Source organism: Ensifer sp. GW823-FHT05D09, from assembly GCF_058795755.1.
Genome location: NZ_JBXAIA010000008.1, coordinates 170,513 through 228,183, shown reverse-complemented (window position 1 = coordinate 228,183; position 57,671 = coordinate 170,513). Strand labels below are relative to the sequence as shown.

At 62.7% G+C, this 57,671-nt stretch carries 43 protein-coding genes (2 of these 43 running past the window's edge); 15 read left to right on the top strand and 28 right to left on the bottom strand.

Annotation, left to right across the window (positions count from 1 at the left end):
- On the bottom strand, positions 1 to 418 hold the 5' end (the start) of the coding sequence (locus tag AC1Q80_RS22225) for a LysR family transcriptional regulator (protein ID WP_492361869.1). Its footprint begins 500 nt before the window's first position; 418 of the gene's 918 nt are visible here — the first part of the coding sequence; the start codon lies at positions 416 to 418; the stop codon falls past the left edge of the window.
- 448 nt (positions 419 to 866) lie between these two features.
- Here AC1Q80_RS22225 and AC1Q80_RS22220 point away from each other — a divergent pair, with 448 nt between their 5' ends.
- Both AC1Q80_RS22220 and AC1Q80_RS22215 read left to right on the top strand, forming a co-directional pair.
- Positions 867 to 3,320, top strand: coding sequence for a penicillin-binding protein 1A (locus tag AC1Q80_RS22220; RefSeq protein WP_492361941.1), 2,454 nt, complete (start codon positions 867 to 869; stop codon positions 3,318 to 3,320).
- 1 nt (position 3,321) lies between these two features.
- Entirely contained in the window at positions 3,322 to 5,061 is a 1,740-nt protein-coding gene (locus AC1Q80_RS22215) for a peptidoglycan D,D-transpeptidase FtsI family protein (protein WP_492361868.1), read from the top strand.
- A gap of 13 nt (positions 5,062 to 5,074) precedes the next feature.
- On the opposite strand, the gene AC1Q80_RS22210 is transcribed toward AC1Q80_RS22215, so the two are convergent.
- From AC1Q80_RS22210 to AC1Q80_RS22200, 3 genes are read right to left on the bottom strand one after another with little or no spacing between them, the layout of a single operon-like run.
- The gene (locus AC1Q80_RS22210) at positions 5,075 to 5,479 is read right to left on the bottom strand and encodes a DUF2177 family protein (protein WP_492361940.1); all 405 of its coding nucleotides are present in this window, start codon (positions 5,477 to 5,479) and stop codon (positions 5,075 to 5,077) included.
- Between the two features lie 49 nt (positions 5,480 to 5,528).
- A complete protein-coding gene (locus AC1Q80_RS22205; protein WP_492361939.1) occupies positions 5,529 to 6,194 on the bottom strand; it encodes a ChrR family anti-sigma-E factor in 666 nt (221 codons plus the stop codon).
- Positions 6,194 to 6,760 carry a sigma-70 family RNA polymerase sigma factor gene (locus AC1Q80_RS22200; protein WP_173423257.1) on the bottom strand — a complete coding sequence of 189 codons (567 nt, stop codon included), beginning with the start codon at positions 6,758 to 6,760 and terminating at the stop codon, positions 6,194 to 6,196. The genes AC1Q80_RS22205 and AC1Q80_RS22200 overlap by 1 nt, the downstream gene beginning before the upstream one ends.
- A 229-nt stretch (positions 6,761 to 6,989) precedes the next feature.
- Here AC1Q80_RS22200 and AC1Q80_RS22195 point away from each other — a divergent pair, with 229 nt between their 5' ends.
- Positions 6,990 to 8,345 (top strand): NAD(P)/FAD-dependent oxidoreductase, encoded by a 1,356-nt coding sequence (locus AC1Q80_RS22195; RefSeq protein WP_492361867.1) that lies wholly within the window; start codon positions 6,990 to 6,992, stop codon positions 8,343 to 8,345.
- Positions 8,342 to 9,160 carry a DUF1365 domain-containing protein gene (locus tag AC1Q80_RS22190; protein WP_492361866.1) on the top strand — a complete coding sequence of 273 codons (819 nt, stop codon included), beginning with the start codon at positions 8,342 to 8,344 and terminating at the stop codon, positions 9,158 to 9,160. Before AC1Q80_RS22195 ends, AC1Q80_RS22190 begins: the two co-directional genes overlap by 4 nt.
- A gap of 9 nt (positions 9,161 to 9,169) precedes the next feature.
- Here AC1Q80_RS22190 and AC1Q80_RS22185 read toward each other — a convergent pair whose 3' ends face one another.
- The 18 genes from AC1Q80_RS22185 to AC1Q80_RS22100 all read right to left on the bottom strand — a co-directional run bounded on the left by AC1Q80_RS22185 (position 9,170) and on the right by AC1Q80_RS22100 (position 26,107).
- Positions 9,170 to 9,961: an SDR family NAD(P)-dependent oxidoreductase gene (locus AC1Q80_RS22185; RefSeq protein WP_492361865.1), complete on the bottom strand. Its 792-nt coding sequence runs from the start codon at positions 9,959 to 9,961 to the stop codon at positions 9,170 to 9,172.
- A gap of 49 nt (positions 9,962 to 10,010) precedes the next feature.
- Positions 10,011 to 11,339, bottom strand: a complete 1,329-nt coding sequence (locus AC1Q80_RS22180) for an MFS transporter (RefSeq protein ID WP_492361864.1) — start codon at positions 11,337 to 11,339, stop codon at positions 10,011 to 10,013.
- The gene (locus AC1Q80_RS22175; RefSeq protein ID WP_492361863.1) at positions 11,336 to 11,842 is read right to left on the bottom strand and encodes a DUF3833 family protein; all 507 of its coding nucleotides are present in this window, start codon (positions 11,840 to 11,842) and stop codon (positions 11,336 to 11,338) included. Before AC1Q80_RS22175 ends, AC1Q80_RS22180 begins: the two co-directional genes overlap by 4 nt.
- A gap of 71 nt (positions 11,843 to 11,913) precedes the next feature.
- Entirely contained in the window at positions 11,914 to 12,300 is a 387-nt protein-coding gene (locus AC1Q80_RS22170; RefSeq protein WP_492361862.1) for a hypothetical protein, read from the bottom strand.
- 301 nt (positions 12,301 to 12,601) lie between these two features.
- The gene (locus AC1Q80_RS22165; RefSeq protein ID WP_173423264.1) at positions 12,602 to 13,204 is read right to left on the bottom strand and encodes a nitroreductase family protein; all 603 of its coding nucleotides are present in this window, start codon (positions 13,202 to 13,204) and stop codon (positions 12,602 to 12,604) included.
- Between the two features lie 49 nt (positions 13,205 to 13,253).
- Positions 13,254 to 13,457: a hypothetical protein gene (locus AC1Q80_RS22160; RefSeq protein ID WP_492361861.1), complete on the bottom strand. Its 204-nt coding sequence runs from the start codon at positions 13,455 to 13,457 to the stop codon at positions 13,254 to 13,256.
- A gap of 201 nt (positions 13,458 to 13,658) precedes the next feature.
- Positions 13,659 to 14,255, bottom strand: a complete 597-nt coding sequence (locus tag AC1Q80_RS22155; RefSeq protein ID WP_209790158.1) for a 2-hydroxychromene-2-carboxylate isomerase — start codon at positions 14,253 to 14,255, stop codon at positions 13,659 to 13,661.
- 49 nt (positions 14,256 to 14,304) lie between these two features.
- A complete protein-coding gene (locus AC1Q80_RS22150; RefSeq protein WP_492361860.1) occupies positions 14,305 to 15,366 on the bottom strand; it encodes an LLM class flavin-dependent oxidoreductase in 1,062 nt (353 codons plus the stop codon).
- Positions 15,367 to 15,375: 9 nt separating this feature from the next.
- Positions 15,376 to 16,314, bottom strand: coding sequence for an ABC transporter substrate-binding protein (locus AC1Q80_RS22145; RefSeq protein ID WP_492361859.1), 939 nt, complete (start codon positions 16,312 to 16,314; stop codon positions 15,376 to 15,378).
- A gap of 70 nt (positions 16,315 to 16,384) precedes the next feature.
- Positions 16,385 to 17,329 carry an ABC transporter substrate-binding protein gene (locus AC1Q80_RS22140; protein WP_492361858.1) on the bottom strand — a complete coding sequence of 315 codons (945 nt, stop codon included), beginning with the start codon at positions 17,327 to 17,329 and terminating at the stop codon, positions 16,385 to 16,387.
- A gap of 77 nt (positions 17,330 to 17,406) precedes the next feature.
- Positions 17,407 to 19,182, bottom strand: a complete 1,776-nt coding sequence (locus AC1Q80_RS22135; RefSeq protein WP_492361857.1) for an amino acid ABC transporter permease/ATP-binding protein — start codon at positions 19,180 to 19,182, stop codon at positions 17,407 to 17,409.
- Between the two features lie 48 nt (positions 19,183 to 19,230).
- On the bottom strand, positions 19,231 to 19,782 hold the full coding sequence (locus AC1Q80_RS22130) for a GNAT family N-acetyltransferase (RefSeq protein ID WP_492361856.1): 552 nt from the start codon (positions 19,780 to 19,782) through the stop codon (positions 19,231 to 19,233).
- Positions 19,783 to 19,808: 26 nt separating this feature from the next.
- Positions 19,809 to 20,996 carry a M20 aminoacylase family protein gene (locus AC1Q80_RS22125; protein WP_492361855.1) on the bottom strand — a complete coding sequence of 396 codons (1,188 nt, stop codon included), beginning with the start codon at positions 20,994 to 20,996 and terminating at the stop codon, positions 19,809 to 19,811.
- Between the two features lie 19 nt (positions 20,997 to 21,015).
- Positions 21,016 to 22,365: an LLM class flavin-dependent oxidoreductase gene (locus AC1Q80_RS22120; RefSeq protein ID WP_492361854.1), complete on the bottom strand. Its 1,350-nt coding sequence runs from the start codon at positions 22,363 to 22,365 to the stop codon at positions 21,016 to 21,018.
- 23 nt (positions 22,366 to 22,388) lie between these two features.
- The gene (locus tag AC1Q80_RS22115) at positions 22,389 to 23,384 is read right to left on the bottom strand and encodes an LLM class flavin-dependent oxidoreductase (protein ID WP_492361853.1); all 996 of its coding nucleotides are present in this window, start codon (positions 23,382 to 23,384) and stop codon (positions 22,389 to 22,391) included.
- A gap of 382 nt (positions 23,385 to 23,766) precedes the next feature.
- Positions 23,767 to 24,294: a DUF992 domain-containing protein gene (locus tag AC1Q80_RS22110; protein ID WP_209790167.1), complete on the bottom strand. Its 528-nt coding sequence runs from the start codon at positions 24,292 to 24,294 to the stop codon at positions 23,767 to 23,769.
- A 292-nt stretch (positions 24,295 to 24,586) separates the two neighbouring features.
- On the bottom strand, positions 24,587 to 24,814 hold the full coding sequence (locus AC1Q80_RS22105) for a hypothetical protein (protein WP_209790168.1): 228 nt from the start codon (positions 24,812 to 24,814) through the stop codon (positions 24,587 to 24,589).
- A 114-nt stretch (positions 24,815 to 24,928) separates the two neighbouring features.
- Positions 24,929 to 26,107 (bottom strand): glycosyltransferase, encoded by a 1,179-nt coding sequence (locus AC1Q80_RS22100; RefSeq protein WP_173423276.1) that lies wholly within the window; start codon positions 26,105 to 26,107, stop codon positions 24,929 to 24,931.
- Positions 26,108 to 26,525: 418 nt separating this feature from the next.
- Between AC1Q80_RS22100 and AC1Q80_RS22095 the strand changes: the two genes are divergently transcribed.
- From AC1Q80_RS22095 to AC1Q80_RS22065, 7 genes are all read left to right on the top strand, one after another.
- On the top strand, positions 26,526 to 27,764 hold the full coding sequence (locus AC1Q80_RS22095) for a polysaccharide biosynthesis/export family protein (RefSeq protein ID WP_234903108.1): 1,239 nt from the start codon (positions 26,526 to 26,528) through the stop codon (positions 27,762 to 27,764).
- A gap of 46 nt (positions 27,765 to 27,810) precedes the next feature.
- On the top strand, positions 27,811 to 30,084 hold the full coding sequence (locus AC1Q80_RS22090; RefSeq protein ID WP_492361852.1) for a GumC family protein: 2,274 nt from the start codon (positions 27,811 to 27,813) through the stop codon (positions 30,082 to 30,084).
- The gene (locus AC1Q80_RS22085) at positions 30,063 to 31,001 is read left to right on the top strand and encodes a glycosyltransferase family 2 protein (RefSeq protein ID WP_492361851.1); all 939 of its coding nucleotides are present in this window, start codon (positions 30,063 to 30,065) and stop codon (positions 30,999 to 31,001) included. The genes AC1Q80_RS22090 and AC1Q80_RS22085 overlap by 22 nt, the downstream gene beginning before the upstream one ends.
- A gap of 4 nt (positions 31,002 to 31,005) precedes the next feature.
- Positions 31,006 to 32,313, top strand: coding sequence for a glycosyltransferase family 4 protein (locus AC1Q80_RS22080; protein WP_492361850.1), 1,308 nt, complete (start codon positions 31,006 to 31,008; stop codon positions 32,311 to 32,313).
- Between the two features lie 229 nt (positions 32,314 to 32,542).
- On the top strand, positions 32,543 to 33,220 hold the full coding sequence (locus AC1Q80_RS22075) for a sugar transferase (protein WP_173423280.1): 678 nt from the start codon (positions 32,543 to 32,545) through the stop codon (positions 33,218 to 33,220).
- Positions 33,221 to 33,703: 483 nt separating this feature from the next.
- Positions 33,704 to 35,182 (top strand): oligosaccharide flippase family protein, encoded by a 1,479-nt coding sequence (locus AC1Q80_RS22070; protein WP_492361849.1) that lies wholly within the window; start codon positions 33,704 to 33,706, stop codon positions 35,180 to 35,182.
- Positions 35,183 to 35,228: 46 nt separating this feature from the next.
- Positions 35,229 to 36,050 (top strand): methyltransferase, TIGR04325 family, encoded by an 822-nt coding sequence (locus AC1Q80_RS22065; RefSeq protein ID WP_492361848.1) that lies wholly within the window; start codon positions 35,229 to 35,231, stop codon positions 36,048 to 36,050.
- Positions 36,051 to 36,179: 129 nt separating this feature from the next.
- Here the strand turns inward: AC1Q80_RS22065 and AC1Q80_RS22060 are convergent, their stop codons facing one another.
- A complete protein-coding gene (locus AC1Q80_RS22060) occupies positions 36,180 to 37,904 on the bottom strand; it encodes an FAD-dependent oxidoreductase (RefSeq protein WP_492361847.1) in 1,725 nt (574 codons plus the stop codon).
- A 275-nt stretch (positions 37,905 to 38,179) separates the two neighbouring features.
- Here AC1Q80_RS22060 and AC1Q80_RS22055 point away from each other — a divergent pair, with 275 nt between their 5' ends.
- Positions 38,180 to 39,361 (top strand): DegT/DnrJ/EryC1/StrS family aminotransferase, encoded by a 1,182-nt coding sequence (locus tag AC1Q80_RS22055; protein ID WP_173423284.1) that lies wholly within the window; start codon positions 38,180 to 38,182, stop codon positions 39,359 to 39,361.
- Positions 39,351 to 40,151, top strand: coding sequence for a 4'-phosphopantetheinyl transferase family protein (locus tag AC1Q80_RS22050; RefSeq protein WP_492361846.1), 801 nt, complete (start codon positions 39,351 to 39,353; stop codon positions 40,149 to 40,151). Before AC1Q80_RS22055 ends, AC1Q80_RS22050 begins: the two co-directional genes overlap by 11 nt.
- On the opposite strand, the gene AC1Q80_RS22045 is transcribed toward AC1Q80_RS22050, so the two are convergent.
- The 5 genes from AC1Q80_RS22045 to AC1Q80_RS22025 form a co-directional block, all read right to left on the bottom strand.
- The gene (locus AC1Q80_RS22045) at positions 40,072 to 41,658 is read right to left on the bottom strand and encodes a glucosamine inositolphosphorylceramide transferase family protein (protein ID WP_173423285.1); all 1,587 of its coding nucleotides are present in this window, start codon (positions 41,656 to 41,658) and stop codon (positions 40,072 to 40,074) included. The two genes, AC1Q80_RS22050 and AC1Q80_RS22045, sit on opposite strands and share 80 nt — an antisense overlap.
- A gap of 24 nt (positions 41,659 to 41,682) precedes the next feature.
- Positions 41,683 to 44,487 carry a condensation domain-containing protein gene (locus AC1Q80_RS22040; protein WP_492361845.1) on the bottom strand — a complete coding sequence of 935 codons (2,805 nt, stop codon included), beginning with the start codon at positions 44,485 to 44,487 and terminating at the stop codon, positions 41,683 to 41,685.
- Positions 44,484 to 52,577, bottom strand: coding sequence for an amino acid adenylation domain-containing protein (locus tag AC1Q80_RS22035; RefSeq protein ID WP_492361844.1), 8,094 nt, complete (start codon positions 52,575 to 52,577; stop codon positions 44,484 to 44,486). Before AC1Q80_RS22035 ends, AC1Q80_RS22040 begins: the two co-directional genes overlap by 4 nt.
- Positions 52,574 to 54,520 (bottom strand): non-ribosomal peptide synthetase, encoded by a 1,947-nt coding sequence (locus AC1Q80_RS22030; RefSeq protein ID WP_492361843.1) that lies wholly within the window; start codon positions 54,518 to 54,520, stop codon positions 52,574 to 52,576. The genes AC1Q80_RS22035 and AC1Q80_RS22030 overlap by 4 nt, the downstream gene beginning before the upstream one ends.
- A 450-nt stretch (positions 54,521 to 54,970) precedes the next feature.
- On the bottom strand, positions 54,971 to 55,732 hold the full coding sequence (locus AC1Q80_RS22025; RefSeq protein ID WP_209790177.1) for a glycoside hydrolase family 16 protein: 762 nt from the start codon (positions 55,730 to 55,732) through the stop codon (positions 54,971 to 54,973).
- A gap of 235 nt (positions 55,733 to 55,967) precedes the next feature.
- On the opposite strand from AC1Q80_RS22025, the gene AC1Q80_RS22020 reads away from it, so the two are divergent.
- Positions 55,968 to 57,413 (top strand): hypothetical protein, encoded by a 1,446-nt coding sequence (locus tag AC1Q80_RS22020; RefSeq protein WP_492361842.1) that lies wholly within the window; start codon positions 55,968 to 55,970, stop codon positions 57,411 to 57,413.
- Positions 57,413 to 57,671, top strand: the beginning of a protein-coding gene (locus AC1Q80_RS22015; RefSeq protein ID WP_492361841.1) for a polysaccharide pyruvyl transferase family protein. Its footprint extends 1,025 nt past the window's final position; only the first 259 of its 1,284 coding nucleotides appear in the window; the start codon lies at positions 57,413 to 57,415; its stop codon lies off the right edge, out of view. The genes AC1Q80_RS22020 and AC1Q80_RS22015 overlap by 1 nt, the downstream gene beginning before the upstream one ends.

The window sequence follows — 57,671 nt, the reverse complement described above, 5'->3', positions numbered from 1 at the left end:
CCTCGGCCGCCATGTCGACGCGATTGTTGTTCGTCGACAACCGGATATCGATGAAAGGATATTTTTCCTGAAAATCCGCAAGCCGGGGCAACAACCAGCCAACGGCGAAGGTGCCGACGGCGCCGATCATCAGGACCTCGCGAAGATGACCGCCCTCGAAGCGTTCCATCATATCGGCCATGCGATCGAAGGAATCCTGAAGCACCGGCAACAACGCCTCGCCCTCGGCGGTGATCATCAGGCCGCGCGGCAGGCGCTTGAACAGCGTCACGTTCAGCCTGCTTTCCAGGAGCTTGACCTGATGGCTGACAGCCGCCTGCGTCACGCACAATTCGATCGCCGCGCGGGTGAAGCTCAGATGTCGTGCGGATGCCTCGAAAGCGCGCAGTGCATTGAGAGGGAGATGCGGCCTGACCATGAATGCCCTAATTCAGCTAATGGGTCCTGCAAATAAACGTCGTTTGCTGCCAAGCTGCAAGCCCTTTACGGTGAACTCATGTCGGCACCCCGTTTTGTCGGGGCATGGCCACCAACACATCGAGGTTTTGCCTCTCGTACATGCCCCCTGTGGAGGATCCAACCATGTGTCGTCTCCGCTGAACGCCCATCAGCCACGCGCCCTGCACATGTCGCACCGTCATGCCTGCGTGGATCGCCGCCGCGAACAAAAGCGGCATGTTGCGGGCTTTGGCGGCGAAGGCGGACGACGCTCCCCCTGATGGAATAGACGAAACACCGGGCTCCTGAGCCTCGCCCGCCACCGGCGCATCGCCTTCACGCAACAGGTCTGCGCATGCCAGCCGCTCCCATGAGCAGCGGATGGCGAAGCCATGTCCTTCGAACCCCGAAAGTCGCCCACATCCGCCATGAAATTCACTGCAAACCTGTTCGCCACCCTGATCAACCTTGCGACGCTTTTCGGCGTCGGGCTGGCTTTTTGCGTGGCCGCCCTGACACGTGACCTGCCGGACCATCGGGCGCTGGCGACCTGGGAGCCGGCGGTCACCACACGACTTTACGCCGGCGATGGCGCGATGATCGCGCAGTATGCGCGAGAACGCCGGTTGTTTCTGCCGATCGGCGCCATGCCGGCGCGGGTCAAGCAGGCATTCCTTTCCGCCGAGGACAAGAACTTCTACCTGCATCCCGGCATCGACGTCACGAGCCTTGCCACCGCGCTCTGGTCGAACGTCGCCAACTACGGCTCCGGCCGGCGCATGATCGGCGGCTCGACGATCACACAGCAGATCGCCAAGAACTTCCTGCTGTCTTCCGATCGGACAGTGGAGCGCAAGCTGCGCGAAGCGATCCTGTCGATCCGCATCGACCAGACCTATTCCAAGGACCGCATCCTCGAACTCTATCTCAACGACATCTATCTCGGTCTCGGCGCCTACGGGATCGCGCAGGCCGCGCTGACCTATTTCGACAAGCCGGTCGATCAGCTGACGGTGGCCGAGGCGGCCTATCTCGCCGCCCTTCCGAAAGCTCCGAACAACTACGACCCGTACCGCCATCCGGATCGCGCCGTGACCCGGCGCGACTGGGTCATCGAGCAGATGCGCCGCAACGGCGTCATCGCTGCCGACGTTGCGGCGACAGCGACCGCTTCGCCGCTCGGCATCAAGCCGAAGCGACAGGAGGCATCCGCCGACAAGGCGGACTACTTCACCGAGGAGGTCCGCCGCCAGCTCGGCACCCGCTACGGCGACGCTGCCCTATACACCGCCGGACTTTCGGTGCGCACGACGCTCGACCCACGGCTGCAGCAAGCCGCCATGCGGGCGTTGCGAAAGGGGCTCGTCGCCTACGATCAGGCAAAAGGTTACAGGGGACCGATCACCCGCCTGCCCTCGCTTGACGGATGGCAGCAGGCGCTCGCAGAGCGCCAGCCGCTTTCGGACGTGCCGGAATGGCAGCTGGCTGTCGTCCTCTCCACCGCCAAGGACAAGGTCGAACTCGGCCTCAGGCCGACAGGCACGGAAGCATCGGCAGCGTCCGCGCCGATGGCCACGATCAGCCGTGACCACTCAGCCTGGGCCTTGTGCCGGCTTAGCGAAGGCGGGCGCCGCTGTGCCACCTCTCTCAAGGATGTGCTGTCGCCGGGCGACGTTGTCTATCTCGAGAAACTGGAAACGGGTTATGTCCTGCGCCAGCCGCCGCAGGTACAGGGAGCGCTTGTCTCGATGGATCCGAACACCGGGCGTGTACTTGCGGTCGCCGGCGGCTTTTCCTATGCGCAATCGGAATTCAACCGCGCGACCCAGGCCTATCGTCAGCCCGGCTCATCGTTCAAGCCGTTCGTCTACGCGGCAGCTCTCGACACCGGCTACGCGCCGACCACGCTCGTCATGGACGCGCCGATCGCCATTCCCGATGGCACCGGCAAGACATGGCGGCCGAAGAATTACGACGGGCGCTTCAGCGGCCCCTCGACCCTGCGCACCGGACTTGAGAACAGTCGCAACCTGATGACCGTTCGCCTTGCCCGCCATCTGGGCATGGATCTTGTTGCCGACTATGGCAAACGCTTCGGCATCTACGACGAGTTGCGCACCTACCTGCCGATGGCGCTCGGCGCCGGCGAAACCACGCTGCTCAGGCTCGTATCCGCCTATGCCGTCATCGCCAATGGCGGCAAGGCCATCAATCCCTCGATGATCGACCGCGTCCAGGATCGTTATGGCCGCACGATCTATCGACAAGATGTCCGCCAGTGCCCGGACTGCAACGCGCTCTCCTGGGAAAACCAGGAGGAGCCCGATCTCGTCGATACCAGGGACTATGTGCTCGACCCGATGACGGCCTATCAGGTCACCTCGATGATGCGCGGCGTGGTTGAGCGCGGCACGGCCCGCAATGTGGCCACCCTCGGGGTACCGATCGCCGGCAAGACAGGAACGACCAACGACGAGAAGGACGTCTGGTTCGTGGGCTTCACCCCCAATATCGTCACCGGCGTCTTCCTCGGCTACGACACGCCGAAGCCGATGGGCTACGGCGAGACCGGCGGCGGACTGGCCGCGCCGATCTTCATCGACTTCATGAAGGTCGCGCTTCAGGGAAAGCCCGCAGCCGAATTTCACCCGCCCGCAGGCATGTCCTTCCAGGTGGTGGACCGCAAGACGGGACGGCCGGCCGAGGAAGGCGCGCCGGGCGCCATCTCCGAAGCCTTCAAGCCGGGAACCGGTCCCTGCGACGGCAACTGTACCATCATCGACGACCGGGAGATCGCCGAGTTGCCAGCCACTGAAGCCGACAAGGGACTCTCTCCCGATCTGCGGGAAAAGCTGCTCAGCAATACCGGCGGGCTCTACTGATATGGTTCAACGCATTTCATCACGCGCGGATCGCCGCAAGCGCATCGCCTTTCTGATCGCCATCTTTGTCGCCGTGTTCCTGACGATGCTCGGGCGCCTCGTCCAGCTCGGCACGGCCGAGATCGAGACCACCGGTTATGTGCCGAAGCGCCCCTCCGTCGGCCGCCCTTCGATCCTGGACCGGAACGGCAACCTGCTGGCGATCGATGTCCCGAGCTCCGGCGTATATGCTGAGCCCCGCTTCATCGTCGACGCCGATGAGGCGGTCGAAAAGCTGACGGCCATTTTCCCCGATCTAGATGCCCGCGAGTTGCATCAGCGCCTGAAAAGCAAGGCGCCCTTTGCCTGGATCAAGCGCCAGATCACGCCGGCGCAGGAACAGGCGCTTTGGGACGCCGGCATTCCGGCGGTCGGTTTCCAGCGCGAAAAGCGGCGCGTCTACCCGAACGGTTCGCTTGCCGCCCACGTGCTTGGCACCGTCGATATCGACAACATCGGCATCGCCGGCATCGAGAAGTGGATCGAGACGCAGGGGCTCGACGTGCTGCGCCAGACGGGCATGGATCTTTCCCATCAGAACCTGCAGCCCGTTACCCTGACGCTCGATATCCGCATCCAGCACGCGCTGCAGATCGAGCTTGCCAAGGCGATCGAGAAGTTCAAGGCAAAAGCCGGCGCCGGGCTGGTGCTCGATATCACCAATGGCGAAGTCCTGGCCCTTGCCTCCGCCCCGGATTTCGACCCCAACACCCCCGCCGATGCGCTCAAGCCCGACCGCATCAACCGCATCGCCGCTGCCACGTTCGAGATGGGATCGACGTTCAAGGCGCTGACCACGGCCATGGCGCTCGATTCCGGTCAGTTCGACATCCGCTCGGTGATCGACGCCAGCAAGCCACTCGCCTTCGGCCGGTTCCGCATCCGCGACTATCTCGGCAAGTATCGGCCACTCAGCCTGCCGGAAGCCTTCATCTATTCCTCCAACATCTCGATGGCGAAGATGGCGATCGCGCTCGGACCGGAGAACTTCCGCGCCTTTCTCTCGCGTTTCGGACAAATGTCGCGGCTGACGACCGAACTGCCGGAAAGCGCCCATCCGCAGCTGCCGCGCTCCTGGGGGCAGATCGATACGGCTACCGCCTCCTACGGCCACGGCATTGCAGTGACGCCGCTGCAGGCAAGCATCGCCGTTGCAGCCCTTGTCAATGGCGGCCGCCTGATGCGGCCCACCCTCATCAAGGGCTCCGATGTCGAGGAGCGGCTCCTTGCAACTGACCTCATCAAGCCAGAAACCGGCGAGGCCATGCGCTTTCTGCTTCGTCTCAACGCCAGGACCGGTTCGGCAAGAAAGGCAGAGGTCAAGGGTTACTTCATCGGCGGCAAGACCGGCACGGCTGAAAAGGTCGTCGGCGGGCGCTATGCCAAGGATCTAAACCTCACGTCCTTCATGGGCGTCGTGCCGGCAGATAACCCTCGCTACCTGCTGCTGACCATCCTGGACGAGCCCAAGGGCCTGCCGGAAACCTATGGCTTTCGCACCTCCGGCTGGAATGCGGCGCCGCTCGGCGGCGCTGTGTTCGAGCGCATTCTGCCGATGATGAACCTGATGCCGACATTCGCGGTTCGCGACGTCACATTTCCGTCGATTGCGGCCCAGAATGCCTATGGCTCCGAGCTGTTCTCCGGCCCGAATCGGGGAGAGCACGCAGACCCGGCAATGCCGTTGGGCACTCCTTTGTAGCTGGCCGGACCGCCTAGAGCATAGAGACGCGAGCTGCCGCGTGATATCCCGCGGTTGCGGCAATCGCGGTCAAGGCCGCGCCCCAGATCATGTCGACGATCGTCAGCGTCAGCGACCAATTGCGAAGCGTCGCCAGATTGCTGAGGTCGTATGTGCCATAGGCGACGAGCCCGAGGACGGCCCCTGCCATCAGCGCAGTGGTCCAGCTTCCGGCCTGGAGTGCGGGAGATACCGCGAAGTAGACGATGCCGGCCACGTAAATGACGTAGAAAGCGCCCGCGGCGGCGAAATTGGGCTGGTCAAGCAGCAACCCGCCCAAGCGCTCGCGATAGAACCCCGATGCGACACGCGTGAGCCACAGAAAATCCAGCACCAAAAACACGAATGCGGTGGCGAGGTATGCGGCGACGTGCACCAGCATCAAATCTGCTCCCGTCGGATAGGCCGATCGCTCATATGCCGAGCACTCATATGCCGAGCACCGGCTGGATGAGCCGGACCAACCAGCTCTTGAATTTCAAGGGCGCATCGGTGACTGCAAGGCAAATGCAATCCTCACCTTCGCTTGCCAGAGGTTGATGCGTCAGGCTGGCATCGGCCTCTTCCAGATCGCCGCGCGCAAAGACATCGCTGCCGTCGCGGAATCTTCCGGCGAGCACGAGGGTCAACTCCTGCCCCGCGTGACCATGCTCAGGCACAGGCTTGCCGGCCGGAATCCTGAGCAGTCTTGCAATGGTGCTGGTATCGGCCAACTGGATCGGGATCTGGTAAGCCCCCATCCCGAGCGAGCGCCATTTGAGGCTGTCGATATCGCCGCCAAGATAAGAACGCAGCGGCTCCGGCAAGATGGGCTCGGCACGGCCCGCCTGCGGGCGGTCTTCCGTCCGCTGCGAAACGCCAGTTTCCGCCTTCTCGATCCGGCTACGCATGCGTGCCCAGGCATCGTCGGATGCGGCACCTGTCGATATGTTTTCGAGAAGCGCTCCGCCGATCGTCTCCATCTTCGACAGGCGTTGGCGACAGGATGGGCAAAGCGCAAGATGCGTCGCAACCGCGAGGCTCCAGCCTTCCGCCAACTCGCCCGAAGCGTAGCGCAGCAGCAACTCGTCGCTAATGTGGTGGTTGATCGACATCATCGCTCCTCCAGTGCCGCGCGCAGCTTGGCAAAGGCAAGACGGATACGTGACTTCACCGTGCCGAGCGGGATCGAGAGCGCCTCGGCAATGGCACTGTGGGAGCTGTCCTCGTAGAAGGAACGTTTCAGAAGATCGAGCTGCTCGGCCGGCAAAGCCGCCATCGCGCGGCGCAGCCGCTCGGCCTCCTGAAACGCCTCAAACGCCTTGTCGGCAGGCGCCGCATCGTCCTGAACGAAGGCGGGATCATTGAGGTCGAACTCCGGTCGCTTCGTCCGGCGGTAGACATCGACCCGCACGTTACGGGCAATCGTGTAGATCCAGGTCGAGACAGTGCCGCGCGAAGGCTCGAACTGGGCAGCCTTGTTCCACACGACCATCATGGTTTCCTGCATCAGTTCCTCGGCGGCGGTGCCATCCCTGGAAAGGCGCGCCATGTAGGCCTTCACGCGCGGCGCGTAGTGGCGAAACAGCACCTCGAAGGCCTCGACATCCCGGTTCAGCCCGACCGAAACAAGCAGGCCGGACATGTCGTCCGTGGGCTGTTCCTGATCGCTTTCATCCATGCGCGTGCGCCTGCTCCCGCTTTTCGGCAAAGCCCTGGCGAGACGATCCGGACTTGGCTTCCGCTCGTTTTCGCATGGCGCCGCAAGGATGGGAACAGCGATTGTCATGCGGGTTGATACGGATGGTCGGAACCGACGGATCACCGCGCCGAAAAATTCTTCGGGCGATCGATCCAATCACGCACCGGCTTCGTAGTGATGAGCAGGTTCAAACGTGAGAGGTTCGTGAATGGATGTCGGGGGCGGAGAAAAACGGCAGCAGCGAAGGCGCGTTGCGGTCATCGGAACCGGCATATCCGGCCTGTCAGCCGCGTGGTTGCTCAGCAAGAGCATGGACGTGGTCCTCTATGAAGAAGCCGACCGCCTCGGAGGGCATGCCAACACCGTGACCGTGCCCTCCCCGATCGGTTCCGTCTCCGTCGATACCGGCTTCATCGTCTACAACGATCGCAACTACCCCAACCTTGTCGCGCTTTTCGACCATCTCGACGTCCCGACGCTTGCCTCCGACATGTCGTTCTCGGCCTCTCTGGATGGCGGGTCGTTCGAATACTCAGGATCCGGTTTGCGCGGGCTTCTCGGCCAGAGACGCAATGCGGTGCGTCCGCGCTTCTGGCGGATGCTGTCGGAGATCGTCCGGTTCTATCGCGAGGCGCCGCCCCTGCTTCGGCAACCGGAGTTCGAAGCGGTCTGCCTCGGCGACTATCTCGACCGCGGCGGCTACGCCCGCTCCTTCGTCGACGATCACCTGCTGCCGATGGGTGCAGCCATCTGGTCGACGACGGCCAGCGAAATGCGCGCCTATCCGCTGCACGCCTTCATCCGCTTCTTCGAAAGCCATGGCCTGCTTTCACTGTCGAACCGGCCGCGCTGGCGAACCGTCGAGGGAGGAAGTCGCCAATATATCCAACGGCTGATGGCAGATTTCTCGGGTACCGTGCGGCTTGCGAGCGCCGTGCGCAGCGTCCGCCGTATCGGGGGCGAGGTCGAGGTCATCGATCGACGCGGTCACGTCGACCGTTTCTCGGATGTGGTCATCGCCACCCATGCGGACCAGGCGCTTGCTATGCTCGACGATCCCGACGGCCAGGAGCGTCACCTGCTTTCGGCGTTCAAATACACGGCCAATCATGCGGTGCTCCATTGCGACGAGAACCTGATGCCGCAGCGCAAGCAAGTCTGGGCGAGCTGGAACTATATCGGCGACAGCGCACATGAGGGGGTGAAACCGCTCTGCGTCACCTATTGGATGAACCGCTTGCAGGGGATCGATCCTTCGGCGCCGCTGTTCGTGACCCTGAACCCCTGCCGTCCGGTGGCAGCGGAGCGCACGCTCGGAACCTTCGCCTACACCCACCCGCTCTTCGATCAGGTCGCCCTCGTTGCGCAGCGTCAGCTTTGGCAGCTGCAGGGACGCCGCAACACGTGGTTCTGCGGTGCCTATTTCGGCAGCGGCTTTCACGAGGACGGACTACAATCGGGCCTCGCGGTCGCAGAGGAGCTCGGCGGCGTCGACCGACCCTGGGCGGTTCACGAGCCGTCAGGCAGAATTTTCCGCAGCGAAGCATTGTTGGCAGCCGAATGAACCTGGAATCATCGATATACACCGGGCATGTCGCCCATGCCCGCCATCGGCCCCGCTCACACCGGCTGCGCTACCGCGTGTTTTCGCTGCTGCTCGATCTCGACGAACTGCCCAACCTCGACGCGGACAGCCGGTTGTTCGGCTACAACCGCGCGGCCATCTTCAGTTTTCGCGACGAAGACCATGGCGATGGCAGCAGGGGTGGTTTGAGGGATTGGGTCGGCCGACAGCTGGAGGAGGCCGGCCTCGCGGCCGGTGACCTGCGGGTGCGCGTGCTCTGCTATCCCCGAATTTTCGGGTATGTCTTCAACCCGCTGACAGTCTACTTCTGCTATCGACCCGACGCCAGCCTGTGCGCCGCGCTGTACGAAGTCTGCAACACCTTCCACGAGCGCCACACCTATGTCATCCCGGTCGGCGAACCATCCGGCGGCGCGATCAGACAGTGTTGCGACAAGGCGCTCTACGTGTCGCCATTCACCCCCATGGCAAGCCGCTACGACTTTCGCGTCGAGCCGCCGCGCGAGCGCGTTTTCGTCGGCATCAACCAGTCGGACAACGATGGTCCGCTTCTGGCGGCGAGCTTTGCCGGAAAATACCTCGCCTTCTCAGACAGGGCGCTGCTGAAGCTGCTTCTCGCCTATCCCCTGATGACCCTGAAAGTCATGGGCGCGATCCACGTGGAGGCCCTTCGGCTATGGCTCAAGGGCGTGCCCGTTCATCCACATTCGGCGGCAAACATGCCGCGCGCCACCACCATCGTCATCGAGCAAAACGCCTCTCAGCAGAGCCATGCGAAAGCGCGGGCCAGTTAGTCCCTCGCCTCAGTCGCGCAGCATTCGCCGCGTTATGGCAAATCTCAGGCGGGCGGGCATCAGCCTCAGAGCCTTCATCGCCATGGCCATCTGCCAGGGAAAGATGATCTCGTAACGGCGCGCCTTCAGCCCGCGCACGATGATCGTCGCGGCCTTGTCCGCCGGGACCAGAAACGGCATCGGAAAGTCGTTCTTCTTCGTCAAAGGCGTGTCGACGAAACCGGGATTGATCAGGCTGAGATCGATCCCAAGCTTCCTGAGTTCAGGATAGAGCGCCTCGCACATGGCAATCAGCGCCGCCTTGCTCGCGCCATAGGCTGCCGCGCCCGGCAAGCCGACGAGGCCGGCGGTGGAGGCGACGACGGCGATATGCCCGCTGCCGCGGGCGAGCATGTGCGCCATGGCGACGTCCAGGCAATGGACCGTGCCGAGAAGGTTCAGATTGACGATCGACGAGAAGCGAGTGGCATTGAAATCCTGAACACCATCACGCGCGTAAGTGCCGGCCGAGAACACGGCGAGATCCACCGGCCCGAGGCCGTCCTCGATCAGTCGGAACGCTCTGGCGACAGACGCAGCATTTGTGACGTCGACGGGAAATGCAAAGATCCGGCCGGGAACGGCGTCCTCAAGCGCCAGCAAATCGTCCTTGCTGCGCGCACTGATGGCCACCTCCCAACCTTCGCGCGCCAACTCCACCGCAAGCGCGCGCCCTATGCCGCTGCTGGCGCCGGTGATCCAGGCGATCCCGGCGGTTGTGGAAGTCTTGCGCCTCGTTGTCTCAACGACCAATTTCAGCACCCGAATGAGATTTCAACATATGCAGATACGGTGTGGCACGGCAGTTGGTTCACCCCGCCTCGATTTTTTGCCTCAAGGCGCGCTGCTCGGCCTCGCCGATCGGAAAACGCCACATCAGGGCGATCGCCGTGAGTTTGGCGGGGATCGGCAGCCAGGCGTAGAGCATCGAAAGCGCATCGAGCGCTCCGGCGGAATTGTCGCTTTCACCTGCAAAACCGGCAAGGGCAAGCAGCGGAAAGACGATGCCGACTGCGGCGGCAAGCGACAGTTTCGTCGCAAGGCTCCAGGCAGCGAAATAGACGCCGGATCGCTGTTCGCCCGAAGAGGCGGTATCCTGATCGATCACGTCCGCCTGAATGGCAGGAGGCAGCACGAGATCGAAACCGAGCATCAAGCCTGTCGCAACACAGATGGCAACGAAGAGATAGACATCCCCCGGCTCAAGAAAGCCGGCCCCGGCGAAGACGGCGCAAGCCACCGCCATCGCGATGCACCAGGCCCGGTGCTTGCCGAGGAAGCGGGCCGAGAAAAGCGCAAGCGGAACGCCAGCAAGGCCGCTGACGAAATAGGCAAGCAACAACGGCCCGCTCCATTGCGCCGCCTCCAGCCGCTGGCCAACGAAATAGAGGAACAGCGTCGCCGGGACGGCATTCGCAAAGCCGTTCATGACAAAGGCAAGGATCAGCCGCCTGAAGGGTCGATTGGCGACCAGAAAATGGCCCGCATCTCCAAGCGAGAGGCGATGCCTTGATCTATCCAGCGGTTCGGGCACGCAAAGGAAGGCGACGCATGCCGAAAATGGCAGAACGACCGCGACGAAGATGGCGAGCGGTCGCAGGCCGCCTGGGGTCGACAAGGCCTCGTTGCCGGCTGCGAACGGCAAACCGATCGCGCATAACGTCCCGAGCAGGGTCGCGCCCTCCCTCCAGGCCGAAACGCGCAGGCGCCCCGAATAGTCGTTCGCCAGTTCCGCTCCCCAGGCGGAATAGGGCAGCAGCATGCCTGTGTATCCGAGCGACAGAACAGCTGCCCAAAGAGCGAGATAGGCGAGCCCTGCGTCATCCGGCGGCCAAAACAGCATGTGGGCACCGAGTGTGGTGGGCGCGGCCGCGGCCAGAAACAGCGTGCGCCTGCGCCCGGCCCGCGCGATGATCCGGTCCGCCAGCCAGCCGATGGCGGGATCGGCGATCGCATCGACAATACGGATCGCAAGCAGCACAAGACCGACTGCGCCAAGCGGCAAACCGAGCGTGCTGACATAGAAGGTCGGAACGACGATGTAGAGCGGCAGGGCGAGGGTCGCCAGAACCACGGCGGGCAATGCGTAGGCAAGCAACAAGCGGCTTGTCAGCGGGTGCCGGCCGGAGCGAAACGTCATCGCCGGGAACGCCGAAACATGACGCTCGTCCATGCCACGGGCAGGCCGAACTTTGTCACAAGCGCCGTGTTTCGGACCTCGCCGTCATCGCCGAGCACCATGAGATCGTGGAACCGGACTTTGTTCTTCCGGGCAGCGTCGAGATAGACGACATATGAGAACCGCGCCTTGCGGCCATCGATCGTGACTGGCACGTTGCCGACCACATCCTCGCGCGAGCCGAGATATTCCCCCGGCCCCGTCTTGCGAAACCGCCAGGTCTTCGTATCTCGGGCACCATCATCGAAGGTGAAGTCTTCGCGAAGCGTCAGCGTCGCACCGTTCCAGCGCCCCAGCAAGGCGACGGAGAACCGTCGCGACACACCGTTGATCGCCGTGAAGCTGCCCGTCGCCTGAGTTCTGCCCACGAAGTAGCGTTCAAGCGAGAAGACGGGGTCTCGTGCCTGAGCGAAGATCGGCAATGCGAAGATTGAAGCCAATAAGGCAATGGCAACGATACGCATGACGAAGCTCCCGTGCGCTACGGTTGTCGTGAGCGTTGAGGTCGGTCTGGCGGTAAAGGCGTTGCGCCGTGTCATAGCGGCGGCCCGATGCGCGCGGTTCCCTTGTCGCCATTGTCCTGGATCCAGCGGATGCGGGTTTCATCAAGGCGATAGAGTTCGAAACAGAGCTGCGAACCGTCGTACCAGGTGCTGAACTTCTGGCAGAGCCGGTCACCGGCTATCCACCAGGTGCCGCTATCGCGCGGGCGGGTGAACTTTCCCAGCCCTAAAGCTTCGCCAGTACCATCGACGCGGCCGTCGCGGCGATAGTTCAACGGAAACTCCCCGCCGAACGGGACGGCAAGAAACACCGTCTTGCCGACGATCTGGTCGCGGATGTCTTCGGCCGACAGGCGATCCGATGCCGCATCACTGGAATGGGCAACGAGCATGAACAGCAAAACTGGCAGTAGACGCATACGCTCCTCCCTACCGCATCGGTGGACGTGTCGGGTTCTTCCCTGTGAGGTACGCGACATCGCTCGCCTCGGATCACCGGCGGCGGTCGAATTCATGAATGACAGAAGGCATCGGGGAAGCAGGGCCGGCGGCGGATAGCAGAATGGGCGGTGCGGCGTCCGTCGTCACGCAATCATCGGCAGGGTGGCAAAGTCGATGGGGCGCCAAAGCGCTGGAAATGTCGGCAATGAGGCGCGACATTGTCCGCTTTCAGAGGGGTGGCCGGCTCGCCCGTTGCGACAGGCGAGCCGGCCGATGACGTCAAGCCTGTTCGAACCGGCCTTCGGAGACGATCTCGGAAAGTGCCTTTCGCGGACTTGGGACTTCGCGCTCCCTCAGGCCCTCGGGCAATTGCGCCTTGTCGCCGATCCTGCCGATCGCCACAGCGGCCTCGATGCGGTAGTCGGACGGGACGCCAAGGTCGGCCCGAGCCTTGTCATAGTCGAGACCAGCCATGCCGTGCGCCTGCCAGCCGGAATAGGCGGCCTGCAGCGCCAATGCACCCCAGGCAGCGCCGGTGTCGAACGAGTGCGTGTAGGAGGGCACTTCTTCGCCGGCGCCCGGCGGCACCAGCGTTGTCTTCGACAACACGAAGACCAGCGCGGACGCGTCCTTCGCCCAGCTTTGGTTGAAGGCGTTGAGAATGCCGAACAGCTTGTCCCAATGTTCCGTGCCGCGGCGGGCATAGATGAAGTGCCAGGGCTGGGCATTGTAGGCCGAAGGTGCCCAGCGCGCCGCCTCCAGGATGCCGAACAATTCGGCTTCAGCGATGTCCGCTCCGGCATAGGCGCGTGGCGACCAGCGTTCGAGAAAGAGCGGATTGATCGGGTGGCCGGCGATCCGCGAATTGATTTCGATGGTCATGGTTTTCCTGTGTGTTGGCTTTGGTATCTGCTCTCAGCCGCAATCGCCGTCACAAGGCTTCGTAACGCTCCGGTCGGCGCTTGAGATTGGAAATCTCGTCCGAAAGCTCGGCGATGCGATCGCGAAGGTCGTTCGTCGTTCCGTCCTCGAAATCGTCGATGCCGAAACAGTCCCTTGCTTCGTAGAGCTCAAGCTTGCCTTGCAAGACATCGCGGATCGCGCTCAAGCGTTCATATTGTCGCAGGACACTCATGACACACCTCGTCAAAAGCCATCGTTGTTTAGAAATGCGCAAACAACGGAAAAGGTTTCGTTCGATTGCTCGGCTTCAAGCATTCCGAAAATTATCGAGTTAAACAGTAGATTAAAGGAACCGCGGCCCAAAGATCGTGCCAGGCTTGGAAAAGTGATCCGGCGCAGTGGCGCAACCACTCAACCCTCGCTCGGTCTATGCCTACGGCCTTTCGCCTTTCAGGTGCTGCTCCAGGAACGCCAGATTGTCCTGACCCCAATAGATCTCGCCGTCGTAGCCGAAAGTCGGGAAACCGAAGACGCCGCTCCGGACGGCATGATCGCGATCGGAGGCCCATTTCCCGGCAACGTCTTCATCACTTTCCCGCGCGCGCAGGGCGCCGCCGTCGAACCCCGCTCGGATGGCCACCGCCTCGCGCACGTCTGGCTGGCCGATATCCTCGGCGCGGACCCAGAAGGCCTCCTGCAGGGCCGCCGTCAACGCGAGCCAGTCCTTGCCGTCGAGATAGGCGGCAATCACCAGCCGCGACGCAGGCGTCGGATCGGAAAGCGTCGGACGGCCGTCGATCCGAAGGTCCTTTCCGCGAGCCCGGCTCCAACGTTTCAGGTCGCGCGTACCGTACGCGCGGCGCGCCTCCGGCTTGTTGCGCGACAGGATGCCGCCATTCTCCTCGACGACGGTTGCCAGGTACGGCTTGATTTCCGCTTCATGGCGGCGAGCCAGAGCGGCAAAGGCTTCGAGCCCGATGAACGACCAGGGAGAACCGATCGAGAAGAAATAGTCGATGCTTTTCGTCACTGCAGGAATGCCTTCATGGAGTTTGGATCGGGGACTGATGGCGAGGGTTTCAAGCCGCCGCCGGGTTTGTGGAGGATGCCTCGGCGATCTCGCCGCTTGTTTGCGACCAGCCAAGCACCGGCGCGATGCGCGTGACGACGTCATCGAGAATTTGCCGGTACTCGTCGTGTTCGAATTCGTAGGGCAACTCGAGCCGGAGTTCGCGCACGTGCGGCAGGATCGGATCAGCCAGCAGCCGCTCGAGGATCTGCTCGGACGTGCCGACGAGATCGCGGGTATAGAGTGTGCGCCGCTCGCCTTGCGGCGTCAGCGTGCGCTCATGCCGGCCGGCGGCGTAATCGAGATACCGGCGCCTTGTGCTGGCATCGGCACCATCGAGCGGCACGATGACGCGGCCGAGTGCCACGCGTTTCTCTGCCCCGCCCGCCTGCCGATAGGTTTCGAGCTGGCGCGCCTGCGCCTCGAAGAAATCGTCGGTCTGCTCACCGGTCGTGACGTTGCCGATCAACAGATTAAAGCCGTTTTCACCGGCCCACCGGGCTGAACGCAAGGATCCGCCGCCGTACCAGAGCCTGTTGGAAAGCCCCTTGGCATAGGGTTGCAGCCGCGGTCTCTGCGGACCGAAAGGCGTCTTGATCACCGTGTGCGCATCGCCGAGGAAATCCCCGCGCAGATTATCGGCAAAACGCAGCACCCGCTGATGCGAGAAATCGTAAGCAGACCAGTCTCCGTCAAACGCCAGCGGCCCGATGAGGTCGAGATGCGGCGGGCGACCCGCACTCAGGCCGATGTTCAGACGGCCGCGCGACAACACGTCGACGGTCGAGAGATCCTCGGCGAGCCGGTAGGGATTTTCGTAGCCGATCGGGATCACCGCGGTACCGAGCTGGATGCGGCGGGTCCTCTGCGTCGCCGCCGCCAGAAAGGCGGCCGCCGACGAGATGCCGGGTTCCAGATGGCGTTGCCGCACCCAGGCGCTCGCGAAACCGAGCGTCTCGCCATATTCGAGCAGCCGCAGCGTCTGTTCCAGGCCCGCAAGCGGATTGTCGTTTGCGTAATTTCCAGGCGTCAGAAAGCCGATATGATCGATCGAGATCTTGTGCGTCGACATCCTTGCACCTCAGGTTTTCGGCAGACCGGGAGGATTGGTCTCAGACTTCGGCAGCGCCTCTTCCGCCAGATGCCAGCGATCGAGGATCTTGGCATAAGTGCCATTTTCGATGAGGCCATTGGTGGCGACGGTCAGCGCATCGGCAAGGCCGCTGCCCTTGCGGGTGGTGATCGCCACGTCGGAGCGCTCCGGCCAGCCGGCGCTCAAGGTGCCGACGCGCTTGATGTTCTGGTCGCGCGCCGCAATGAAGACAAGCTGTGCATGCGGCTGGACGATCACATCGGCGCGGCCGGAAGCCAGTGCCACAAGGCTCGTCGCCTCGTCGTCGTAATATTGCAGCTCAAGTGGCTTCAGGCCGGCGGCGATATTCTCGTCGTTCCATTTGAGAAGAATGCGCTCCTGGTTGGTGCCGGCACCAACGATAATCCTCAGACCCGCTGCATCCTTCGGCTCCTTGATCGACGTGACCGCGCTGTCGGCCTTGACAAAGAAGCCGTGCAGCCCCTGGCGATAGCTCGAAAAATCGAACTTCTCCTTGCGCTGTTCGGTGACACCGACATTGGAGATGACCGCATCGTATTTGCCCGATGTCAGACCAAGCGGCCAGTCGATCCAGGCGATCGGCACGAGTTCCAGTGTCAGCCCGAGACTGTCGGCGACCGCCAGAGCGTAGTCCGGATCAGCGCCGATCACGGTTTTCGCATCCGTCGCGTAGGTCGCAAGCGGCGGCCCACCGGGGCTGACGGCGACGGTGAATTTGCCCGGGGTCACGAATTTGAATCCCGGCGATATCGCGGCGACTGCCGCGTCGTTGCGCTCAGTACGGATGCGCCCAGGTTGCTCCGGGCTGAAATCAAAGCCGTCCGCTGCCTGTGTTGGACCGAAATGAAGAAGCGCCGCCGCAAGAGCGGCGAAAAATGCAGGGCGTAAAGCGGCTGGACCGAACATGTCTGTCGTCTCCGGATGGGATGGTGGAGGAGCGGGCCGGCAACCGGCCGGCCCGCGATATCAGCGCGATTTAAGAGCCGCTCTTCGGCAGGCCGGGAGGGTTGGTCTGCGATGCGTCGACGGCCTCGTCGGTCAGGCTCCAGCGCTTCAGCACCTCGCCGTACTTGCCGTTCTTGATCAGATCGTTGACGGCAAGGGTGATCGCGTCGGCAAGGCCGCCGCCCTTGCGGGTCGTGACCGCGATTTCGGCGGTCAGAGGCCAGCCGCCGCTGGCAGTGCCGACCACCTTGGTGTCGTTGCGGATCGAGGCCGCGTAGGCACGCGTCGCGTTCGGGTTGAATTCGACGTCGGCCCGGCCCGACTGCAACGCCAGGTCACCGGCCGCGCGGTCGTCGTAATACTGCACTTCGATCGGCTTCAGCCCAGCAGCAACATTCTGCCGGTCCCATTCCAGAATGATCTTTTCCTGGTTGGTGCCTGCACCGGTGATCACCTTCAGGCCCGCCACGTCCTTTGGCTCCTTGATCGAGGTGATCGGGCTGTCGGACTTGACGAAGAAGCCGAGCACATCGCGCCGGTAGGTGGAGAAATCGAACTTCTCCTTGCGCTCCTCGGTGACGGTGACGTTGCTGATCACGGCATCATACTTGCCCGAGGCGACGCCGAGCGGCCAATCGGCCCAGGCGACCGCGACGAGATCCAGTTCGAGGCCGAGGCTGTCAGCGACCAACGAGGCGAGATCGGGATCGGCGCCGACTACGGTCTTCGAGTCCGAGGCGTAGGTGGCGATCGGCGGATCCCACGGATTGACGGCAACCGTGAACTTGCCGGGATTGACGAACTTGAAGTCCGGCGAGATCGCCTTGATCGCCGCTTCGTTACGTTCAGCGCGCACGCGGTTGGAGGTATCAGGGCTGAGATCGAATTTTTCCTGGGCCTGAACCGAGGCAGTACCGAGCGTCGCAATGGCGACCGCTCCTGCCAAAAGCAGCTTTGCTCTGTCGAAAAATGCCATGTGTCTGGACCCCTTTTCATCTTTGGGTTGTGGTTGCTGTCAGTCAGACCCAGCGTCTGCACGCAGGCCTGGAAATTTCAGAGAACCTTGGCGAGGAACTCGCGGGTGCGGGGGTGTTCCGCGGCGGTGAAGATGCGGGACGGCGGGCCGGCCTCAAGGATGCGGCCCGCTTCCATGAAGACGACGGTGTCGGCGACCTCGCGGGCGAAACCGGTCTCGTGGGTAACGATGACCAGCGTCGTGCCGGTGCGCGCCAGTTCCTTGATGACATCGAGCACTTCGCCGACCAGTTCCGGATCGAGGGCCGAAGTCGGCTCGTCGAAGAGCAGGACCTTCGGTCGCAATGCCAGGGCACGGGCAATTGCAACGCGCTGCTGCTGGCCGCCCGAGAGCTGTCGGGGATAGGCGTTGATCTTGTCGCTCAAGCCCACTCGCGCCAAGAGATCCTGCGCCAGCCGCACGGCGTCGTCGCGTTTCAGACCGCGAACCTGGATCGGCGCCTCGATAAGATTTTCGAGCACCGTCAGATGCGGAAAGAGATTGAAATTCTGGAACACCATGCCGATGTCGGCGCGGCGCTTCAAAATGTCCTTCTCCTTCAGTTCATAGAGCGTGTTGCCCTTCTGGCTGTAGCCAACGAGATCGCCATCGATCGAGATGAAGCCGTCATCGACCCGCTCCAGATGGTTGATCGCGCGCAACAGCGTCGACTTGCCCGAGCCCGATGGCCCGAGGATCGCCGTGACGCTACCGGCGGGCAGGCTCAACTCGACATCGTCAAGCACTTTCAGCGAACCGAAACTCTTGGAGATGCCGTGGATGCGGACGGCACCGCCGGCGCGAAAGGCGGTTGCGTCCTGAAAGCCGGCCTTGCGGGCAACAGCACCATTGCTCGCAACCTCAGTCAGCGGACGTCGAAACCGCGAGAAGAAGGCCTGGAACGGCGGCGGCACCGGATTGCGAACCGCACCCTTGGAGAAATGCCGCTCGATATAATACTGGGCGATCGACAGGCCGGTCATGATCACCAGATACCAGACGGTCGCAACCATCAGGAGCGGAATGACTTCGAGATTGCGGCGGTAGATGACCTGAACGGTGTAGAAGAGTTCCGGCAACGCCAGCACGTAGACCATGGACGTGCTTTTCGCCAGGCCGATGATCTCGTTGAAGCCCGTCGGCAGGATCGAGCGCATCGCCTGCGGCAGCACGATCCTGAACGCCTGGCGATGACGCGGAAGGCCAAGTGCGGCCGCGGCCTCGTGCTGCCCATGATCGACGGAGAGAATGCCGCCGCGCACGATCTCGGCGAAGAAGGCCGACTGATTGAGCGTGAGCCCCAGGAAGGCAGCCGCAAACGGCGTCAGCAACTGGGTGGTCGGATAGGTGAAGAAGGTGGTACCGGTGAAGGGAATACTGAGCGAGATCGTCTCGTAGAGATAGCCGAGATTGTTGAGCACGAGCAGCAGCACGATCAGCGGAATCGAGCGCAGCAGCCAGATATAGCCGAAGGAAAGGCCACCCAGCAGCGGCGACTTCGAGACCCGGGCGAGCGCCAGCGCCGTTCCCAGCAGCGAGCCGGAAACGGTAGCAAGCGCCGTGAGCAGCAAGGTCCGCCCGAGGCCCGCAAGCACCGGCTCGGCAAAAAACCACTCGGCAAAGACCGGCCAGCCCCAACGCGGATTGGTCAGCACCGAATAGAGCACGCCGGCAATAACGAGTGCGGCGAACAGTGTGCCGAGCGCGCGGCCGGGATGGCGCGCCGGTACGACACGATAATGCGCGTAGCCCGGATTGGGTTCGCTCGTTCGCCCGGCGCCGGCAACGCCGGCATAATCGGTCAGAATGGCCATGATGCATCCTCTCTGGAAGTGGTTTCGTGCGCCTGTCGGACGCTGGCGCTACGGGTGATGGGCTGCCTGCGGATGCGATGGATTCGGGTCTGCGAGAAGTGCCAGCGACGCGACGAGATGGGTGATGTCCTTCTCGAACGGCAGCGTCTTGTAGACCTCCGGATCGGTGTCGACGTCGAACAGCGCCGTGTACCCGTTGACGAGATAGAGGCCGACGGCCTCCGGCTGCCGGAAACCGGTCGTCAGGTAGATGCGGGAATAGCCTTGGCGCGCGGCCTGGGCTTCGAGTTCGAGCAGAACCTTGCGTGCCAGCCCCTGCCGGCGCAGGTCGGAACGCGTCCAGATGCGTTTGAACTCGGCGGTGCGGTCGTCATAGTGCTTGAAGGCGCCGCCGCCGATCGTCTCGCCATTGCGTACCAGCAACACGAAGTTGCCGTGCGGCGGCGCAAATGCTTCCGGCGGGTAGCGGTTGAGTTCTGCCGCCGCCCCCTCTTCGTTGAAGTAGGTGCCGTAACGGCTGTCATATTCGATGATCAATTCGTCGATCAGCGGCTTGGCACGCGGGTCGAGGGGGGTGGTGTAAAGAAACGTATCGCTCATGGGTTTCGCCAATCCCGTTATCGTCGTCATGCGAGGAAGGTTTCGACCAGCCGCACCCAATAGCGGGCGGCGGGCGCAATGATTGCGTCGTTGAAGTCGTAGTTGGCGCTGTGGAGCGGCGCGCTGTCGCCGTTGCCGACAAAGAGATAGCTGCCGGCCTTCTCCTCGAGCATGAAGGCGAAGTCTTCGCTGGCCGTGCGCGGCTTGAAATCGCTGACGACCTGGCCCGCACCGAAGGCCTCCAGCGCGACGCTGCGGGCAAGATCCGTCTCCGTGCGGTGATTGATCAGTGCCGGGAAGCCGCGACGGTAATCCACCTCCGCGGTAGCGCCGAAGCTTTCCGCCTGGGCGCGCGCCAGAGCCGGAACGCGCTCGCCCAAAAGGCCACGGGTCGTCTCGTTGAAGGCCCGCATGGTCAGCTTCAGTGCCACACTTTCGGGAATGACATTGGAGGCAGAACCGCCGTGGATGGAGCCGACGGTGACGACAGCCATTTCCTGCGGATCGACATTGCGTGAAACCACGCTTTGCAGCGCCGTGATCAGCGACGCTGCGGCCAGCACCGGATCGACGGTCAGTTGCGGTTCCGCGCCATGACCGCCCTTGCCGACAATCCTGATGTTGCATTGATCGACCGAAGCCATGGCCGGGCCGGCGACGAAGCCGAACTGCCCTGATGGAACACCCGGCCAGTTGTGCAGGCCGAAGACCGCATCGACGGGAAACCGTTCGAACAGGCCCTCGGACAGCATCTTGCGCGCGCCGGCGCCGATTTCCTCGGCCGGCTGGAAGATCAGGCGCACGGTGCCGTCGAAGCGACCGGCCTCGGCCAGGTAGCGGGCAGCGGCCAACAAGACCGCGGTGTGACCATCGTGACCGCAGGCATGCATGACGCCGGGATTGGTGCTGGCATGGACAAGGCCCGTCGCCTCCTCGATCGGCAAAGCATCCATGTCGGCACGGATGCCGATGCGGCGCGATCCCTCGCCACGGCGCAAGGTGGCGACAACGCCGGTCCCGGCAATCCCGGTCGCCACCTCGTAGCCCCAGGATTTGAGCCGGGAGGCGACGATCCCGCTGGTGCGGTGTTCGTGAAACGAGAGCTCCGGGTGCCGGTGAAGGTCGTGCCGGAGAGCAACGATTTCATCGAGATAGGCGCCGATGCCCCGCTCGATCGCGTCCCCGGCCTGTGCGTCCTTGACGATCATGTTCATGGGCAGCTCCATCGACGCCTCAGGCGCCGACGGCCCTTCCCTGCTCGATGTCTTCCTCCGGGGCCGCATAGCGGCTTTCGCGATAAGGCAGCCCCAGATGGTCACGCAGAGTCTCGCCCTTCAGGTGCGGGTCGAAATAGCCGCGCTGTTCCAGGACCGGCAGCACGTGGGCGGCAAAGTCTTCAAGACCTTCGGCAATGACCGGGAAGCCGAGGATGAAACCGTCGGCAGCGTCAGTATCGACCCACCGGATGATCTCGTCGGCGATGTGCTCGGCGGTGCCGATGAAGGCGGTTCGCGGCGTTGCGACATCGAGCGCGATCTCGCGCAGTGTCTGGCCGGTCTCGCGCGCCGTCTTCTTGATGCGGTCTGTCGTTGCGCGAAAGCTGTTCTTGCCGATGTCGCCGATATCGGGGAACGGCTCGTCCAGCGGATAGGCGCTGAAGTCGTGATGATCGAAAAACCGGCCGAGATAGAGCAGCGCCTCCTCGATCGTGACCAGCGCGCGGATCGCCTGGTATTTCGCTTCCGCCTCCTCGGCGGTCGCGCCGACGATCGGGGCAATGCCTGGGAACAGGCCGATATCGGCCGCCCTTCGCCCTTGCGCGATCGCGCTCTGCTTGATCTGCTTGTAGAAAGTTTGCGCGTCTGCGATCGGGCCGCCATTGGTAAAGACCGCATCGGCGTGTTTTCCGGCAAGACGAATGCCGGAATCGGAGGCTCCCGCCTGGAAGATGACCGGCTGCCCCTGGCGCGACCGGCTGATGTTGAGCGGTCCTTCGATGCGGAAGAAACGACCCTTGTGGTTCAACCGGCGCAGCTTGGTCTTGTCGACATAGACGCCTGCCTGACGGTCGCGCACGAAGGCATCGTCGTCCCAGGAGTCCCACAGGCCCTTGGTCGCATCGAGATATTCGTCGGCGATCTCGTAGCGCAGCTCGTGTTCCGGATGCTCGCGCCCGTAGTTGCGGCCGGAACCCTCGAGCGGCGACGTCACCGCGTTCCAGCCGGCACGCCCGCCGCTGATCAGGTCGAGCGAGGCGAACTGCCGGGCAATGGTGAAGGGATCGCTGTACGAAGTCGAGACGGTGCCGACGAGCCCGATCTTCGAAGTCGACGCCGCAAGCGCGGACAGAATGGTCAGCGGCTCGAAGCGATTGAGAAAGTGCGGGATCGACTGTTCGTTGATGTAAAGTCCGTCGGCAACGAAGGCGAAGGCGATACCGGCGGCCTCCGCCTTGCGCGCGGTGTCGACGAAGAAGCCGAAATTGACGCTGGCATCGGCGGGACCGCTCGGGTGCTTCCAGGCATTCATGTGGCCGCCGGGACCTTGCAGCATGATACCGAAGGTGACGTTTTTCTGGGTCATGGACGAGATCCTCTTGCGGATGTTCAGGCGACGAGCGAAAGCCGCTCTCTTGCGATGAGTTCGATCGATGCGAAGCGCTCGGCCGCTGGAAGCGCCGGCGTGTCGATCACGAATTCCTTGACGCCGTAGCGGCGATGGAGCGCATCTAGTTCCTGTCGGACCTGACGTGGCGTCCCGTGCAGCACGCTTGGGCTCTTTTCCTCCACCCGGTAATCGCTGACACCGGCCTGACGGGCGAATTCGGCCGCCTGCTCCTCGCTGCCGACATTGACGCTCTGGCCGTTGCCGAGGAAAACCTTGAAAATGCGAAGGCCTGCGACACGCTCGCGGGCACGCTCTTCGCTTTCGGCCGCGAGTGCCGCGACCGCCAGGATAGGGCGTCCGCCGCCCGTCGCACGCTCGTAGGCTGCAACCGTTCGCTCGAGGTTCTCAGGATCGCCGTTGAGATGCGCGGCAAACACCAGCTGCCAGCCTTTCGCGGCGGCAAGCTCAGCACTTTCGACACTGGCGCCGAGCAGGAACCGCTCCGGCGGTTGCGCCGGCAACGGCGTTGCCAGCAAGTCTGCCTCTTCGGTCCTGCCGGGCGCGAGATAGTGGTTGAGGTCGCTCAGCTGTTCGGCAAAACCCGGCTTGCGCTCGGGGTCGATGCCGATCTGCAGCGCCCGCGTCGAGAGTGGAAAGCCACCCGGCGCCTTGCCGACGCCAAGATCGACCCGTCCCGGTGCAAGCGACGCCAGAAGATTGAATGTTTCGGCGACCTTGTAGGCGCTGTAATGCTGCAGCATGACGCCGCCGGATCCGATGCGAATCTTGGACGTGCGCGCCAGCAGGTAGGCGATCAGCGTTTCGGGTGCCGAACTTGCAAGGCCGGCCATGTTGTGATGCTCGGCCAGCCAGAAGCGGTGATAACCCCACTCCTCCGCTTTCGCTGCCAGCCGGGCGGTCGTCTGCAGCGCGTCGGTGGCGGTACTGCCGGGATCGATGGGGCTCTTGTCGAGAAGGCTGAGAAGATAGGACATGCCACGTGTTCCAGATTGTCTCGGCGCCGCCGTCGGTCGCCATTAATCTATAAAACACATAGACAATATGCATTATAAGAAATGCGTTTCTATTTCGCGCCGGCTTGAGAGAAAAACCCGCCCACGCTTAGACCTTGCTGTGCAATCGAAAACACCGAGCGCCAGGCGCGGTTAGTGTAAGCACTCGCTCAAAGTGACGAGAGCTCGCAAATTGGGAAATTGGGTGGGATGCCGTGGCACCTGGGAGGACCAGCGCTCAAGCGCGGTCGCACGAGGGTGTTACCGTCGCAAGCCTCAGCTGGGCAGATCGACGATCCGGAAATGCACGGACGCCGAGCAGGCATCGGCGCGCAGCAGAGCCGCGCGCCGATCGAAAACAAGATCAGTTCACCGAGGTGAGCGTCATGGATGTGCCGGTGGCGGCAACATTGAGGCCGAGCTGGCCCGTGACGCTGACCGTCTGCAGGTGGATGGCACCAGCCGTGCCGCCGATCAGGATGTTGGCCCCGACGCCGGCGCCAAGCGTCGCTTCGGCCGTCGCGCCCTTGTAGATACCGCTGAGCGCACCCTGGTGGTAGCCGGCCGTCGGCGCAAACACAGCCCAGATCAGCCGGCTGCGGGTGGTGAAGCCGACATCCACGCCAAGCTTGCGGATCGCGCCGGCATAATGATCGGAAGCCTCGGCACCGACGGTCGAACGGAAGACGCACTCGACTTCCTTGGCAGATCCCAGCACATAGCCGGCACCGCCGGCAATGTTGCAATCGAGGTAACCGATCTTCACGCCGTTGCGCGCGTCCGGCTCCCTGTAGGTTTCCTTGTAGGTCGGCAAGTCCGCAGCATTGACAGCCCACGCACCGGCAGACGCCAGGGAGGCGGCGGCAAGCGCCATCGCAAGGGTCTTTTTCATGTGTTCGCTCCTTTTCGGGTCGTTATTGATCAACAGCACTCGGTCTTCCGGCAAAAGAATCGAGCTGCAGAGGCGTCACAGTTGAACGCCGATCGGACATTTCGAAGGCACCGCGCCGGACGCGGGGCCCGGCATTGAATTTTGCAGCGGACTGTTGCTCCGGGAGAACACCCGCCTAGAGGCAGCTGCGGCCAAGTACACACAGGATTGCTGATGCCCGGGACCGGTGTGGTGAGAAAACCTCACCGCACGGTGGCCTTGAAAAAGGAATGAGCGGTTATTCCCCCGCGTTTCAGAAGCCAGTACGCGAGGGCGTCTTGCGGTCGAGACCCATCACCCACCCGATCGCCATCAAGAGGACGATTGCGGCAAGGGCGATCAGGCCAATGGCATACATCACCAGGAGTTCGACGAGGCGCGGCACGAAAAGCACGGCCTTGGTCGGCAGCGGCTGAGCGCCCCGCCACGCGGACAACTCATCCCGGTTGAAGGCCTCCAGTCGACGAACAAGAAAACGCATGCTCACCTCTTCCCGCCGACAGCAAGCCCATGCGGCGCGTCGGCAACTCCCGTTTGAACGTTGCACCCCAGTCGTTCGTGCCGGTTGGCAGCCAATCCCAGGTGCCGCGCGGGCTCAATGCAGCGGCGTGGCGCTTTCGGGCTCACGCATCTGGAAACCGCCGATCGCCAGCTTTCCGTCACCGAACGGCAAAGCACGGCGCAGGCGAAGCTCGTCGTCGATCACGGTCTGCATGCCGGCCTTGAATTTCCTGACGCTGAACTGCGCCGTGTGCGCCCTGATGACGTCGGGGCGGAACGCGTCTTCCCGTGCCTCGAAGGCGTAGATCGTCTTGATCAAAGCATCGACGCTCTGCTGTTCGAAAAGCATGCCCGTCAGATTGGGCACGACGGTCTCGAGCGCTCCACCGGCGCCAAAGGCGATGACCGGGCGGCCGCTTGCCATAGCTTCGACAGGCACGATGCCGAAGTCTTCCTCGCCGGGAAAAACCAGGGCGCGACAGCGGGCGAGCTTTTCCTTCAGCACGGCAAAGGGTGCGCGACCAAGGAACGTGACGGTCGGGCCGGCGATCCGCTTGAGCCTGGCGATATCCTGTTCCTTGCCGTCGCCGATCACGACCAGGTTCTTGCCCATTTTCGTGAAGGCTTCTACGGCCAGGTCGATCCGCTTGTAGGGAACGATCTGGCCGGCGCAGAGGTAAAAGTCCTCGATCTGGGTCGAGGGCGCAAAGTCCTCGGTGCTGACGGGCGGATAGACCACGGTTGCCGGGCGCCGATAGTATTTGCTGATGCGTGCTGCCACGTGATGCGAGTTGGCGACAAAACGGTCCACCCGCATGCTGGTGTTGACGTCCCAGGTCCGCAGCATCGGCGCCAGAACCGGCATCATCATCCGCGACAGGAGGCCAGCACTCGACCGATAGGCGTGATAGTGATCCCAAAGGTAGCGCATGGGCGAGTGGCAATAGCAGATATGGGCTGCATGCGGCGGCGGGATGATCCCCTTCGCCGGTCCGGATTCGCTCGAAATGATCAGGTCGTAACCGCTGAGATCGAGACTTTCGAGCGCGAAGGGCATCAGCGGCAACAGCGATTGATAATGCCCGATGGCACCGGGAATGCGCTGCAGGAACGACGAAGTAACCTTGTGCTTCTTGATCGTGTCCGACACGCGGCCCGGATCATAAACCAAAGTGAAGATGTCGGCCTCGGGATAGAGATCGCATAGTGCCTCGATCACCTTCTCCCCACCCCGCATCGATACCAGCCAATAATGAACGATTGCGACGCGCATGGCGCTCCCCTACTGCAACGATCCTGCCGCAGCATGGGGCAGACGGACCTCGCGTGCACAGCGCCAAGATCGGTCCGGCAGTGCATCCGAAGGAACGATCGTCCTACTCGAAAGGTTTAGGGGTCGTTGCCGGCCGACCGGTGTCTAACCATCGGCCGGGGCAACCCTATCCGATGGTGCCGCCGGTTTAGAATTGCTCCCCTAAAGGGATTAGCCGCGATTAGACCGCAGGGAATTTACCTCGAACGTTTTGGGCCGACAATCAATCCGACGCGCCACGCCAAGCTGAACTGTCCAGCACCGCGGCGCGCAGGAACATCTGCGAGGCCCCATGCCCCATGCCGATCACAGTCTTTCGTATCGCCTGTCGTGCCTTGGCCGTGCCTCGACTCTCTGTCTTGCGATAGGCTTAAGCGCTTTGGCTCCACTCCAGCAGGCGCAAGCCGAGCCAGTGTTCCGCCTGCAACCTCAAACGAGGGTCAAGGTCGCGATCGTCGAGTGGGTCGCCTCGACAGGAGAATACAAGGAATGGACGGCGCTCAACGGCGAATATGTCGTCTCGCCCGCCGGCACGATCTCGGTTCCGCTGGTCGGCGAAGTCAAGGCCAGGGATAGAACGCCCTCGGAACTGGCGGCCACCATTGCCGATCTCCTGAAGGAACGCACCGGCCTCAGCAAGGCGCCGGAGACATCCGTCGAAGTTGTCCGTTACCCGATGATCTACGTCACGGGGCTGGTCGATCGGCCGAGCGAACTCGAATTCCGGCCCGGCATGACAGTGATGCAGGCGGTGGCCATGGCCGGTGGACGCGAACGCCGCACGAACCCTGCCGGCGGCTACTCGGACATGGAGCAGATCCGCTACACCGGCGAATTGAACCGGATGGAACTCGAGATGATGCAACTGGCCGCCCGTCGCGCCCGGCTGAGGGCCGAGTTCACCGACAGCGCCAAGATCGAATTTCCCCAGGCGCTCAAGGCTGCCGATGGCGCCGCCATCCAGCAGATCGTGCGCGACGAAAGCACGCTCTTCGACGCCCGGCTCGAGGCCATGCGCCGGCAACTCGATTCCCTTTCCGAGCTCGGCACGCTGCTCAAGAACGAAATCGACGTGCTCGATGAAAAGACGACAGTCCAGCAGCACCAGATCGACATTTCCCAGGACGAACTCAAAGGCGTATCGAAACTGGTGAGTGACCAGACGGTGACGAAGTCGCGCCAGACGGCGCTCGAGCGCATCGTCGCCGAGCTGCAAAGCGACAAGCTCGACCTGCAGGTCGCCGCCATGCGTGCCAAGCAGAAACTGAGCGAAACCGAGCGCGACGCGGTGACCTTGCAGGGGCAGCGCCGCACGGAAGCCGGCCGCGACCTGCAGACGACGGAAGCCGCGATCGAGGATCTGAAACTCAAGCGAAGCACGACGCTGCAACTGCTGCAGATCAACGGCGCCTCGCTCTCCCGCTTCGCCGACATGAAGGCGATGGACCTTGAGCCGCTGGAGTACTGGATCACCCATGGCGGTGGCACCGAACCGGCCGTGAAGGTCACGGAAGCAACTCTGCTCGTGCCGGGCGACGTGCTCGACGTGCGCTCGGCGCTGACGGCAGCGCTGGACAAGAAACTTCTGACGTCGGTCGGCATAGAACAGTCCCAGTAGCAGCAGCAGATCGGTTGAAGCGCAGTGAACTTCGTGGGGAACACAAATGGTCGTGCATGACATCTCAAAAATCGTGATGGATGAGAATTTCGACGCCAAGCGTTCGGCCGGCCAGGAGAGCATATCCTTCCGCGATGTTTCCGACTTCCTGCGGCGTCACCTCGTTCGTATCGGGATTTGTGGCCTGATCGGCCTTGCGCTCGGCGCGTTCTACATCCTCAACACGGCACCGACCTTTACTGCGACCGTCCGCCTGGTGATCGACCCTGAACAGGGGCGCATCGCGTCGCAGGATGCCTCGACCGGAACGATCATCATCGAAGCGGCCGAGATCGCCAGCGAAGTCGAAATCGTCAAATCCGAAGCGATTGCCCGCGCCGTCATCGAACAGCTCGACCTGACCAACGACCCGGAGATCGTCGGCGGCGGCGTCTCGATCCGGGGCATGATCGGCTCGCTCTTCTCCGCAAGCACCAAGAACGCCGACAATGATGCGGCCGACGACGAGTATCTGATGCGGCGCACGATGGCTGCGTTTCTTTCGCGTGTTACCGTGCGGCGCGTTGGCCAATCCTACGTGCTCGAGATCGGCTATTCGTCCACGGATCCACAGAAGGCGGCGAAAACGGCCAACGCCATCGCCGGCGCCTACATCCGCACGGGCATGAACGAGAGATCCGACGCCGCACGAAGTGGCGCCAAGTGGCTCGAAAGTCGCCTGATCGAAGTCGGCGCGCAGGCACGCGCGGCCGCCATGACCGTGGAGGAGTTTCGCGCCAAGAACGACATCACGACGGTTGGCACCGCGTCGACGCTCGACCAGCAGCAGCTTTCCGAACTCAGCAGCCAGATGCTCGCAGCGCGCGCTGCGACGGCGGCCGATACGGCCAAGCTGATGACGCTGCAGCAGCTCATGTCGCAAGACACGATGATCGGCAGCGTCAACGACAGCCTCGACAATCCGCAAATCCAGAAGCTCAACGAAGAAATGCGCCTGGCGAAAGCCAAGCTCGACAATCTCAAGACGCGATACGATAGCGGAAACCCCGCAATTACCGCCGCCGAGGCAGACATTGCGCGGCTCGATGCCTCTCTTCGCAACGAATTCCTGCGCATCGAACAGTTCTACAAGTCGAATGTCGAGATCGCCAAGACCCGCGAAAAGCTGCTCGAAAGCGAGCTTGCCAATCTGACCGCGACGGGTGCCGGCAAGAACGTTGCACGCGTCGAACTGTCCGAGATGGAAAGCCGCGCGACGACCTATCGCAACATGTACGAGGGTATTCTTCAGCAGCTCATCGGCGCGCTGCAGAAGCAGTCCTTTCCACTCGGCAAGGCACGTATCGTGACGGCGGCAACGGCGCCCTTGGGAAAGACCTGGCCGAAGCCCTCGACGATCATGCCGTTCTCCCTGATGTTCGGATTGGCGACCGGCCTCATGTTGTCGGTGCTGCGTGACGGCCTCGACCGACGCGTCAGCTCCAGCGAACGCCTGCGCGCCGAACTCGGCATTACCTCGCTCGGCCACGTGCCGATGTTCAGAAGCAGCCCCCGCCCGCATCAGCCTCCAATCGCCTCCACGATGCTGCCGCTCAGATCGGTCCTGGACATGCCCTATTCGCGGTTCTCCGAGGCCTTGCGCGGCGTGAAGAATTCCGTCGATTCGGCGTTCCCCGCCAATGCATCGGCAGTCATCGGGGTCACATCGGTCGGCCCCGGCGAAGGCAAGACCACGATTGCGGCCAACCTCGCCCAACTCTACATGAACGAAGGCACATCGGTCCTGCTGGTCGACGCGGATTTCATCGGCTCGCGCCTCAGCCGCGTCGCCACCGAGGACGGCGCGGGCTTCGGCATGGAGAGCCTGCGGATCCTCGGCATTCCCGGCCAATATTCCAGGCGCAGGTCGAGCGAGGGACAACAGCACGTCGAGGAATTCGACGGCAAGGCGGTGCGCTGCGTTCCGGTTCTGACCGTCGAACAGACGCGCAAGGCCGCGGTCGGGCATCAACGCTACGGCCACCTGCCGGCACTGAAATCGGAACTCGAACTGCTGAGGCAACGCTACAAGGTGATCATCGTCGACATGTCCGGCTTCGAAGATTCAGCCGACACGCGCGTGATCTGCACCTATCTCGACGGCATCGTCGTGGTTCTCGGACAATCCGACAAGATGACTGTCGAACGGCTCGGCGAGGCCCTATCGACATTCGGCAAATCGCGTGTCGCGTTGCTCGGTGTGATCTCCAACAGAAGCGACGGCCCTCGCCGGACCAACATTCGCTGGGACCGAAAACAATGGCGCAAGTTCAAGAAATGATGCCGGCAACGGATAACCATCCCGCCGCTCGCCCGCTAACGGTCGCCATCGGCATACCGAGTTGCGGGCGAAGCGACATTCTCTCCGCTGTCCTGCCGCTCATCGCCCGGCAGTCCTGGCAACCGGACGCGATCTATGTCTGCCTGTCGTCGCCGGAGGATATGGACCCTCGCTGTGTCGAGGGGCTCGCCTGCCCTGTCACCGTGATCCTGTCCGAACGTGGCCTCTGCCGCCAACGCAACCGGATACTGGCGGAAGTAAGCGCCGATATCATTCTGTTCCTTGACGACGATTTCCTGATGGCTCCGTCCTATGTCAGCGAACTCGTGGCGCTGTTTGCCAGCCAGCCCGATGTCGTCATGTGCACCGGCACTGTCATCGCCGATGGCATCATCGGCCCCGGCATCGCAGTCGACGATGGCCTTGAGATGATCGAGGCCGGATTGTCTCGGCCGGATCTGCCGGCGACCTTCGCGCCGATTTACAGCGCCTACGGCTGCAACATGGCTGTAAGGACTGCCGCGATCCGGCGCTCAGGGCTGCGCTTTGACGAAAATCTGCCACTCTACGGCTGGCTCGAAGATGTCGATTTCAGCCGCCTGGTTGCCCAGCATGGACGTGTCGTTCGGTCGAGCCGACTGCTGGGTGTCCACCTTGGAACGAAGAAAGCCCGCACCCCTGGCATCAAGTTCGGCTACTCGCAGATCGCCAACCCCATCTACCTGATGCGCAAGCACACGATGAGCATCCGTCACGCCACCGTCCAGATGGGGCGAAACCTGATCGCGAACATCGTCAAGGTCTGGAACCCGGAGCCGTGGGTCGATCGAAAAGGACGTCTGCGCGGCAATGCTCGCGCGGTCGTGGATCTGCTGACCGGTCGGCTCGCCCCGCAGAACGTCGAAAGGCTCGAGTAACATCATGGCTCCTCTGCCGCCAGACCGCGTCGTCGTCATCAACGATCGCTCCACCAGGGTCGGTGGCGCCACGAACCTCGCCATCCTGTCGGCTGAACTGCTTCAGCAGCGCGGTATACCGGTGACATTCTTTGCCGGCGACGGCGCGCCAGCCAACAAGCCGGCTGCCGATACGATCAATCTCGACGCCGTTCCCCTGATGGAGCGGCGGCGAAGCGACGCGCTACGTCTCGGTCTCTACGATCCGCCCGTCTATGAGAGACTGAGCGGGCTAATCTCCAGCCGCGACACACCGTCGACGATCTACCATGTCCATGGCTGGTCGAAGATCCTGTCGCCGGCGATCTTTCGGGCACTCGCACCCGTGCGGGATCGCGTCGTTCTCCACGCTCACGATTACTTCCTGGCCTGCCCCAACGGCGGCTTCGTCAATTTCCAGACCCATCGTGTCTGCGAGTTGAAGCCGATGTCGGGTCATTGCCTGACGACTCAATGCGACAAACGCGGTCTGCACGAGAAGGCCTGGCGCACCGCGCGGCACATGCTGCGGGAGCAGTTCTTTCCAACCAAGCGAATGCCCGCAAACATCATTGTCGTGCACGAGAGGATGCGCGCTTATTTCGAGCGTGCCGGCATGGATGGCACCCGGATCGAAACGATCCGCAATCCAGTCCTTCCCTTTGTCGACACCGGGCTCCAGCCCTGGACCAACCGCAACTTCGTGTTCGTCGGCCGTCTGGAACCCGAAAAGGGCTTTGAGGATGCGGCCAAGGCGGCGACGCTTGCCGGGTTGCCGCTTCACTTCATCGGTGACGGTGCCGGGCGCGCGCTCATCGAAGCACGGTTTCCCGATGCAACGGTTCACGGTTGGAAAACCAAGGACGAGATGCGGGATATCATTCGCAGCGCACGCGCCGTGGTGGTTTCCTCGCGTGTGCCGGAACCGTTCGGGCTTGCGGCGCTCGAAGCCGTTTCTTGCGGCATACCGGTCATCCTGCCGGACGCGGCATTGCTCGCCGACGAGATCGTCGCGCTGGGGTGTGGGCTCAAATTCCGGATTGCCGATGTCGAACATCTTGCAGCCGCGATGCAGTCTATCGCCGCCGACGACGCATTGGTGCATCGGATGAGCGACAACTGCCTGAGAGAGGCAGCCAGGCTCGCGCATTCACCGGCAACCTGGGCGGACGAATTGATTGCTCTCTATGCGAGCGTGCTGCAACGCGCCAACGGGAGCCCGAGCGATGTCATGCGACGGCGCCTGGCAACAGTTGGGACCGCGCATGATCTGCATGATGGAGGTGTTCGATGAAACAGCATCGTTCGTCGCTGCAAACCATCGATCGGCAAGGGACACGTTCATCTGGCGAAACCGGCGGGCATACGGCCCTTTCGCGATTAGCAGGTTTACCCGGCTGCGCATTAATCCTGCCCGGCGCGTACCTCCATTGGACTAGGCCTTGCCCATCAGGATCGATTGTAAATCCGGGCGCCCACTGGCAGCCTGTTAAAGGCGAACGGTGTTGGGAGGGGTGAGAGATATGCTGTCTGTTTCTGATGGCGCTGCACGTCAAGGACACACCGCGCGCGGAACCATCGCAGCACGACGCGGTAGCAGGTCCAAGCGATTGATCGACGTGACCGTATCGGTCCTGGCGCTCGTCTTCCTTGCGCCGGCACTCGCGTTGATAGCGATAGCCCTCGTCATCGTCGATGGCCGACCGATCATTTTCCGACAAGCCCGCGTCGGTGCGCAGGGCAAAATGTTCGAATGCCTCAAGTTCAGAACCATGCGCCGTGATGCGGCGGAAAGGCTTGCCGAACTTCTGGCCAACGACCCCGAACGAAACCGGGAGTGGACGGAAAAACGCAAACTCGTCGGCGACCCGCGCGTCCATTGGCTCGGCAAGATCCTCAGGATGACCTGTCTCGATGAGTTGCCGCAGTTCTACAACGTGCTGCGCGGCGACATGAGCCTTGTCGGACCTCGCCCGATCTCGCTGGAAGAAACGGAAAAATACGGCCCGAACCTGCACTATTACACAAGCCTGAAGCCCGGCATCACCGGCATGTGGCAGGTCCGAAGACGGCCGGAGACCACCTATGACGAGCGGGTTCAGTTCGACATCGACTACTATCAGTCCCGGTCGATCTATCTCGACATCGTGATCATCGTAAAAACGGTGGGCGTCGTCCTCTTTGCAACAAACGAGATCTGACGGGGGCGTTTACCAGATGAAAAAGATCACGGCCGCCCAGAAGACAAGGCACAGCACGACCACGAACCAGCGAATGGCCAGCTTCGTGTTCCATGAAGACCGATTGGTCATGGCGCCCTCTTTGTCCAACGAGATCCGTCTCAACATCGACTGCGAGCTCCCCTCTCCCGCGCGTACCCCCGACTTCTCCGTGTCTGCAACACGCCGTCGAATTCAGGCGAACGGCGGGCGCCAAAGTCCGTGCCATAACACACCCTACCGTACAAACGGGGCAAGACCCGAATCACGGTTTCAACGCACACCATACCGTACGAGTTTCGAATTTTCAGGCAACCGGGGTTTTTTCCCGAAAGTCGGTGGGCAAACGTTCGCTCGCCCGATCGGGCCGCCCACGCCCCCGCCACCTCATCAATGCCGCTTACCGCCAGTCGTGGTGCAATGATGCCCCGCTGGTTCGAGACCGCAACTCTCCCGTTGCGACGGGTGTCATCCGTCTTCCCCAGTTCATTGCGCTTACCGCATCTGATCGGCGACGGCTTTGCCGCGCTGTGCGCCAAAGTCATCTCACAGGCCGCACAACTGTCGATCTTCATCGTTGCGGCGCATGTGCTAGCGGCCGCCGAATTCGGCTTCTTTGCCTTCGCATCCTCCTTCGCCATTTTCGTTCTTGTGGTCGCCGAGGGTGGATGGGGCGAATTCATCATGAAAGGCGGCGTCGACAAGACGGACATCGATCAGCTTGCGACCCTGTCGATGCTATCCGGGCTTGTTGCGACGATCCTTGGCCTTTCTGCCGCTGCAACCATGTACATGCTGGGCCACGGCTGGGACGCGCTGCTGATCGCCCTCTTCAGTTCCTGGTACCTACCAGCGTCGCTGTCGACGGTTTACGATGGCATTCTCATTTCACAAGGGCGCCTGAAGAGCCAATCCATCATCCGCATTGCGGCCGAGATCATCGGGCTGTTCGTCGCGATCGGCGGGCTTTCGCTGGGGTGGAACATCGTGGCGCTCATCTGCGGGCGATTGGCGCAACAACTGACGATCCTTGCCGCCTCGATGATCATGCTAAGGTGGCTGCCACGTCTGCGCCTGCACCGTGCATACGCCGCCCAAGTGCTGGAGTTCTCGCGCCATATCGTCGCCAACCGGCTTGTGGTGTTCTTCCGTTCCTACGCCGGCACGCTGGTGGTCGGAAGCTTCCTCGGCCTAGCCGAGGCGGGCTACTATCGCGCCGCCGAACGGATCGTTGCCGCCTTCTCCGAACTGATGGGCGAACCGGCCCGGATGCTGGCCTGGATCCTCTTCGGCCGCGCCGCCGGCAAAGACAGGGGCGATGTCGACCGGGCGGCGATCGGGACGACAGCCACGACCTTCATGACGGTGCTGATGGCGATCTCGACGCCGATCTATCTCGGTCTCGCGCTGATTTCGGCAGAACTCATCGACGTCGTCCTGGGTGACAAATGGGCGCCGGCAGCGATCCTCGTCGCAATTCTCGCCGCAAAACAGACACTTCTGATCCCGGGCTATGTGACCGAGCCGTTGTTATCGCTGAGCGGCAACATTCACAGGATGCCGAAAGCCGTCATGTTGAACGGCGCGATCTCCGTCGGGCTGATCATTCTGCTGACCCCGTTCGGCGCGGTTGCGACAGCATTGGGACAGTGCGTCGCCGCGGTGTTCTCGTTCAACATTTCGATGCGGCTGCAGTCACGCGAGGGTGAACTTGCCTGGAACCGCGTCCTTCGCGACTGCGGCCTGGTGGCAATCGCCGTCTGCGCCATGGCGGCCGCCGTCTTTCTGTTCGGCCGGATAGCCGAAGCGTCGTCGCTCAGGCAGATGTCGACAATCGCCCTGCAGGTGGTCGCCGGCGCGGCGATATATGTGGCGGCACTGGCCATCTTGCAGCGATGGAGTGATGCCTTGCGGCCCATCTTCGCGTTCGGCCGTCACGGATGAGGGACAAACCAGACAAAACAAGCGCGACAATCAGGGGAGATGCATCGTGCTGACCAGCGACATCAAGAACACCGCTTATCCGCTTTTGCGCAGCGCCGTGCGCAGCCTCAACCGCTCCCTGACGCCGTTGAAGGCGGCGAGCGGCCGGCTGCGCTACCTCTCGCCTTTCCCTCAGCGTTTTACCGGCGCCTATGGTTCTTTCGAAGACGCCATCGCGGCGGCCCGCTCCAACGGACTTGCCGGCTATGATCACGAAGAGATCGCCGAGGTCGCCTTCGAAAAGATGTGCCAGGTCGCCCCCTGGGACTACCCGGTGCTTTTCTGGATGCGGCAGGTGATGGGTGAGGTTGACGGTCTTGTCGATGCCGGCGGACATATGGGCACGAAATACCGGGCATTCCGCGACCTTCTCTCCCTCGACGGGTCTTTCCGCTGGGTGGTCTACGATCTGCCGGCCATCGTGCAAGCGGGCCGGCGCAGGGCCGAGCAGGACAAGCTCGACAATCTGCATTTCGTTGAGCGCATCGCCGATGCCGGCACTGTACCGTTGTTTCTGGGCTCCGGACTGCTGCAATATCTCGATATCCAGCTGTCCGACCTCCTGGCGCGGATGCCGTCCCTGCCCCGCCACCTCCTGCTCAACAAGGTGGCGCTGAGAAAGGGGAGCCCCGTCGTGACGCTGGAGCGCATCGGCAAGGCAATCGTGCCCTACCAGATGCGCAACGAAGACGTCTTTTGCAGTGACGTCGAAAGGCTCGGCTATCGCCTTGTCGACCGCTGGTCGATCCCGTCACTCGCACATGTGATCGAGACACATCCCGAGTTGGGGCCGAGCGAAAGCGCCGGCTTCTATTTCCGGCTGCAATGACGAACGAGCAACGGTGCTGCCGAAGTCCTCATACTGGATTCGACCCAACGAATTATACTGCAAATTTATAGTGTTACGGCACCGTGCATCATATTTTCCGATCGGCACTGTCGCCGGAAGGGTCTGGCGTCACGCTCCGGAGGCGACGGCTGCTTCCTCGGCAACCGCACGCGGTGTCACGACAGGAACCGAACGCCTTTCCAATCGCATCTTCAGATGATCGGCAAGACGCATCGCCAGGCCAAGTATCATCAAGGTCGGGTTGGCGTGACCTGGCGTGGAAAAGACAGAGCTTCCGGCAACAAAGAGCCCATCGACACCATGCACCATTGCGTCGGGATCGACGACGCTTGTGGCCGGATCGCTACCCATGCGTGTGGTGCAGGACGGGTGCGCCATGTCTGTGAACGCAGCTCTGTCGTCTTCGTCCCAGGCAATCCAGTCGACCAGATGCGGTTGGGGAAGCGCATTGCGCCCGAATTCGCAGACCAATGCCCGCGCCAGCCGCTTGACGCTCTGCACCTCCGTAGAGCCAATTTTCCAGGCGACGCGCGGCATCGGCACGCCGTACCGGTCAACTTGGTCAGACAGGGTGACGCGGCTCTCCGCATCGAGCTTCTGCTCGACCATGACATCGAACCGCAGCTCGTCGGATCTGTGCATCATCCCTCGTTTTTGTACCATCCGCTGGAAAGCGCCCTTTGCCAGAAAGCCGGGAGACCGCGCGACGACGGTCAGGTCGCGCGCCATCCGCGTGCGATCGCCCCGCATCAACCGTTTCAGTGCGGCCCAGGGGTCGCCGGGTGAATGGATCTGTACGGGATAGGCCGCACAATTGACGAGCCCTTCCTGTCTTTGCACGGTCGGACTGAGGCGCAGGCCGTGAAGATAGAACTGGGTCCTGCCGTGATCCACGAGACCGTAGAAATTGAAGTGCCTGGCCACGGCATCGATATCCGGCCGGTCGAAGCGCAGAAGTGTCGAGCGCGGGTGATCGGAAAGGTAGCGTCCTACGACATCCCTGGCGTTGCCGACACCGCCCGCCGCCAGCGATCTGGAAGCCAGCAGCAGACGAGCGTTTTCGATGCCCCCGGCGCAGAGGACGACCGTCTCGGGCCATACCGTTGCACAACCACCGTCAACACTGCGCAGATCGAGCGACGCGACGCGCCTGCCGCTCGCATCGAGCTGGATCTGCGTGACCGTGGCATGCGTCAGGATATCGATGTTCGGGGCGACCAACTCGGCTGCCACATGGGCAAAGCGCATGGGTTCGCCGTGCTGATCACGTTCATGGCTGAACTGCCAGAAGAATGGGCGAAGCAGATCACGGTCGAAGCCGAGTTCGTCCGGCGGCGAATGCAACCGGCGAAAGAGCCTCTCGTCGTAGAGATTGGGCCCGAGATTGAGCAGTTGTGCCGCGCGATCGAGCGCCGGCGCCAGGCTTTCGCGGGTCATCGGCCAACCGGACACCGGCAGCCAGGACCGGCGCTCAAAGTCGATTTCGTCGAAACTTGCGCATTTACCGATCCAGGTATGTGTGCTGCCGCCGAGCCCTCGATTGCGCAACTCGAAGGGCGCTATGTCATTCAGCCACGCGAGGCTGCCGTTGTATCCCCTGCCCGGGCTTTCGACGCCCTCTCGGGCAATCGGCTCGCCGACATTCTCGACGGCATTCAAGGTCTGCTGCGCTGCCTCGAAGTCGGCACTGCCGCTTTCGATGACGAACACCCGGCAGCGGCTGTTCGCGAGCTCACGCGCGATCGTCAGACCGACGGGACCGCCGCCGACGATGGCCACATCAGGACGAAACTCAGTGCCTGTGGGGGCTGATCGGAGATCACGGATCGGCATGAAAAGAACTCCCGCGTGCTACATACCGGTCGTAGCACCAGCGCTTTCGCACCGAAATCTCCCAATATGCATAGGGGAGTAGGGCAACTACTGATTTCGGCTAGTTGCAGCCTGCACACTTTGTTCAGCAGCTGGCCGGATGTCCATTTTGAAACGGTGCCGCGAGGCGACTAGGCTTGATCATTGGGGCCGGTACCCAGCAGGCGATTTATCCTTATCCCTGGACGCCGATGGTCGGCGAGCGCGGAGAGCCGGCAAAGATCGGAGACTGAGGCATGGCGCGTGTAGGTATGAGAGAATGGCTGGCACTTGCTCCTGTGTTTGCGTCGGGCAAGCTGGCCCGCTTCAGCAGCGACGGCAACGGGCCACTCACGCGTTTCGAAGCGGATTTTTCCGCCAAGTTCGGCGTCGAGCATGTCCTGACGGTCAGCAGTGGCACCGGCGCGCTCATAGCAGCACTTGCGGCAGCCGGCGTCGGACCGGGCGATGAAGTGCTGGTGCCTGCCTACACCTGGATTGCGACGGCGGGCGCGGCACTTGCCGTCGGTGCCGTCCCCATCATCGTCGAGATCGACGAGACCCTGACGATGGATCCGGCAGATATCCTGCGAAAGATCACCCCCTATACGCGCGCCATCATTCCCGTGCACATGGCGAACATGGTGTGCGACATGGAGCGCATCATGCAAATCGCCCGCGACCACGGGCTCATCGTCGTCGAGGATGCCTGCCAGGCGGTCGGCTTACCTTACAAGGGGGTGCGCGTCGGCACGATCGGCGACGCCGGCGCCTTCAGCTTCAACCAGTTCAAGAACATCAATATCGGCGAAGGCGGCGCAGTCGTGACCAACGATCCCAGGCTCTTTGCCAGGGCGCGCATGTACCATGATATCGGCGCGCTGTTTCGCGGCCATCTCGACAATGCCAACGAGCCGCCCATGCTCGGCATCAATCTCAAGGCCAGCCAGATCCAGGGCGCCATGCTCAACGTGCAGCTGAAGAAGCTGGATCCGATGATCCGCCGCATGCGTCGTCACTACGATGCGATTGCCGAGATCCTGTCGTCCAGCAACGCGATGCGCATCGGTCCGCACAACGATCAGGACAATGCCGCCGGCCTGCATGTCATCTTCGACACGGCCGAGGAGGCGCAGGCCTTTGCGGCCGAAAACAAGCGCGGCGTCTACCGCCTCTACGATTCCAGCCGCCACGTCTACAGCAACTGGCTGCCGGTGCTCGAACAACGCACGGCAAATCCCAAGATGAACCCCTATGCCTGGACCTCCCGCAAGATTGAATACGCCCCGGATATGTGCCCGCGGTCGCTCGATATTCTCAAGAGGACATGCCGCATCGGGCTCGGCGAGAACTATCCCTTGCCGCTCATGACCTATTTCGCCCGACGCATGGTGCGCCAGCGACCCGCCGCCAAGGGGAGCCTCGTCTATGCGACCTAGTCTGGACCGGATCGGTCCCAATTTCATCGATATCTGGCGCTGGAACCTCGACCAGACCGAGCGGGAAATCGATCGCCTGTTCCCGATATTGAGCGGCGAGGAAAGGGCGCGAGCCTCGCGTTTCGTCTATCCGGAACATCGACAACGTTTCATTGCCGGCCGTGCCGGCCTGCGCCTGGTGCTCGGTCACTACCTCCACCTTCCGCCGCACCGCATCGGTCTTTCCTGCAACGTCTTCGGCAAACCGCGCATCGCCGGCGCATCGGAGTTGCTGCAGTTCAATCTCAGCCACAGCGCGGACGTGGCGATGCTGGCGATTTCCGACCATTACCCTGTCGGCATCGACGTCGAGGCGATCAAGCCTCTGAAGGAGGATATTGCGGGGCATTTCTTCTCGAAGCGCGAGTGCGAGGCTCTGGCCGCATTCCGCGGCGACGATTATCTGCACGCGTTTTATCGCTGCTGGACGCGCAAGGAAGCCTTCGTGAAGGCCCATGGCGCCGGGCTGTCGCTACCGCTTGACTCCTTCGACGTGACCGTCGACGCGACCTCCCGTCCAAAGCTCGAATCGCTGGATGGTGATCAGGACGCGCCGCTGAACTGGAGTCTGTTCGACCTCGCGACGCCGACGGGTTTCGCCGGCACCTTGGCGGCGCTCACCCTCGGCAACGCCGTGCATCTTCGTTATTGGAATGACGATGTGCTGACGCTCAAAGCGTCAGTCGCGCATCCAGCACATAACGATCCCCGGCCGCGTCAAAGTGGTGGCAACCGAGCAAGCCCGGTTTGAAATCGGGCTTGATCGTCCTGATGCATCGTTCGCGGTAGTTCTCCAGGTCCAGTTGCTCGATCTCCATGATGTTCAGCCCATAGCCGTAGATCCCGTGCGCATTGTGCTGCGACGGGCGGAACACACGTCCTTCGCGCGCGAAAATACGGCCGGCATTGCGCGCAACCGTGCTGCCGAGCACCACCGGATTGCGCTTGTGCGGCGTGATGCGTGCCAGCCCCGGTCCATCGACTTCAAAGACGTGAAGTTCGCTGCAATGGTCCTCGTAGGCGTGAAACTCCGACAGGTTCGTAAACAGCCACCACCGCCCCTCGTGACGTGTCAGTATGCTGTCTGCGGCGGACAAACCGTTGAGTGCCGTTGCGTGCAACTCCCACTTCAGTGGAAATTCGACGCAGCGCCAGATCTCGATGCGCTTGGATTGATGTGTCTCGGGCATCATGAAGATGTCGTCGCCGTCGCGAAAGACGAACGGGTAGGACAGATGGTAGTCGCAATTCAGCGCTACGCCCACCGGCTCGAGCCGGTCGCCGTCAAAACGACCGACCGCGATATGCGCCTTGCGGTCGCCATCGGCATAGGCTTCGTAGAACAGGTAGCATTCGTCCTCATGCTGAAGCAGAAACGGATCCGCCTTGATGTCCGTCGCCGTCGGTGGGATCTCGACGGATCCGCCCGGTTCGAAATCGTCGATCCGGCCGCTGCCGGTAAAGAGCGTCCAGACGGCAGCCCCTGTCCCGGCCTTGTGCTGCACGGCCTTCTTCACCCGTCCGACAAGATGACCGCTCAGGATGCCGAGATATCGCGCCAATTCGTCGATCGACGGCGGCGAGGCTTGGCGGCGCGCCGGCAGTGGCGTGGTGATCAGTTCCCCTGTATCGGCCAACCGCGAGAGTTCGCGCACTAAAAGGGTGGCCGCACGCTCCTTGATGAAGTTGATGTTCCTGACCGCGCTGAACTTGATGTTGAAGGACGACGACGCAATTGCAACGGACGAGGCAGACGCCCCGAGCCGAACGTAGAGCGCCAGGTCCACGGACGGCGCGCCGGTTGCAACCTCGAGATAGCTGAACCACTCACCCGCTCCCGATTTCTGATCGGAGAAGGACAGCGCCCATTCGCCATAGGGCAACTCGCGCACGGCGTCGTCAGGAAGACCATTCGGCGTCATGCGGATCACCAGGTCGAGGCCAAGCTCCGCCACTTGCGCCTGCGCCGCACCAGGTTCCGCCGATGCCAATGGCACGATGCGTTGCTTGTGCGCATCGAAGTTGCACGGATTGTATGCCGCCTGACGGCCGAACGCCGTCTGCTCCAGCCGATGGGCAAGCTTGAAGAACACAGACCTCCGACCGGCCCCATAGGGCGCGGGGTGAACGAGCAAGGCAGTCAGGGCATATCTCGGATCCGCAACGATCCGGTCAAAGACCATCAGTTGCCAATTCTCGAAGCCCTCGTTCTGCTCGACCAGGATGCCGATGCGCAAGGGGAGGCTTGTGACACGCATGGATGTTGCCTTCGTAAGCCGGGTTCAGCTCTCGTGATGTGAGCGAAATCTGTTGATGACAATCGTCGCCAGTGCCTGAATGCTGTTGCTGTTCAGGCTGTCTTCATGCCAGCCCTCGAGGTCGAAGACCTCGCTGTCTGCAGCGATTGCACCACCCCAGCCGAAAAGCAACTTACGGGCGCGGCGGTGGGTGGCTTCGCTTCGAAACAGCAGAACGGACTTCTCGTTCGTCGCTGCCGGGCGGTAGCGACGGGCCGCATTGACCAGCAGATCGGTAACATCGGCATTGACGGCTTCTTCCCGGGAATAGGTCGCCGCCCGCACGCCAAGGCGCTGGAGGAAGGCAAGCGTGAAGTTGAACTCCCTGAGATAGTCGACAAAACCGAGGCGGCCGGAACACAGCTTGCGGGTGAAGTAGCCAATGCGCTTCACGCGGCGCTCGGCGTTCCAGCGAAGGCGCCGGAGCCGGGACTGCGACCTGACATAACCAGGCGCCCAGGCATCGATGACCGCCGTGAAACGCAGATCGGCGCCACGCTGGCGCAGCTGGCGGGCAATTTCGACCGCCAGCACGCCGTTGACGCAAAGCCCCATGACGCCAATCGGCCCTTTGAGAATGTCTGTGCCCATGCTGTCGACGGCATGCCCGGCGATCTCCTCGAGTGACATTGAGGCGAGATCGCCAGTGAGATCCGCATGGAACATGTTGGCGTTGTAGACCGACACACTATCGCCGAGGTCGGTGGCAAGCCGGTAGTAGAGGAACGGATGATTGAGCGTGTAGAGCGTAAAGGGCGCCTCGGTTTTCCCGCAGGCACTGACAGTCCAGGGACTTGCATTCGCTCCGTCCAGTTCCGTCCCTCTCGGTTCCGTTCCACCGAACAGCGCCTTGGCAAAGCCGCCAAATGTCGGCTCCTTGAAGAGCAGCTCCAGGTCGGCCTTCGCACCAAGCTTCGATCGGGCGCCGGAGAGCATACGCAATGCCAGGAGCGAGTGGCCGCCGAGCGCGAAGAAGTTGTCGTCCGGCGCGATTGTCGGGACGCCGAGAACGTCCGCCCATATCGCCGCAAGGGCCTTGGTTTGGTCGGGTTGCGCCGGGGTCGGCACCGGCGCGTTCACCGTTTCGAGCCGGTCGACAACCGGCTTGGCAGCGACGGGCGGGGCCACAGGAATACGCAACGCTTTTCGATCGACGGTGCCGCTGGCATCGCGCGGCAAATTGAGGAGTACGCTGATGCCGCCGGGCATGGCGGATTGGGACAGTTGCCGGCCCAGATAGTCCATCAGGTACTCCGGCAGACTGTCGAGCGGTTCCGTGGTCGTCGGAGCCGGTGTGACAAAGGCATGGGCGCGTTTTCCATCCTCGTCGAGCAGGACCGCGGCCGAACCGACGGATGGATGGGCGGCAAGCATCTGTTCGATCGCCGTCGCGCGCCCCGTCTCGAGGGGCTGCGCCTTGATCTCCCGCGCCGGGATGGCCAGGGCTGAAAGCAGAGCAGTGGGCCGCTCCAGCGCCATTTCGTAGGCTTCCTGCCAGAGCCGCAGCAGGGATTCGATCGTCGCCTTTTCGAACAGGTCGGCATTATATTCGATGGACATGCGCCATCCGCTCGGTCTGCCGATCATGATGAAGCTCAGATCGTAGATGACACCAGGGGATTGCGACGGCGCGCTGAGCAGTTCGAATCCACCATACTGATGGTCTTCCAGGAAGGCCTTCTGCAGGTTGAAGTTCACCGAGATCAGCGGATTGCGTGAGGGGTCGCGGACCGGATTAACCAGTTCCACCAGCTTGTTGAACGGCATTCTGTGGTGGTTGAGCGCAGCGGTCACCGTTGCGCCTGCCGAACGCACATGCTCGGCAAAGGTGATGTCGCTGCCCATGTCGAAGCGCAGGACGACATTGTTGATGAAGACCCCGATGAGGTTCTCCAGGTCCGTTTCGTCGCGGCCGGCGACCTGGGAGCCGAACATGACGGTATTCTTCCCGGTGTAGCGCTGCAGCAAGGCGCTGACGACGGCCGCCCCGAAACTGTAGAGCGACACCCGGTGAGCGCGTGCGGCGGCGTCGATACGCTCGCTGAAATCGCCGGTATTGTTGACAGAGAGGATGTTGCCGCGGCTGGTCTTGACCGGTCCACGCGGCGTATCCGGAACAACCTCGAAATAGGGTGCGCCAGTCAACTGCTCGCGCCAGAACGACTTCTCGGTCTCGAAACCATAGCTGCCCAGATACTCCTGCTGCCACAGCGAGAAGTCGCCATATTGCAACGGCAGTTCGGGTACGGCCGGCTGCCGTCCGGCATCAAGCGCCGATGCGATCTCACCGACCTCGCGGCCCAGCACGCGGATCGACCAGCCGTCGAAGCAGCTCTGGTGGGCGGTGATCAGCAGAAAGCCCCGCTCGTTCTCCACCATCAGCAGCGAGACGCGGAAGAGATAGGGGCTGCTGAGATCGAAAGGCGCGCGGGCGGTTTCCTCGCCAATCGACAGGATGCGCTGATCGCGCTGATCGACGGGCACGTTTCGCAGGTCGATGACCGACATCCTGAAGTCGACCTGATCGACCACCTGCTGGCAGGGCCTGCCGCCGACCTCGACGAACCGGGTACGCAGGATCTCATGGCGCTGGATGACGGTGCGAAAGGCAGCCTCCAACGTCGAAGATCGAAAAGTGCCACGGATCTCCCAGCGGACCGCGACGTTGAGCGCCGGATTGCCCGGCTTCAACTGGTCGAGGATCCAGCAGCGCAGCTGGGTCTGGGAACAGGGAAACTCCGCGATCACGGTGGCTTCGGCGGCAGGTGCAGTGTTGCTGGTCTCTTTCATACGCGTGATACCTGCTCAAACCGGCGCCGCGCGCCATTGCGGAAATCTCTCAGCGAAGGAACTTGCGGCTTGGCGGCGTTCAGCTCGCCGTCGTCGCGTGTTTCGGCAAAGGTGGCGAGTTCTGCGATGGAGGGATGCATCATCAGGTGCTTGGCCTCCAGCTGCAGGCCACTGTCCAGCATGCGGGCAGCGATGCGGAAGATGATCAGAGAATCCGCACCCAGCGCGTAGAGGTTGTCCTCGACACCGATCTCCTGCGCATTCAGGACGTCGCGCCAGATCTCGCAGAGCCGTGTTTCCATGGCTGTGCGCGGCGGCACCCGGATGGCCGCAACCTCGCGCTGTGGCAGGCCGCGCTGTTCGAGCGTCTTGCGGTCGAGCTTGCCGTTGGCCGTCTGGGGAAGTGCTTCCTCCAGCACCCAGAACCCGGGGACCATATGCGCCGGCAGGTTGGCCTCCGCATGTGCCGCGAGCATGGATGTCGTCGGCTTGTCGTTCTCGTTCTGCGGGATCACGTAGCAGACGAGCTGTCTGTCGCCATTCTTGTTCTGGGCGGCGACGACGGCGCATAGGCGAACGCCTTCTGCGCTGGAGATCGCAGCCTCGATGTCGCCAAGCTCGATGCGGAAGCCACGAAGCTTGATCTGCTGATCGCGTCGGCCGAGCAATTGCAACGAACCATCCGCGAGCCGACGCCCGACGTCGCCCGTCTTGTAGAGACGCTGAACCGCTCCCGTGCCGATGTCGATATCGACGAAGGCTTTCTCGGTGAGGTCGGGACGGGCGAAGTAGCCGTTGGCGAGGCCCTCGCCACCGATATGAAGCTCACCGGTGACGCCGACGGCGGCAACGCGACCCGCCTTGTCGAGGATGAGAAGCTGCGTGTTGGCGATTGGATGACCGATGGTGATCGGCTTTTCGCCATCCTCGATCCGCTGGACCGACGACCAGATCGTCGTCTCGGTCGGGCCGTACATGTTCCACAGTTCGCCGCCGAGGCCGAGCAGCGAGGACGCAAGTGCCTTGGGAAGCGGCTCGCCACCGCACAGCATCTTGAGGCCGGGGCGGCTAAGACCAGCCTCGACCAACATCTGCCAGAGTGTCGGCGTCGCCTGCAGCACGGTCGCACCGCAGCTTTCGACGAGCCGAACGAGAGCAAACCCGTCGCGCACCGTGTGCCGGCCGGCAAGCACGACCTTCGCGCCTGCGACCAACGGCAGGTAGAGTTCAAGGCCGGCGATGTCGAAGGAGATCGTCGTTACCGCGACGATGGTGTCGCGATCGGTGAACCCAGGCTCCCGCGCCATCGATGTCAGGAAGTTGACGAGGGCACGATGGGAAACCTCGACCCCCTTCGGTGCTCCGGTCGATCCCGAGGTGAAGATGATATAGGCCGGCGTCGCCGCGTCCGTCGGGACTTGCGGCAGTGCCGCGGCCGGGCCGGTCGCGCCCTGTTCGCCGTCGATGCGGATGATCACGACGTCCTTGCCAGCCAGAGTTTCTGCCCGGTCGCTGTCGCAGATCATGCCGGCAACGCTCGCAACCGCCAGTGTCTGGGACAGACGCGTCTCCGGGTGGGCCGGGTCGAGCGGCACATAGGCGTGCCCCGATTTCATGATCGCCAGCAGGGCGACCACCATTTCAAGCGACCGTTCGACCAGGAGCGCGATGCGCTGCCCCGGCTGCGGGACGGCCTTCTGGATCCGGCAGGCCAATTGGTTGGATCGCGTTTCGAGCTCGGCATAGGTCATCGCCTGGCCGTCGAGTTCGACAGCAATCGCCGTCGGCCGTTCGGCAGCCTTGCGCGCAAACAGCGAGAAGACGAATGCGTCGCGGTCGTAGTCGGCGGCGGTGTCGTTCAGGCCCTCTGCAAGCCAGGCCTGTTCGACTGCAGACAGAAGCGGCAGGTCGTTGATCGGCCGGGCAATATCGGCGGCCAGGGCCGCAACCAGTGTCGCGTAGTGGCCGATCCAGCGCTCAATCGTGCTGCGTTCGAAGACTTCCGCATTGTAGTCGACGTCGATGCGAACGCCCGCGGGGCTTTCGGTCAGGTTGAAGAACATGTCGAAGTTGGAGAAGGCCTTGGCGTTCGAGGAAATTTTGGTCTGCAGGCCGCCGAAATCCAGATTGTCCGGCACCCGCTCCAGATTGAACTGGATCTCCGTCAACGGCAGGCGATGCGTGTCGCGCTTGACGCCCAGTTTGCGCACAAGCGTGCCATAGGTGTAGTCCTGGTGCTCGAACGCGCCGAGCACGAGCTGCTGCGTGGCTTTGAGATGCTCGTCAAAACGTCTGTCAGACGCGACTGTCTGGCGAAGCGGCAGAAGATTGACACAGTGGCCGACGAGCGTCTGACCATCGAGCAGGCTCTGCCCGGCCGAAGGCACGGCAATGACGATGTCGCCCTGGCCGGAGAGGCGGGAGATCATGATCTGCAGCGCCGCCAGCAAGGTGGAGAACAGCGTTGCTCCGGACTTTGCCCCTGCCTTCTTCAGCGTTTTGTAGGTTTCCGCCTCGATATGTCCGGTGACGGTCCCGCCGGCAAAGCTGCGGCGTTCCGACCGTGGCCGATCCAGCGGCATATCAGGCAGATCGGGAACGTCCCTGTACTGGTCGAGCCAGAACTGTTCTGTCGCACCGGCGATCTCCGCATCGGGTGCCAGATCGATTGCGTAAGTGGCAAAGGACAGCGGCGACGCAAGGTCGGCCTCGGCGTCACGTACATAGGCCGAGTAGATCGCGGCGAGCTCTTCGATCACGACATTCACCGACCAGCCATCGCAGATGATGTGGTGCGCCGTGAAGACCAGACGGTGGCTGTCGGGAGCCATCCTGACGATGGACGCCCTGACCAGCGGCCCGTTGGCGAGATCGAAGGGGGTGCGCGCATCCTCGTCGATCAACTGCCGGAACAACGCTTCGCCATCGCTCTCGCCGGCAAAGTCGATATCGGCGACATCGAGCTCGAAATCGGGAATGAATTCGAAACGATCGCCTGCCCGGGCGAACCGGATCTGCAGTGCGTCGTGTCTCGCAACGACGGCATCGAGCGCCCGGCCGAGGCGCTCCCGGTCAAACGGTCCGTCAAGGACCATCGTGAAGGACTCGTTGAAGGCACAGGAGGCTTCATCGCCGGCCTGGGCGGCAAGCCAGATCTCCTTTTGTGCCTCAGTCAGCGGCGCCGTCGACGGCCGGACAAATTCCACGCCGGCGGACGCTGGGGCGATTTCCTCTGCCTGGTCTTGCGTGCCGAGAATCCCGACCGATTGAAGTGCATCGAGGCTGTTGCGGAAGGCGGCGGCGATCGCCTGGAAATCCGCCTCGCTGTGGGCGGTCGTCAGGAAGCAGGGATAGCCGTCCTGGATATGGATGCCTTGCATGCGCATCTTGGCGTAGAGAAGTGAACCAAGCGGATCGTCGCTGCCAAACTCGGTGAAGAACCAGCTCTTGTAGCCGTTGACGGACCTGGCGATCCCGCGCCGTGCGAGATCGCCATTGATCTCGGCGACCAGAGCCTGCGTACGATCGGCGACCGCGCCGTAGAGTGCCGCCCCCTCGCCCTTGATGTGCTGAAGAACGGCGCGCGCCGCTGCCAGCACCAACGGATGGCGCACGAATGTTCCGGCAAAGAAGGTTGGCGCCGTCATCGGAACGCTGTCGTCGCCATAGTTCCAGCAACCGCCGTCAAGCGCATCCATGAAGCGGCTGTCGCCGACCAGCACGCCGATCGGCATGCCGCCGCCGATGACCTTGCCATAGGTCGCCATGTCGCCCTTGATGCCCCAGATCGCCTGCATGCCGCCGGGATCGACCCGGAAGCCGGTGACGACCTCGTCGAAGACCAGGGCGAACTCGGATTTCGTTGCGATATCGCGCAGCGCACGCACGAACTCGACCGGCCGCAACTCCGGATGACGGCTCTGAACAGGCTCGATGATCACCGCGGCGATATCGCCGGCATTGGCTTTGATCCAGTCAAGGCTTTCCGGATCGCCGTAGCGAAGCACCGTCATGTTGGCGACGGAGGCGGCCGGGATACCGGCTGCAACCGGTATCGCGACAGGAGCGCCCGCCCGGTTCTTGCCTTTGACCAAAACTTCGTCGAACTGCCCGTGGTAGTCGTTTCCGAAAATCACGATGCGGTCCCGGCCGGTGACCGTGCGCGCCACCCGCATGGCCGCCATGACGGCTTCGGAACCGGTGTTGCAGAAGGTCACGCGCTCGTGGCCGGTCATCTCCGCGATCATTTCCGCGACTTCGCCGGCAAGCGGCGTTTGCGGGCCGATGGCAAATCCGGCGTCCGCCTGCGCCTTCACCGCCTCCACGACGAAGTCCGGCGCATGTCCGAAGGCCGTCTGGCCCATGCCGTTGACGAGATCGATATACTCGTTGCCGTCGACATCCCAGATGCGCGACCCCTTCGACCGGTCGGAGACGACAGGGAAGACGATCTCCTTCCAATCCTGACGGAAGCCGGCAGCAGTGCGCGGGTCAGCGAGCCACTTCCGGTTCTGGCCGGTGAAGCTCTTCGACTTCCCGTTCCGTGCCTCGTAGGCTGCAATCAGATTGGCGACGAACGCCTGTTTTTCCGGGGTCATCTCGGGCGCCAGGCTCTTGGCGCCTGGACGATAGAGCTTGATACGGCCCGCTCCGATTTCGCCGTCGGCCGTCGGATCGGCCGAATCCTTCGGCACCGGCTGCGGAGCGCTCGTCGCGGCCGGAGTGGCTATCGCTGCCGCAGTAGCGGTCGCCGTCACGGGCGGGGCGGCGGAGCCCGCTGCCTGAAGCACCTGGAGCTGCTGCGAAACGACCGCCTGCAGCATCTGCAACTGCGACTGCAGGACGGCTTCGATGCCGGCAACCGGCGCGGCCGTTGTGGCGGGGGCAGCGGCAAGAAGCGGGAGAACCTGTGCGGTGGCCGCGACGGGCTGGGCGGCTGTGGCGGGGAGCGGCAGGGTGGCTTCAACTGCCGCAGCCACTGACGCCGGCGCCTGCTGCGGCTCGGGCGGCAGCTGCCGATCGAGATGCGCGGCCAGATCCTGTATGGTGGGAATGTTGCTCAACAGTTCCCGGAACGAGAGCTTGATCTTGTAATCCTTCTCGATCCGCTGGGCGAACTGACCGATGAAGAGCGAGTCAAAGCCGAGCTCAAGGAATGTCGCACCCGCTTCGCCGGGTCCAAGCGCCTCTCCCGACATGTCGCTGAGCAGGGTAATAAGCGAGGTTTGCAATGCGGGGATACGGCTTGCAGCAACGGCTGGTGTAGCAACATTCATGATTTTCATCCCGTCAAACGGTTGCGCTTGCGTGTCGGTGGAAGACGGCTCGGCGGCTAAGAGCTGCGCGACCGATGACGCCGGCCGGCTTTCGCCGCGCCGCGCGGAGGCAGGTGCGTCGATCCAGTGTCTTTGCCGCTGGAACGGATAGGTGGGCAGAATGAGGGGCGCGCTGCCGGCTGCCGGCGATGCCGGCCAATTGAGATCACAGCCGGACATCCAGAGCTTGCCATGGGCTTCGGCGAGCGTGTCGCCGGCGGCATGCGCACGGTCATGTTCCGGCAGCGACTGGACGACGGCGCTGACCGCATCGCGGCCGAGCGTCTGCGCGGCGAAGACCGACAGGGTGCGACCCGGCCCAACCTCCAGCAAGACAGGCTTCCGCCCGTCGCAAAGGGTTGCCAGTCCATCGGAAAACCGGACGGCGGCACGGCAATGTTTCGCCCAATAGTCGGGCGACATGCCTTGCTCGCCCGTCTGCCAGGCGCCGGTGACGCAGGAGATGTAAGGCATAATCGCGGTGCCGTAGGTGACCTTTGCGGTCTCCTCGCGCAAGGCATCGGTGACACCGTCCATCATTGCTGAATGAAATGCATGTGAAGTGTGAAGCCGGCTGAAGGCGATACCTGCGCGCTCCATCGCCGCGCACGCCGCATCGACGGCATCGAACGTTCCGGAAATCACGCAGAGTTTCGGCGCGTTGACCGCAGCGATCTCGACCCCGTCGCCGAGATAGGCTGAGACGGTCTCCACGTCGGCGCGCACGGAAACCATCGCGCCCTGAGGCTGCGACTGCATCAAACGTCCGCGCGCGGCCACGAGACGCAATCCGTCCTCGAACGAGATGACATTGGCCAATGTCGCGGCGACGAATTCGCCAACGCTGTGGCCGATCATCGCGTCGGGTTTCAAGCCGCGGCTCATCCATAGGCGCGCCAGCGCGTATTCGACGAGGTAGAGGCAGGGCTGGGCGATGCGGGTTTCGCGCTGCTCGTCGGCCATCGCCTGGCTGACGGTGCCACTGTGGCAGATGAAATCGCGCAGGTCCGTCTTCAGTGGTGCCCGGAGCAGATCGGCGCCCCGGTCTATCCAACGCGTGAATTCCGGTTCGCGGCTGTAGAGTGCGGCTCCCATGCCGACATATTGCGAGCCCTGGCCGGGAAACATGAAGGCGAGCGGAGGACGGTCGGTCGCGACCGCGCTTGCCACCCGTTCGTCGCCGAGGCGCTCGATCGCCTGGTCGATATCGCTGACGGCGACCGCGGTGCGATGGCTGAAGGCGCGCCGTCCGGTCTGCAGAGTGTGGGCAACCTGCGCCAGCGGCAATGCCGGGTTTGCCTGCAGGTGATCGCGCAGGTTCGCCCGCATGGCCGCAAGCGCGGCCTCGTTGCGCGCGGACAACGGCAGGATGTACGGTCCCCGCGCCATGGCGTCGACATCACCCTGCGATGCCGGTGCCTGCTCCAGCACGAGGTGCACATTGGTACCTCCGACGCCGAACGAGCTGATGCCGGCGCGGCGCGGACCCTCGGTAACCGGCCAGTCGGTGGTGCTGGCGGGAATGTAGAAGGGGCTTTCATCGAGATTGATGCGCGGGTTCGGACGTTGATAATTCGCCATTCCCGGGATCTTGGCGTGATAGAGCGCCAGCGTCGTCTTGATCAACCCGCAGACACCGGCGGCGGCATCGAGGTGACCGACATTGCCCTTGACCGAGCCCAATGCGCAATGCTGCCGCATGTCGCCAGCATCGGCAAAAGCGGCACGCAATCCGCCGAACTCGATGGGGTCACCGAGCGGCGTCGCGGTGCCGTGGCATTCGACATATCCAATCGTCTGTGGATCGACGCCGGCATTTGCCAACGCCGATGAAATCGCATCCGCCTGCCCCTCGACGCTCGGCGCCGTAAACCCGATCTTGTCCGAACCGTCGTTGTTGATGCCGTAGCCGCGAATGACCGCGAAGATCCGGTCTCCATCCTCAAGGGCGTCTTCCAGCCGCTTCAGCAGCACTATGCCGGCGCCGCTGCCGAAAACGGTTCCGGCCGCCTGCTCGTCGAACGGTCGGCAGACGCCATCGGGCGAGACCATGCCGCCTTCCTGGTAGATATAGCCACGCCGCTGCGGAATGGTGATCGATACCCCGCCCGCAAGCGCCATGTCGCAGCTATAGGTCAGAAGGTTCTGGCAGGCCTGGGACACTGCCAGAAGCGACGTCGAGCAGGCCGACTGGATTGCGATTGCCGGCCCGCGCAGATTGAACTTGTAGGCGATCCTTGTCGCCAGCACGTCAGTCAGCGAGCCGACGATCTGCTGAAAGCAGCCGATCTGATAATTGGAGGTGAACTCCTCGGCTTTTGCCCGTTCGCCCAGGACATTGTTGATGAGATAGGTCGGCATCGACGCGCCGGCAAAAACGCCGATCAGACCGGGATAACGATGGGGATCATACCCGGCCCGCTCCAGCGCTTCCCAGCAGACTTCCAGGAAGACCCGGTGCTGCGGGTCGGTAACTGCCGCCTCGCGCGGGAACATGCCGAAGAACTCGGCGTCGAACATGTCGATATCAGGAAGCTGCGGCCGGGCCGGGACATAGTTCGCCGCAGCGCGTTCCTCGTCGGTAAAAGCGTCCTCGATTTCGTCCGGTCTCAGTTTCGAAAATGCATGCCGCCCCTCGCACACCAGATCCCAGAGAGCCTCGACCGACGGGGCGCCCGGAAAACGACCGGACATGCCGATGATCGCAATGCCAGTCACGTCCTGGTCATTGCGATCGGAACCGCGCGCGTCGTCCGCACCATTGAAAACCGTCATGAGGCGCTCCTGCGGAAGTGGGACATGTTCTTTTTCTGGCGCGCCGCACGTTCGGCCGCCGTCATCGTGCGGGCACTGGCCGACGACTTTCCGTCAAGAAAACCAGCCAGTTCGCGAACGGTCGTATGCTTGAACAGCGCGACCACATCGATCGGTCGGGCGAGCTTTACCTCCAGCGCCGCATGCACCCGCATCAGCTGCAGCGAAGTCCCGCCGAAATCGAAGAAGTTGCGATCGAGCTCCACGGCCGGAAGACCGAGGACGCTGCACCAGAGTTCTTGCAAAACCGCCTCGGTTCGGCTGGCGACCGGCGCGTTTTCGGTGGGCAATGCGTCCACCGGCAGCGGCAACCTGGCACGGTCGATCTTGCCCGACTGGTGCAGCGGCAAATGATCGAGCACGATCACTGCACTCGGGATCATGTAGGCGGGAAGACTGTTGCGCAGCCTTTCCATCACACCGCGGATCAGCTCTGCATCGTCTGTCCGCGTGCCCTCGCGCGGGCACAGGTAGCCGACGATCCGCTTGTGGGACTGGTCCAGATGCTGGCAGATGACGACACCGTCGGCGAGCCGCGGATCACGCCGCAAGGCGGCTTCGATCTCGTCGAGCTCGATGCGTTTGCCGTTCAACTTGATCTGCCGGTCCCGCCGGCCGCGGAAGAGCAGGATGCCGTCGTTGCCGAGCACCGATAGATCGCCCGTCAGATAGCCGCGCACGTCGCCCTCATCGGTGCGGATCGTCACGAAACGCTCCGCCGTCAGTTCGGGACGCCGGAAGTAACCGATGGCGACCCCCTCGCCGGTCAGAACAAGCTCCCCCTCCATGCCGCGCCCGACCGGGCGATGGTCCTCATCGACAATCAATATTCCGGTGTGACTGACGGCACGGCCGATCGGCACATCCTTGCCGTCGAAGCCGGCGGGAATGTCGAAGGCGGTGGCGATAACGGTGATTTCCGTCGGGCCGTAGCCGTTGGTCAGGCGGCACTCCGGATGCGCCTTCTGAAAACGTTTGACATGTTCGGCCGAGGCGACTTCGCCGCCGAACATCAGGTGTCGCAGCGTCGGCAGTTCGCCGCAGGAGAAATCGGCGAGCAGATTGAACAGACCCGTGGTGATCAGGGAGACGGTGACGCCGTTGTCGCGGATGACGTCCCGCAGCCGGCCGATCGAGAAATTTCCGTCCGGCAAACCGGCAATGGTGCCGCCATTCGTCAACGTTCCCCAGACCTCGAAGGTGGCGATGTCGAACGCGATGGTGGCCGCGTGCAGCACGACATCGCCGCTGCCGAGCTCGACATAGTTCTGATCGAGCGCGAGCCGCGTGATGCCGCGATGCGGAATGGCGACGCCCTTCGGTCGGCCGGTCGATCCCGACGTGTACATGACGTAGGCCATGTCGCCACCGACGACAGCCACGGGTTCGAATGGCTTCGCCTGAGCGCGCGAGAGGTCGGCAACGAGGGCATGGAGGTCAGCGATCGTGCCTTTGACGCTCGGAACCTGAAGCATCGTGACAAGCGTGCAGGTATCGACAAAGACCACCTTCGGCTCGCAGTCGCCGATGACGTAGTCGAGATGGTCGACGGGAAAGGTCGTGTCCAGCGGCAGATAGGCAGCGCCCGCCTTTAGGATGGCCAGCATGGCGACGATCGTCTCAAGAGACCGCGGAACGAAGAGGCAGACGATGTCGCCCTTCGTCACTCCTCGGTCGATCAGGTAAGCGGCGAGCGCATCCGACAGAGTGTCAAGTTCGCCATAGGTGATCGAGTGATCGTCGAAGATGATTGCCGTTGCCTGCGGAGCCGCCTGAGCCTGCTGACGAACGATGGCATGAACCGAACGCTCCGGATCGTAGGACACGGTTTCCTGCGAGCGACCTGTCGCGCGCACGGGCATCCCCCCCGAGCCGTCGCCTCCGGAAAATCGGAACTCAGCCATACTTCGCCTCCTGTTCCTCTCGCTTCACTGCCTGGCGGAAAGACCCAGACGTCCTCCCGGCAACAGACGGCCGGAGAAATTTGCTGCAAGCCGTCGTCTGCCAGAATTCCATGGTGGCGAAAAATGAACAGCTGATCATTGGGATAGCCGCATCGATACCCGGCGATCAAAAGGGTTAGCTCCCCTTAGTCCTTAGGGGGATGCGACCCGGGGAGATACGCAGACAACCCGTCAGATCCCGCGGACAGAACCGTTTGTTTTCGCTTTGTTTTCACGCGTTTCCAAAGGCAGGTGCGGCAGTGGACAGTGAGGGCCGTGCGGGGTGAAAACGATCGACCGCGCCGCGCCTCCTGTCAGGCGGACAAGGCTCGCCGCGCCGCCTCGAATTGCTCCATGTTCTCGTTCTTGAACCGGACGGAATTTGAGGAAACATGCAGTCGCCGGCGCGATCTATGGAAGGTCGTAGGCCCTGATGTAATCGATGAACATGTGGGAGGGATCAGGCGCCTGGTCCGCCGTCTTTTCGACCAGGGCGAGGTTGAGCAGCACATACATCGGCTGCCGGTGCTCGGGTCGTGTCTCCGCCTTCCATACGAGTTTCCGGTCGAAATACATCCGGATGAACTCGGAATCGATCTTCACCCCATAGGTGTGAAAGTCCTGCGGATCGGCGTCGCGAAACACCTCGATCCGACTGAACTGGGAATCGTTCTTGTCGTCGCGATGCCAGACATGAATGACCGAGGAGTAACCGTCCGGCTTGTCGCCGTAAAATTCCATCACGTCTATTTCCGCCGTCGACTTCGAGCGATCCTTGCCGATCAACCAGAAGGCGGGCCATACCCCGGGACCGACCGGCAGTTGGGCGCGCATTTCGAAATAGCCGTATTGCTGGGCAAAGCCGTTGCCCTTCGGATCCACCGAAGCGAGCAGGCCGGACTGCCAGTCTCCCTCCGGATCACGCTTTGCCTCGATCCTCAGGATGCCGTTCTCGGTCTTGAAAGGTGTGCGCTCGCCGGGATTGGCGAAGCGGGCACCTCCGAAATCCCCGGACCACGGCGTGTGGGCGATCCAGCGGGTTCCAGGCCCCCAGGCCGATACGTCCAGCTCATCAAAGTTCTCGTCGAAGGTCAGACGCATATCGTCGACCGGAAGCGCATCGCCTGTGTCCCCGCCCGTGTATCCGTCAGCCGAGGCGCCCGATGCGAGCATCAAGATCCACAGACAACCGATGACAGGCCGGACGAAGTGCCGAACTGAAGGGCGGCGGGCCAGGTAACGGCGCGGTTCGCGAACAGATGGGGTCATGGCGGGAAACTAGCGCGGCAGCCCGCCCGGGGTCCATTACCGATTCAGGTCGGGGCGCTATGCGAAAGGCTTAGCCGCAGGCGTAAATACGCGGCATGCCCCCTTTGATAGGATCGCTTCATGAACCGGAAATGGTGGCATGAGCTTTGAACTGATCGGCTTCGTTACCGTACTTGTGGGGTTGGGCGTGCTCATGGCGCCCATCCATTGGGCTTTGACGTTCATGGTCGTTTCCACCACGCTCGGTTCGGCGGCGGCAATCAACCTTCCAGCCCTTGGCGGCGCGTCCATCCTTGTTCCCAATGTCTTCCTGCTGTTTTTCGGCGTCAGGATCCTGATGGCTTATGGCGAAGGTCCTGTATTGGCAGCCTTCGTACCGGCCGGCTCCGGCTTCTGGCTGATGGTGCTCACGCTTTTCGGCGTGCTGACCGCGATCCTGTCGCCTCGCCTGTTCCAGGGCGCTGTCGATGTGATGACGGTCGAACGATCGGTCGGCGCGAGAAGTTTCATAGCGCTGTCGCCGCTCAGGTCTTCATCCAACAACATAACGCAGGCCGTCTACGCCCTCGGGGGACTTGCCTGTTTCGGGTTCTGCCACGCCTATCTGCGTCGCCCGGGGGCTCCGTCGCACCTTGTCAGCGCCATCCTCATTGCTGCAGCGGTCAATCTCGCCTTCGCGGCCGCCGACATCGTCACCTACTTCTCCGGTACAGAGTATCTTCTGAGCGTGGTGCGAACGGCCAACTACGCTCTTCTGACCGCAGCGGAAAAAGGCGGACTGAAACGGATTTCCGGATCCTTCCCCGAGGCATCGGCCTTTGCCGATTACACGCTGGTCCTGTTCGCCGCGACGGCGAGCCTCTGGCTCGATCGGATCCGCTCGCGGCTGACGGCAGCGTTGGCGCTTGCCTCACTCGCCGGCCTGGTGTTTTCGACGTCTGCGACAGCGCTGCTCGGGTTGGCCGTCGTCTTCCCATTTCTCTGGATACGGTCGATCATCACGGTCTTCCAACGGAAAAACCCCGGACGCCCGGTGTTTCTCGCGGCCCTTTTCCTAATCGTGCCACTCGTCCTGCTTACGGTCGTCAACCTGTTTCCCGAGATGGTGTCGACCGTCTACGACTTTCTCGATGAGATGCTCCTGTCAAAGGTCGACAGCCAGTCCGGCCGCGAGCGCGCGATGTGGAACGCGGCCGCCTATGAGGCCTTCGTCAACACTTTCGGCATGGGCGCGGGCCTGGGGAGCGCGCGCGCCTCGAGCTATCTGTTGGTTCTCCTGTCGAATGTCGGTGTTCTGGGGCTCGTCATCTTCTGCATCTTTGTCGCAACCATCCTTTGCGCTCGCGTGCCGTTGGCCGCTCAGCGGCGCGTGGAAGGTCTTGCAGCGCTACGGGCAGCGAAAGCCGGATTTGTCGCTGCTCTCAGCACGTCTCTGGTTTCGGGCACTGTCTATGACCTGGGCCTGCTTTTCTACATCCTCGCCGGTAGCGTGTCGGCGCTGACATGCCTGCAAATCAGCGATGTGGCAGCACGCCGACCACGACTTGTCGGTGCGGCTAGCCCGCGCCGCATAGGAGGCTCCTGATGAAGGTCGTCGTCTTCAACGTCAAATACAGCGAGAACCTCGGTGACGGTATTCTTGCGCAGTGCCTTGAGACCGCGCTCGCGCGCGGGACAAAAGGGCTGGAGGTCAAGACGATCGATCTCGCCGGCAGGACAGCGTTCGGCACCGGCAGTGGCGGGCGTCGCCGGCAATTGCTGAAGGTGCTGCAGGCCCTGCCCGCGTTCGCGCGCCGGCGGGTTGTCAAGCAGGCGCTCGCCCCGACACTGCGCCGATTGCAGG

What these genes read in the sequence shown, in the direction of transcription:
- AC1Q80_RS22220 (WP_492361941.1), top strand. Translation starts at nt 867, where the DNA reads ATGAAATTCACTGCAAACCTGTTCGCCACCCTGATCAACCTTGCGACG.
- AC1Q80_RS22215 (WP_492361868.1), top strand. Translation starts at nt 3,322, where the DNA reads ATGGTTCAACGCATTTCATCACGCGCGGATCGCCGCAAGCGCATCGCC.
- AC1Q80_RS22205 (WP_492361939.1), bottom strand. Translation starts at nt 6,194, where the DNA reads ATGTCGATCAACCACCACATTAGCGACGAGTTGCTGCTGCGCTACGCT.
- AC1Q80_RS22200 (WP_173423257.1), bottom strand. Translation starts at nt 6,760, where the DNA reads ATGGATGAAAGCGATCAGGAACAGCCCACGGACGACATGTCCGGCCTG.
- AC1Q80_RS22195 (WP_492361867.1), top strand. Translation starts at nt 6,990, where the DNA reads ATGGATGTCGGGGGCGGAGAAAAACGGCAGCAGCGAAGGCGCGTTGCG.
- AC1Q80_RS22190 (WP_492361866.1), top strand. Translation starts at nt 8,342, where the DNA reads ATGAACCTGGAATCATCGATATACACCGGGCATGTCGCCCATGCCCGC.
- AC1Q80_RS22180 (WP_492361864.1), bottom strand. Translation starts at nt 11,339, where the DNA reads ATGACGTTTCGCTCCGGCCGGCACCCGCTGACAAGCCGCTTGTTGCTT.
- AC1Q80_RS22175 (WP_492361863.1), bottom strand. Translation starts at nt 11,842, where the DNA reads ATGCGTATCGTTGCCATTGCCTTATTGGCTTCAATCTTCGCATTGCCG.
- AC1Q80_RS22170 (WP_492361862.1), bottom strand. Translation starts at nt 12,300, where the DNA reads ATGCGTCTACTGCCAGTTTTGCTGTTCATGCTCGTTGCCCATTCCAGT.
- AC1Q80_RS22165 (WP_173423264.1), bottom strand. Translation starts at nt 13,204, where the DNA reads ATGACCATCGAAATCAATTCGCGGATCGCCGGCCACCCGATCAATCCG.
- AC1Q80_RS22160 (WP_492361861.1), bottom strand. Translation starts at nt 13,457, where the DNA reads ATGAGTGTCCTGCGACAATATGAACGCTTGAGCGCGATCCGCGATGTC.
- AC1Q80_RS22150 (WP_492361860.1), bottom strand. Translation starts at nt 15,366, where the DNA reads ATGTCGACGCACAAGATCTCGATCGATCATATCGGCTTTCTGACGCCT.
- AC1Q80_RS22145 (WP_492361859.1), bottom strand. Translation starts at nt 16,314, where the DNA reads ATGTTCGGTCCAGCCGCTTTACGCCCTGCATTTTTCGCCGCTCTTGCG.
- AC1Q80_RS22140 (WP_492361858.1), bottom strand. Translation starts at nt 17,329, where the DNA reads ATGGCATTTTTCGACAGAGCAAAGCTGCTTTTGGCAGGAGCGGTCGCC.
- AC1Q80_RS22135 (WP_492361857.1), bottom strand. Translation starts at nt 19,182, where the DNA reads ATGGCCATTCTGACCGATTATGCCGGCGTTGCCGGCGCCGGGCGAACG.
- AC1Q80_RS22130 (WP_492361856.1), bottom strand. Translation starts at nt 19,782, where the DNA reads ATGAGCGATACGTTTCTTTACACCACCCCCCTCGACCCGCGTGCCAAG.
- AC1Q80_RS22125 (WP_492361855.1), bottom strand. Translation starts at nt 20,996, where the DNA reads ATGAACATGATCGTCAAGGACGCACAGGCCGGGGACGCGATCGAGCGG.
- AC1Q80_RS22120 (WP_492361854.1), bottom strand. Translation starts at nt 22,365, where the DNA reads ATGACCCAGAAAAACGTCACCTTCGGTATCATGCTGCAAGGTCCCGGC.
- AC1Q80_RS22115 (WP_492361853.1), bottom strand. Translation starts at nt 23,384, where the DNA reads ATGTCCTATCTTCTCAGCCTTCTCGACAAGAGCCCCATCGATCCCGGC.
- AC1Q80_RS22110 (WP_209790167.1), bottom strand. Translation starts at nt 24,294, where the DNA reads ATGAAAAAGACCCTTGCGATGGCGCTTGCCGCCGCCTCCCTGGCGTCT.
- AC1Q80_RS22105 (WP_209790168.1), bottom strand. Translation starts at nt 24,814, where the DNA reads ATGCGTTTTCTTGTTCGTCGACTGGAGGCCTTCAACCGGGATGAGTTG.
- AC1Q80_RS22100 (WP_173423276.1), bottom strand. Translation starts at nt 26,107, where the DNA reads ATGCGCGTCGCAATCGTTCATTATTGGCTGGTATCGATGCGGGGTGGG.
- AC1Q80_RS22090 (WP_492361852.1), top strand. Translation starts at nt 27,811, where the DNA reads ATGGTCGTGCATGACATCTCAAAAATCGTGATGGATGAGAATTTCGAC.
- AC1Q80_RS22085 (WP_492361851.1), top strand. Translation starts at nt 30,063, where the DNA reads ATGGCGCAAGTTCAAGAAATGATGCCGGCAACGGATAACCATCCCGCC.
- AC1Q80_RS22080 (WP_492361850.1), top strand. Translation starts at nt 31,006, where the DNA reads ATGGCTCCTCTGCCGCCAGACCGCGTCGTCGTCATCAACGATCGCTCC.
- AC1Q80_RS22075 (WP_173423280.1), top strand. Translation starts at nt 32,543, where the DNA reads ATGCTGTCTGTTTCTGATGGCGCTGCACGTCAAGGACACACCGCGCGC.
- AC1Q80_RS22060 (WP_492361847.1), bottom strand. Translation starts at nt 37,904, where the DNA reads ATGCCGATCCGTGATCTCCGATCAGCCCCCACAGGCACTGAGTTTCGT.
- AC1Q80_RS22055 (WP_173423284.1), top strand. Translation starts at nt 38,180, where the DNA reads ATGGCGCGTGTAGGTATGAGAGAATGGCTGGCACTTGCTCCTGTGTTT.
- AC1Q80_RS22050 (WP_492361846.1), top strand. Translation starts at nt 39,351, where the DNA reads ATGCGACCTAGTCTGGACCGGATCGGTCCCAATTTCATCGATATCTGG.
- AC1Q80_RS22045 (WP_173423285.1), bottom strand. Translation starts at nt 41,658, where the DNA reads ATGCGTGTCACAAGCCTCCCCTTGCGCATCGGCATCCTGGTCGAGCAG.
- AC1Q80_RS22040 (WP_492361845.1), bottom strand. Translation starts at nt 44,487, where the DNA reads ATGAAAGAGACCAGCAACACTGCACCTGCCGCCGAAGCCACCGTGATC.
- AC1Q80_RS22035 (WP_492361844.1), bottom strand. Translation starts at nt 52,577, where the DNA reads ATGACGGTTTTCAATGGTGCGGACGACGCGCGCGGTTCCGATCGCAAT.
- AC1Q80_RS22030 (WP_492361843.1), bottom strand. Translation starts at nt 54,520, where the DNA reads ATGGCTGAGTTCCGATTTTCCGGAGGCGACGGCTCGGGGGGGATGCCC.
- AC1Q80_RS22025 (WP_209790177.1), bottom strand. Translation starts at nt 55,732, where the DNA reads ATGCTCGCATCGGGCGCCTCGGCTGACGGATACACGGGCGGGGACACA.
- AC1Q80_RS22020 (WP_492361842.1), top strand. Translation starts at nt 55,968, where the DNA reads ATGAGCTTTGAACTGATCGGCTTCGTTACCGTACTTGTGGGGTTGGGC.